At 43.2% G+C, this 48,951-nt stretch carries 52 protein-coding genes, 1 rRNA gene, 2 riboswitches and 1 other annotated feature; of the genes, 20 read left to right on the top strand and 33 right to left on the bottom strand.

Features of this window, described 5'->3' with window-relative positions; all coding sequences use genetic code 11:
- The 3 genes from DYE48_RS18020 to leuS form a co-directional block, all read right to left on the bottom strand.
- Positions 1–78: ribosomal RNA gene (locus DYE48_RS18020) — 16S ribosomal RNA — on the bottom strand; the annotation flags it as partial.
- A gap of 453 nt (positions 79–531) precedes the next feature.
- Positions 532–843, bottom strand: a complete 312-nt coding sequence (locus DYE48_RS18025; protein WP_089654864.1) for a rhodanese-like domain-containing protein — start codon at positions 841–843, stop codon at positions 532–534.
- Positions 844–965: 122 nt separating this feature from the next.
- Entirely contained in the window at positions 966–3,380 is a 2,415-nt protein-coding gene (gene leuS, locus DYE48_RS18030; protein ID WP_115824788.1) for a leucine--tRNA ligase, read from the bottom strand.
- A gap of 51 nt (positions 3,381–3,431) precedes the next feature.
- Positions 3,432–3,646: a binding site (T-box leader), on the bottom strand.
- 127 nt (positions 3,647–3,773) lie between these two features.
- Here leuS and mnmM point away from each other — a divergent pair.
- Positions 3,774–4,349 carry a tRNA 5-(aminomethyl)-2-thiouridylate-methyltransferase MnmM gene (gene mnmM, locus DYE48_RS18035; protein ID WP_115824789.1) on the top strand — a complete coding sequence of 192 codons (576 nt, stop codon included), beginning with the start codon at positions 3,774–3,776 and terminating at the stop codon, positions 4,347–4,349.
- A 186-nt stretch (positions 4,350–4,535) separates the two neighbouring features.
- On the opposite strand, the gene DYE48_RS18040 is transcribed toward mnmM, so the two are convergent.
- Both DYE48_RS18040 and DYE48_RS18045 read right to left on the bottom strand, forming a co-directional pair.
- A complete protein-coding gene (locus DYE48_RS18040) occupies positions 4,536–5,612 on the bottom strand; it encodes a tetraprenyl-beta-curcumene synthase family protein (RefSeq protein ID WP_279629307.1) in 1,077 nt (358 codons plus the stop codon).
- 20 nt (positions 5,613–5,632) lie between these two features.
- Positions 5,633–6,409, bottom strand: coding sequence for an alpha/beta hydrolase (locus DYE48_RS18045; protein ID WP_115824791.1), 777 nt, complete (start codon positions 6,407–6,409; stop codon positions 5,633–5,635).
- A gap of 59 nt (positions 6,410–6,468) precedes the next feature.
- On the opposite strand from DYE48_RS18045, the gene DYE48_RS18050 reads away from it, so the two are divergent.
- On the top strand, positions 6,469–6,975 hold the full coding sequence (locus DYE48_RS18050) for a gamma carbonic anhydrase (RefSeq protein ID WP_115824792.1): 507 nt from the start codon (positions 6,469–6,471) through the stop codon (positions 6,973–6,975).
- 76 nt (positions 6,976–7,051) lie between these two features.
- On the opposite strand, the gene metK is transcribed toward DYE48_RS18050, so the two are convergent.
- On the bottom strand, positions 7,052–8,248 hold the full coding sequence (metK, locus tag DYE48_RS18055; RefSeq protein ID WP_115824793.1) for a methionine adenosyltransferase: 1,197 nt from the start codon (positions 8,246–8,248) through the stop codon (positions 7,052–7,054).
- A gap of 283 nt (positions 8,249–8,531) precedes the next feature.
- Positions 8,532–8,642: riboswitch (SAM riboswitch) on the bottom strand.
- An 853-nt stretch (positions 8,643–9,495) separates the two neighbouring features.
- Between metK and pckA the strand changes: the two genes are divergently transcribed.
- A complete protein-coding gene (gene pckA / locus DYE48_RS18065) occupies positions 9,496–11,088 on the top strand; it encodes a phosphoenolpyruvate carboxykinase (ATP) (protein ID WP_089654872.1) in 1,593 nt (530 codons plus the stop codon).
- Positions 11,089–11,731: 643 nt separating this feature from the next.
- On the opposite strand, the gene ytkD is transcribed toward pckA, so the two are convergent.
- Positions 11,732–12,199, bottom strand: coding sequence for an RNA deprotection pyrophosphohydrolase (gene ytkD, locus DYE48_RS18070; RefSeq protein WP_115824795.1), 468 nt, complete (start codon positions 12,197–12,199; stop codon positions 11,732–11,734).
- Between the two features lie 203 nt (positions 12,200–12,402).
- On the opposite strand from ytkD, the gene DYE48_RS18075 reads away from it, so the two are divergent.
- Complete coding sequence (locus DYE48_RS18075) at positions 12,403–13,224, top strand: DUF6612 family protein (RefSeq protein ID WP_115824796.1); 822 nt, start codon at positions 12,403–12,405, stop codon at positions 13,222–13,224.
- A 41-nt stretch (positions 13,225–13,265) separates the two neighbouring features.
- Here DYE48_RS18075 and DYE48_RS18080 read toward each other — a convergent pair whose 3' ends face one another.
- From DYE48_RS18080 to DYE48_RS18110, 7 genes are all read right to left on the bottom strand, one after another.
- Positions 13,266–13,577 (bottom strand): hydrolase, encoded by a 312-nt coding sequence (locus DYE48_RS18080; RefSeq protein ID WP_089654875.1) that lies wholly within the window; start codon positions 13,575–13,577, stop codon positions 13,266–13,268.
- Positions 13,578–13,639: 62 nt separating this feature from the next.
- Positions 13,640–14,737 (bottom strand): o-succinylbenzoate synthase, encoded by a 1,098-nt coding sequence (gene menC, locus DYE48_RS18085; protein ID WP_115824797.1) that lies wholly within the window; start codon positions 14,735–14,737, stop codon positions 13,640–13,642.
- Entirely contained in the window at positions 14,734–16,197 is a 1,464-nt protein-coding gene (locus DYE48_RS18090) for an o-succinylbenzoate--CoA ligase (protein ID WP_115824798.1), read from the bottom strand. The genes menC and DYE48_RS18090 overlap by 4 nt, the downstream gene beginning before the upstream one ends.
- Positions 16,198–16,305: 108 nt before the next feature.
- A complete protein-coding gene (menB, locus tag DYE48_RS18095) occupies positions 16,306–17,124 on the bottom strand; it encodes a 1,4-dihydroxy-2-naphthoyl-CoA synthase (RefSeq protein ID WP_089654878.1) in 819 nt (272 codons plus the stop codon).
- A 66-nt stretch (positions 17,125–17,190) separates the two neighbouring features.
- Positions 17,191–17,988, bottom strand: a complete 798-nt coding sequence (gene menH, locus DYE48_RS18100) for a 2-succinyl-6-hydroxy-2,4-cyclohexadiene-1-carboxylate synthase (RefSeq protein ID WP_167449546.1) — start codon at positions 17,986–17,988, stop codon at positions 17,191–17,193.
- 2 nt (positions 17,989–17,990) lie between these two features.
- Complete coding sequence (gene menD, locus DYE48_RS18105) at positions 17,991–19,727, bottom strand: 2-succinyl-5-enolpyruvyl-6-hydroxy-3-cyclohexene-1-carboxylic-acid synthase (protein ID WP_115824800.1); 1,737 nt, start codon at positions 19,725–19,727, stop codon at positions 17,991–17,993.
- The gene (locus DYE48_RS18110; protein ID WP_115824801.1) at positions 19,715–21,118 is read right to left on the bottom strand and encodes an isochorismate synthase; all 1,404 of its coding nucleotides are present in this window, start codon (positions 21,116–21,118) and stop codon (positions 19,715–19,717) included. Before DYE48_RS18110 ends, menD begins: the two co-directional genes overlap by 13 nt.
- A 227-nt stretch (positions 21,119–21,345) precedes the next feature.
- Here DYE48_RS18110 and DYE48_RS18115 point away from each other — a divergent pair, with 227 nt between their 5' ends.
- The 3 genes from DYE48_RS18115 to DYE48_RS18125 all read left to right on the top strand — a co-directional run bounded on the left by DYE48_RS18115 (position 21,346) and on the right by DYE48_RS18125 (position 23,673).
- Positions 21,346–22,290: a 1,4-dihydroxy-2-naphthoate polyprenyltransferase gene (locus tag DYE48_RS18115; RefSeq protein WP_115824802.1), complete on the top strand. Its 945-nt coding sequence runs from the start codon at positions 21,346–21,348 to the stop codon at positions 22,288–22,290.
- 578 nt (positions 22,291–22,868) lie between these two features.
- Positions 22,869–23,264: a hotdog fold thioesterase gene (locus DYE48_RS18120; protein WP_089654115.1), complete on the top strand. Its 396-nt coding sequence runs from the start codon at positions 22,869–22,871 to the stop codon at positions 23,262–23,264.
- 34 nt (positions 23,265–23,298) lie between these two features.
- Positions 23,299–23,673, top strand: coding sequence for a TraR/DksA C4-type zinc finger protein (locus tag DYE48_RS18125; RefSeq protein ID WP_115824803.1), 375 nt, complete (start codon positions 23,299–23,301; stop codon positions 23,671–23,673).
- A gap of 38 nt (positions 23,674–23,711) precedes the next feature.
- Here the strand turns inward: DYE48_RS18125 and DYE48_RS18130 are convergent, their stop codons facing one another.
- A complete protein-coding gene (locus DYE48_RS18130; RefSeq protein ID WP_115824822.1) occupies positions 23,712–24,305 on the bottom strand; it encodes an ECF transporter S component in 594 nt (197 codons plus the stop codon).
- A 153-nt stretch (positions 24,306–24,458) separates the two neighbouring features.
- A riboswitch (FMN riboswitch) is annotated at positions 24,459–24,605 on the bottom strand.
- A gap of 156 nt (positions 24,606–24,761) precedes the next feature.
- On the opposite strand from DYE48_RS18130, the gene DYE48_RS18135 reads away from it, so the two are divergent.
- Positions 24,762–25,007 (top strand): DUF2164 domain-containing protein, encoded by a 246-nt coding sequence (locus DYE48_RS18135; RefSeq protein ID WP_115824804.1) that lies wholly within the window; start codon positions 24,762–24,764, stop codon positions 25,005–25,007.
- Positions 25,008–25,205: 198 nt separating this feature from the next.
- Here DYE48_RS18135 and DYE48_RS18140 read toward each other — a convergent pair whose 3' ends face one another.
- Positions 25,206–25,484: a hypothetical protein gene (locus DYE48_RS18140; protein WP_115824805.1), complete on the bottom strand. Its 279-nt coding sequence runs from the start codon at positions 25,482–25,484 to the stop codon at positions 25,206–25,208.
- A 157-nt stretch (positions 25,485–25,641) separates the two neighbouring features.
- Here DYE48_RS18140 and DYE48_RS21260 point away from each other — a divergent pair, with 157 nt between their 5' ends.
- Positions 25,642–25,818: a hypothetical protein gene (locus DYE48_RS21260; RefSeq protein WP_167449547.1), complete on the top strand. Its 177-nt coding sequence runs from the start codon at positions 25,642–25,644 to the stop codon at positions 25,816–25,818.
- A gap of 143 nt (positions 25,819–25,961) precedes the next feature.
- Here DYE48_RS21260 and DYE48_RS18145 read toward each other — a convergent pair whose 3' ends face one another.
- Together DYE48_RS18145 and DYE48_RS18150 are read right to left on the bottom strand one after the other, a co-directional pair.
- Positions 25,962–26,174: a hypothetical protein gene (locus DYE48_RS18145; RefSeq protein WP_089654121.1), complete on the bottom strand. Its 213-nt coding sequence runs from the start codon at positions 26,172–26,174 to the stop codon at positions 25,962–25,964.
- 99 nt (positions 26,175–26,273) lie between these two features.
- Entirely contained in the window at positions 26,274–27,332 is a 1,059-nt protein-coding gene (locus DYE48_RS18150; protein ID WP_115824806.1) for a M20/M25/M40 family metallo-hydrolase, read from the bottom strand.
- Between the two features lie 119 nt (positions 27,333–27,451).
- On the opposite strand from DYE48_RS18150, the gene DYE48_RS18155 reads away from it, so the two are divergent.
- Positions 27,452–28,003 (top strand): thioredoxin family protein, encoded by a 552-nt coding sequence (locus DYE48_RS18155; RefSeq protein ID WP_115824807.1) that lies wholly within the window; start codon positions 27,452–27,454, stop codon positions 28,001–28,003.
- Between the two features lie 48 nt (positions 28,004–28,051).
- Positions 28,052–29,101 (top strand): potassium channel family protein, encoded by a 1,050-nt coding sequence (locus tag DYE48_RS18160; RefSeq protein ID WP_244199471.1) that lies wholly within the window; start codon positions 28,052–28,054, stop codon positions 29,099–29,101.
- Here the strand turns inward: DYE48_RS18160 and DYE48_RS18165 are convergent.
- The 3 genes from DYE48_RS18165 to DYE48_RS18175 form a co-directional block, all read right to left on the bottom strand.
- Positions 29,084–29,500 (bottom strand): YugN-like family protein, encoded by a 417-nt coding sequence (locus DYE48_RS18165; protein WP_181898550.1) that lies wholly within the window; start codon positions 29,498–29,500, stop codon positions 29,084–29,086. The genes DYE48_RS18160 and DYE48_RS18165 overlap by 18 nt on opposite strands.
- An 83-nt stretch (positions 29,501–29,583) precedes the next feature.
- On the bottom strand, positions 29,584–30,933 hold the full coding sequence (locus DYE48_RS18170) for a glucose-6-phosphate isomerase (RefSeq protein ID WP_089654125.1): 1,350 nt from the start codon (positions 30,931–30,933) through the stop codon (positions 29,584–29,586).
- Positions 30,934–31,878: 945 nt separating this feature from the next.
- On the bottom strand, positions 31,879–33,045 hold the full coding sequence (locus tag DYE48_RS18175) for an iron-containing alcohol dehydrogenase (RefSeq protein WP_115824809.1): 1,167 nt from the start codon (positions 33,043–33,045) through the stop codon (positions 31,879–31,881).
- 139 nt (positions 33,046–33,184) lie between these two features.
- Between DYE48_RS18175 and DYE48_RS18180 the strand changes: the two genes are divergently transcribed.
- Positions 33,185–33,424 (top strand): DUF378 domain-containing protein, encoded by a 240-nt coding sequence (locus DYE48_RS18180; RefSeq protein ID WP_089654127.1) that lies wholly within the window; start codon positions 33,185–33,187, stop codon positions 33,422–33,424.
- A 66-nt stretch (positions 33,425–33,490) separates the two neighbouring features.
- On the opposite strand, the gene yugI is transcribed toward DYE48_RS18180, so the two are convergent.
- Complete coding sequence (gene yugI / locus DYE48_RS18185) at positions 33,491–33,871, bottom strand: S1 domain-containing post-transcriptional regulator GSP13 (protein ID WP_089654128.1); 381 nt, start codon at positions 33,869–33,871, stop codon at positions 33,491–33,493.
- Between the two features lie 165 nt (positions 33,872–34,036).
- Here yugI and DYE48_RS18190 point away from each other — a divergent pair, with 165 nt between their 5' ends.
- Together DYE48_RS18190 and DYE48_RS18195 are read left to right on the top strand one after the other, a co-directional pair.
- Entirely contained in the window at positions 34,037–34,393 is a 357-nt protein-coding gene (locus DYE48_RS18190) for a helix-turn-helix domain-containing protein (RefSeq protein WP_115824810.1), read from the top strand.
- Positions 34,394–34,662: 269 nt separating this feature from the next.
- A complete protein-coding gene (locus tag DYE48_RS18195) occupies positions 34,663–35,841 on the top strand; it encodes a MalY/PatB family protein (protein WP_115824811.1) in 1,179 nt (392 codons plus the stop codon).
- Between the two features lie 31 nt (positions 35,842–35,872).
- On the opposite strand, the gene DYE48_RS18200 is transcribed toward DYE48_RS18195, so the two are convergent.
- Both DYE48_RS18200 and DYE48_RS18205 read right to left on the bottom strand, forming a co-directional pair.
- Entirely contained in the window at positions 35,873–36,448 is a 576-nt protein-coding gene (locus DYE48_RS18200; protein ID WP_115824824.1) for a superoxide dismutase family protein, read from the bottom strand.
- 86 nt (positions 36,449–36,534) lie between these two features.
- Positions 36,535–36,729: a hypothetical protein gene (locus DYE48_RS18205; protein WP_089654131.1), complete on the bottom strand. Its 195-nt coding sequence runs from the start codon at positions 36,727–36,729 to the stop codon at positions 36,535–36,537.
- Between the two features lie 124 nt (positions 36,730–36,853).
- On the opposite strand from DYE48_RS18205, the gene kapB reads away from it, so the two are divergent.
- Together kapB and deoD are read left to right on the top strand one after the other, a co-directional pair.
- The gene (gene kapB, locus DYE48_RS18210; protein WP_089654132.1) at positions 36,854–37,234 is read left to right on the top strand and encodes a kinase-associated lipoprotein KapB; all 381 of its coding nucleotides are present in this window, start codon (positions 36,854–36,856) and stop codon (positions 37,232–37,234) included.
- Positions 37,235–37,327: 93 nt separating this feature from the next.
- The gene (deoD, locus tag DYE48_RS18215) at positions 37,328–38,038 is read left to right on the top strand and encodes a purine-nucleoside phosphorylase (protein WP_089654133.1); all 711 of its coding nucleotides are present in this window, start codon (positions 37,328–37,330) and stop codon (positions 38,036–38,038) included.
- Positions 38,039–38,072: 34 nt separating this feature from the next.
- On the opposite strand, the gene DYE48_RS18220 is transcribed toward deoD, so the two are convergent.
- The gene (locus DYE48_RS18220) at positions 38,073–38,300 is read right to left on the bottom strand and encodes a hypothetical protein (RefSeq protein WP_115824812.1); all 228 of its coding nucleotides are present in this window, start codon (positions 38,298–38,300) and stop codon (positions 38,073–38,075) included.
- 115 nt (positions 38,301–38,415) lie between these two features.
- Entirely contained in the window at positions 38,416–39,891 is a 1,476-nt protein-coding gene (locus DYE48_RS18225; protein WP_115824813.1) for a leucyl aminopeptidase, read from the bottom strand.
- 275 nt (positions 39,892–40,166) lie between these two features.
- Between DYE48_RS18225 and DYE48_RS18230 the strand changes: the two genes are divergently transcribed.
- Positions 40,167–40,649 carry a divergent PAP2 family protein gene (locus DYE48_RS18230; protein WP_115824814.1) on the top strand — a complete coding sequence of 161 codons (483 nt, stop codon included), beginning with the start codon at positions 40,167–40,169 and terminating at the stop codon, positions 40,647–40,649.
- Positions 40,650–40,691: 42 nt separating this feature from the next.
- On the opposite strand, the gene DYE48_RS18235 is transcribed toward DYE48_RS18230, so the two are convergent.
- From DYE48_RS18235 to DYE48_RS18250, 3 genes are all read right to left on the bottom strand, one after another.
- Entirely contained in the window at positions 40,692–41,393 is a 702-nt protein-coding gene (locus DYE48_RS18235) for a 3D domain-containing protein (RefSeq protein WP_244199472.1), read from the bottom strand.
- 99 nt (positions 41,394–41,492) lie between these two features.
- The gene (locus DYE48_RS18240) at positions 41,493–41,810 is read right to left on the bottom strand and encodes a YuiB family protein (protein ID WP_244199473.1); all 318 of its coding nucleotides are present in this window, start codon (positions 41,808–41,810) and stop codon (positions 41,493–41,495) included.
- 732 nt (positions 41,811–42,542) lie between these two features.
- A complete protein-coding gene (locus tag DYE48_RS18250) occupies positions 42,543–43,763 on the bottom strand; it encodes an NAD(P)/FAD-dependent oxidoreductase (RefSeq protein WP_115824817.1) in 1,221 nt (406 codons plus the stop codon).
- A gap of 295 nt (positions 43,764–44,058) precedes the next feature.
- Between DYE48_RS18250 and DYE48_RS18255 the strand changes: the two genes are divergently transcribed.
- Positions 44,059–45,045, top strand: coding sequence for an NAD(P)/FAD-dependent oxidoreductase (locus tag DYE48_RS18255; RefSeq protein ID WP_115824818.1), 987 nt, complete (start codon positions 44,059–44,061; stop codon positions 45,043–45,045).
- 96 nt (positions 45,046–45,141) lie between these two features.
- Here the strand turns inward: DYE48_RS18255 and DYE48_RS18260 are convergent, their stop codons facing one another.
- The 3 genes from DYE48_RS18260 to DYE48_RS18270 form a co-directional block, all read right to left on the bottom strand.
- Positions 45,142–45,498 (bottom strand): HesB/IscA family protein, encoded by a 357-nt coding sequence (locus tag DYE48_RS18260; RefSeq protein WP_089654141.1) that lies wholly within the window; start codon positions 45,496–45,498, stop codon positions 45,142–45,144.
- A 131-nt stretch (positions 45,499–45,629) separates the two neighbouring features.
- Positions 45,630–45,860 (bottom strand): YuzB family protein, encoded by a 231-nt coding sequence (locus DYE48_RS18265; protein WP_115824819.1) that lies wholly within the window; start codon positions 45,858–45,860, stop codon positions 45,630–45,632.
- A 68-nt stretch (positions 45,861–45,928) separates the two neighbouring features.
- Entirely contained in the window at positions 45,929–46,267 is a 339-nt protein-coding gene (locus DYE48_RS18270; RefSeq protein WP_089654143.1) for a YuzD family protein, read from the bottom strand.
- A 164-nt stretch (positions 46,268–46,431) separates the two neighbouring features.
- Between DYE48_RS18270 and DYE48_RS18275 the strand changes: the two genes are divergently transcribed.
- On the top strand, positions 46,432–46,653 hold the full coding sequence (locus tag DYE48_RS18275) for a NifU family protein (protein ID WP_035511544.1): 222 nt from the start codon (positions 46,432–46,434) through the stop codon (positions 46,651–46,653).
- 378 nt (positions 46,654–47,031) lie between these two features.
- Here DYE48_RS18275 and DYE48_RS18280 read toward each other — a convergent pair whose 3' ends face one another.
- A complete protein-coding gene (locus tag DYE48_RS18280) occupies positions 47,032–47,997 on the bottom strand; it encodes a 2-hydroxyacid dehydrogenase (RefSeq protein ID WP_115824820.1) in 966 nt (321 codons plus the stop codon).
- A 187-nt stretch (positions 47,998–48,184) separates the two neighbouring features.
- Between DYE48_RS18280 and DYE48_RS18285 the strand changes: the two genes are divergently transcribed.
- Entirely contained in the window at positions 48,185–48,691 is a 507-nt protein-coding gene (locus tag DYE48_RS18285; RefSeq protein ID WP_115824821.1) for a phosphatidylglycerophosphatase A family protein, read from the top strand.
- The last annotated feature ends 260 nt before the right edge of the window (positions 48,692–48,951 follow it).

Raw genomic sequence — 48,951 nt, forward strand, 5'->3', positions numbered from 1 at the left:
TCGCTTCCCGCGCTCGACTTGCATGTATTAGGCACGCCGCCAGCGTTCGTCCTGAGCCAGGATCAAACTCTCCATAAAAGTTAAGTTTGACTTGCTCATTTGCACACCGAATGTGCTTGTTTCAAATCTCTTCTATAAAGAAGAAATGTTTTGACGTACTGGTTGGTTCGTTCAGTTTTCAAAGATCAAATACTGCCTTACCCGACAGTAATCAAATTCTAGCATAATTGACTATATATCGTCAATAGGTTTCATAGAATTTGTTGAAATAAATCTCTTAATGAGATGTTTTGGGCGCTGCTGAATAAGCAACGTTATCTATAATACACGGTGAACTTTTCCTCGTCAATAGTTTTATAGAATTTCTTTTTGTAATTTCAAATGCCATTAAGAAACGGATAACATAAAAGCCCCTTCTATATAGAAAGGGCCGCTTCAATGTAGATGTCATAACTCTTAAGGTATGAGGTATAGAAGTGTTGTAAAAAATATCATTGGTTGAAGCTTACCGCATAATAATCAACGACTATGTTAAAAAACGAGCTCCCCCTGCCATTTCAACATTCCGCCTTCCATGTTTTGTACGTTCCCGAATCCTCGTTCTTTCATGAATTCGGCAGCGTTCATGCTGCGGCGACCGGAACGGCAAATCATCACATACTCTTGATCTTTAGGCAGGCTCTCAATTTTTTCAGGAATATCCCCAAGACGTATATGCTTAGCATTCGGTACCATTCCTTGTGAAACTTCTTCATCTTCTCTTACATCGATTATGGTAAAGTCATCATTATTATTGATTTTCTCTTCCACTTGTTGGGGCGTGATCTCTTTAATTTGATTCATTTTCATCCCTCCATATTAATCGTTTGCACATTTATTTTAATTTACTGTTAATTAAAGTCAAGGCATATGATCACTAACAAATAAAGCACCCTGCTCATAAAAACAGAGTGCTTACAAATCATTTAATTGGCTACGATGTTGACTAGCTTTCCTGGTACAGCGATAACTTTCCTAACTGTCTTTCCTTCTAACCACTGCTTAACGTCTGCATTTTCAAGTGCTTGCTTTTCGAGATCTTCTTTGGAAGCCTCTTTATTCACCATCATTTTCGCACGCACTTTACCCATAACCTGGACAACGATTTCCACTTCATCTTCTACAAGTTTGGATTCATCAAACGCTGGCCAAGGCTGATAACTGATCGTTTCAGAGTGACCAAGCTTTTGCCACAATTCTTCTGCAAGGTGTGGAGCGACTGGAGAAAGAAGTTTAACAAAACCTTCTACATACTCTTTTGGTAAAACGTCTGCTTTATACCCATCATTGATAAAGACCATCATTTGAGAGATTCCTGTATTGAAACGAAGGGCTTCAAAGTTTTCCGTCACTTTTTTAACGGTTTCATGATAGACCTTTTCCAACGTTGTATCATCAGTATTTTCTTTGACCGCCTCGGACAATTCGCCCTCGGTAACGAATAATCTCCATACTCGATCAAGGAATCGACGCGCCCCATCCAAGCCATTTTCAGACCATGCGACAGAAGCATCAAGCGGTCCCATGAACATTTCGTATAGCCTCAAGGTGTCTGCACCGTGAGAATAGACGATATCATCTGGATTGACAACATTCCCTTTGGACTTACTCATTTTTTCATTATTCTCACCAAGAATCATCCCTTGGTTGAATAGCTTTTGGAAGGGTTCTTTCGTTGGTACGACTCCAGCATCGTACAGGACTTTGTGCCAGAAACGTGCATACAACAAGTGAAGAACGGCGTGCTCAGCACCACCAATATACACATCGACCGGAAGCCATTTTTTCAATGCTTCATAATCAGCGAACGTTTCCTCATTATTCGCATCAATATAACGCAGGTAATACCAGCAGCTACCTGCCCATTGAGGCATCGTGTTCGTTTCCCTGCGCCCCTTCATCCCTGTTTCAGGATCCACGACATTGACCCATTCATCAATATTAGCAAGTGGGGATTCCCCTGTGCCGGATGGTTTAATTTCCGTCGTTTTCGGAAGTTCGACAGGTAGTTCATCTTCTTTGACTGCGGTAATCGATCCGTCTTCCCAGTGGATGACAGGAATCGGCTCACCCCAATAGCGCTGACGGCTGAAGAGCCAGTCACGAAGGCGATAAGTCGTTTGTTTCTTACCTTTACCGTTTTCTTCAAGCCATTGGATCGCTTTTTCGATCGCTTCATCTTTCCCAAGACCGTTCAAGAAGTCAGAGTTGATGTGCGGACCATCCCCTGTGTACGCTTCTTCCTCGACATTCCCACCCTCTACGACTGGAATGATTGGAAGGTCAAATTTCTGAGCGAACTCAAAGTCTCTTTCATCATGAGCAGGGACCGCCATAATGGCACCACTGCCGTAGCTCATCAATACATAATCAGCCACCCAGATTGGAAGTTTTTCACCATTGATTGGGTTGATCGCATAAGAACCAGTGAATACCCCTGATTTATCCTTAGCCAAATCTGTACGCTCAAGATCACTCTTGTTTTGAGCTTTTTCGATATACGTAGATACGGCATCTTTCTGTTCAGATGTGACGATTTCATCGACCAGTGGATGTTCTGGCGCGACAACAGCATAAGTTGCACCGAATAATGTATCTGGACGAGTGGTAAACACATCGAAAGATTGGTCAAAACCATCAATTTCAAAAGTGACCTCTGCCCCTTCTGACTTTCCGATCCAATTTCTTTGCATATCTTTAATGCTCTCCGGCCAATCCAACTCTTCCAAGTCTTCAAGAAGACGATCTGCATAAGCTGTAATCTTCAGCATCCACTGCTTCATCGGGCGACGTTCTACGGGGTGATCTCCTCGTTCACTACGACCATCGATAACTTCCTCGTTGGCAAGAACCGTACCAAGAGCCGGACACCAGTTCACGGCAACTTCGTCAATATAGGCCAGACCTTTTTCATACAGTTTCAAAAAGATCCATTGCGTCCATTTATAATAATCAGGGTCTGTCGTATTCACTTCTCGATCCCAATCATAGGAGAAACCCAGTTCTTGTATTTGCCGACGGAAGGTGTCGATGTTTTGTTTTGTAAATTCTTCAGGATCATTTCCTGTATCCAGTGCATACTGTTCTGCTGGAAGCCCGAAAGCGTCCCAACCAATCGGATGAAGCACTTCATATCCTTGCATACGCTTCATACGAGAAAGGATGTCTGTAGCGGTGTATCCTTCCGGGTGTCCAACGTGTAGACCTGCCCCTGATGGATAAGGGAACATATCCAATGCATAGAATTTCTCTTTGTCTGAATAGCTGTCTGTCTTGAACGTCTTTTCTTCAAGCCAGTATTTTTGCCATTTCTTTTCAATGGTCTTATGATCAAAAGCCATTTCATTGCCTCCTCATAATCTCTCTAAAAATATAAAAAGCCCCTCATCCCAGTATGGGACGAGAGGCTTGATTCCCGCGGTACCACCCAAATTAACACATATGTGTTCAACTTGATGTCAATAACGGCGACCACACCGGCAGAAACTACTCGGGTTCACTTCTGCGACATCCAAGGCGAGTTCATGATTTCCAAGGACAGCTTCCACCAGCCGCTGCCTCTCTATCACTTGAAAGAATCATTACTACTCCTTTTCAACGTCATGCTATTATAACCGTATATTAATGAATGAAAACAGCTTTGTCAAGCGGCATCCGCTCAGTGGATCGTCCTTCTACAAGAAAGGACTGTTCGTGCTACAATACTAAAGAACAATACAATTGGAGGATGCTACATGACGATTGAACGAATTTTAGACTATGCCCATTCTTTGATGAAAAAAACGATAGAACCTGGAGATGCCGTAATAGATGGAACGTGCGGCAACGGTCACGATACTGCCTTTTTAGCTGAACTTGTCGGAGAGCAAGGACATGTGTATGCCTTTGATATCCAGGAAAAAGCCATTACAAACACCAAAAAGCGTTTATTAGAACATGGGCTTGCAAACCATACGAGCCTTATCCATGATTCCCATGCACACGTACAACAATACCTAAAAGACAAAGATCAAAACAACATATCCGCAGCCATTTACAATTTAGGTTATTTGCCAGGCAGTGATAAAAGTGTGGTGACCAAGCCTGAAGGGACGATCCAGTCGCTCGAAAACGTACTAGCTACATTAAAAAAAGGGGGACTGGTGGTTTTAGTGGTATATCATGGACACCCCGGGGGAGCTGAAGAGAAAGATGCCATCCTGGAGTATGTGTCAGAGTTAGATTCCAAACACTATCAAGTCCTTCATTACGGATTTATCAATAAGAAGAGAACACCCCCTTTTATCTTAGCTATCGAGAAACTTTCATAAGAACCAAAGCGCAAACAATCCGGGAGATACGAAACGCATAAGTCAAACAGGTAGAAGATCAACTTTCCTCCCGCAAGACTGGATGGGCTATATAGCAAGTAGCAAATCTCTCTAGCAAACATCGCTCCCCAGGATGTTCACACCTCGGAATTTTATAAGTCCCTATGAAAAGAAAAGCCTGGTCGGTTATATTTCCCGCCCAGGCTTTAATTTATGATACATTTTTGTATTGTAATAAAAGAATGTCGCTTTTTTGCCACTCACTTTCAACATTTCTTTCACAAAGCTTTTAGCATTTGAAAGCTTGCCTACTTTACGATCAGCTAAATACATCCCAACCAGCCCTTCATGGATCATTTGGTGAAAAGGTGCATCTGGAAGCCTTTGTATTTCCTCGTGTGTCCTTTCAACAAAATACCGGAAACGATTCTTCATTTGTTCCTCATGAGCATAGTAAGCACAGAAATTCAAATCTCCCTCTTTTTCATCTTCTTCTTGATCAATGTAGTAATCAAGCAAGATATGTAACCCCTGCATATATGGAAAATAACTACTTTCAATTTGATTGGATAACGTTGCATCCATCTTTCCACTCAACGTATAGGAAACAAGACAAAAAATTCCTAAAGTAGATCCCGTACATGCCGAAAATTCATACCAGCTAAGCTCTGGCCATTCTTTTTGATAGCGCTTGAACCAATTTTGTAGTCTTGGAATTCTTTCATTTTCGATTACATGCTTATGAACTTGCAGATCACCATATAACTTACCTAACTTTATCGCTTGTTGCTTGACGGTGTGATAGTCTTCCGCCTCGAAAAGAACTTGTTGACACGTTTTCACAAGGTCATGGAGGTATCCCCCATCATCCTGCTCCTCACGATATTGGTAATAATCTTGTAATGGGTTACCTGGTGTCAAGGCGTCGATCATGGATTCATGCAGCATGCGGAAATCGTCAGGATCCATGGAGGTGCTCCGGTCACAAAGGTTGTCCAAGTAGTCACTGATGGTTTGATAAGCAACGATGAAGCGAATCGCCCTTTTATCGTTGCCACGGGAGAGAACAGAATAAATAGATCCCCCTTCACAGTGAAACGTCTTTTCTTCGATACTCGCCAATGCTTGACTTCTGAGTTCTTCGTCAGGAATCAATTTCGCCCTTTCAATCCAATAAGACAATTCATTATGAACAGCAGGAAAAACATTTCGATACACTCTGTACATCAAAAGAATGGCGTTGCCTGGAACTGCACGTGTCAAAAGAAATCCTCCTTTCCCGTTTACTTTAGATGATCCTCTAAAAAGGAATGCGTATGTTGATAGACATCTTTCCATTCCGGCTCATTATAAATTTCATGATAAAGACCCGGCCATTGTTTATATCTTTTTTCTTTTATTTGAACTCGGTCAAACCATTCAGCTGTCTTCTCTATTTTCACCATATAATCGTCTTCGGCCTGCATCAGTAATAATGGGATATCAGGAAAGCGTTGAATATCAGAGAACGCTTCTCTCGTCGCTTTTTGAAATTCACGATACCAGCGAATAGAGACTTTATCAATAATCAAAGGATCTTGTTGAAACTCTATAATTTTATCCTTATTACGTGTGATGTATTCGGGATCTTGAGGAGCCTTGATTCTTAATGATGGAAATAAAGTGTTTAAAATATACGACACGACTTCCAAGGGCAGACTCGCTTTTTTCAGAAGTCCTAATGCAGGAGAAGAGAGAATGACGCCATCTACCTTTGGTTGAGCAATCTCCATCGTCCTCACAACCGCAAGGCCCCCCATACTATGACCCATTAAAAATATTTTCTTACCGGGGTCCGCCTGTTGGACCCACATCATAATGGTATTGACATAATCCTGAAAAGAACGGATGTGCCCACTCTTTCCTGAAGAACGCCCCTGACCTGGCAGATCGCCGTAAATAACAGAGTACCCATCCTTTTGTAGTTGGTCGACCAGTTCATGGTACCGCCCTGAATGTTCAAAGGCTCCATGAACGAGCACAACCGTAGCACGATCATTGACTGATTCTACTTTCTTCACAGCATCTCCCTCTTTTCTTCTGCTATACTATCAATAGTAATAGTATAAGGGGGTTTTTCATGATTTGCGAATATAAAGGAAAGGTACCTGACATTCACCCGAGCGCCTATGTTGCAGAAGATGCGGTGATCACTGGGGATGTAACCATTCAAGAAAAGGCCAGTGTTTGGTTTAAGACCGTGATTAGAGGAGATGTTGCTCCCGTACATATTGGCAAGAACACGAACATTCAAGATTTAAGCCTCTTACACCAGAGTCCAGACAAGCCTTTATTCATTGAAGATGGGGTAACCGTCGGCCATCAAGTCACTCTCCATTCTGCCCATATAAAAGAAAACGCTCTGATCGGCATGGGATCTCTTATTTTGGATGGCGCTGTTATTGGAGAACAAGCTTTTATCGGAGCCGGGAGCCTTGTCCCCCCTGGGAAAGTGATTCCACCAAATACTCTCGCTTTCGGTCGTCCGGCCAAAGTCATAAGAGAACTGAATGAAGAAGACATAAAAGAACTGAACCGGATAAGAAAGAGTTATGTGGAAAAAGGGCAATATTATAAAGAAATATGAGGATTTTGAGTCCACAAACCGTTCATTCTAACGATAAAAAAACCGTTCCAAACAAAAGTTTGGAACGGTTTTTTCCTTATTGACAGCGGGCCTTCAATTCTTCCGCTTTATCTGTACGCTCCCAAGGGAACTCCACATCTGTACGTCCAAAATGACCATAAGCAGCCGTTTGGCGATAAATAGGACGGCGCAGATCTAACATCTTGATGATGCCTGCTGGACGTAAGTCGAATAGTTCACGTACAGCTTCTACCAACTGCTCCTCAGAAACAGTACCTGTTCCATTTGTATTAATGGCAATGGAAACAGGCTGCGCCACACCAATGGCATAAGCAAGCTGAACTTCTACTGAATCCGCTAGTCCAGCAGCTACGATATTTTTCGCAACATACCGAGCAGCATAAGCAGCAGAACGGTCCACTTTCGTAGCGTCCTTACCACTGAAAGCTCCCCCTCCATGACGAGCATAGCCACCATACGTGTCCACGATGATCTTTCTTCCGGTTAGCCCGGCGTCACCTTGTGGACCTCCAATTACGAAGCGTCCGGTTGGGTTAATAAAGTATTTCGTTTGTTCATCAATGTATCCTTCAGGCACAATGGGCTCAATCACATGTTTTTTCAAATCTGCCTGGATTTGTTGCAGCGTCACTTCTTCCGCATGCTGGGTAGAAATAACAATTGTATCCACGCGCACAGGCTGGTCGTTTTCGTCGTACTCTACCGTCACTTGTGTTTTCCCATCTGGACGAAGGTAATCGAGTGTACCATCATTTCTAACATCAGAAAGACGTTTAGAGAGTTTATGAGCCAAGGAGATTGGCAGAGGCATCAATTCTTTGGTTTCATTATTAGCAAAACCAAACATCAATCCCTGGTCTCCTGCACCAATCGATTCGATTTCATCATCACTCATCTTCCCTTCACGGGATTCAAGAGCAACGTCCACGCCTCCTGCGATATCAGGAGATTGCTCATCAATCGCTGTCAGAACAGCACATGTATCTGCATCAAACCCGTACTTCGCACGAGTATAACCGATATCTTTAATCGTCTGACGGACGATGGATGGAATATCCACATAAGTATTTGTACTAATCTCACCAGAAACTAATACAAGTCCCGTTGTCACTGTTGTCTCACATGCAACCCTCGCGTTGGGGTCGTTTTTTAAAATTTCATCTAAAATCGCATCAGAAATCTGGTCACAAATCTTGTCCGGATGTCCCTCGGTAACAGATTCTGATGTGAATAACCGGCGGTTTGCAGGCATTCTTAAAAACTCCTCCTTCTGTAAGTACAAAGTATTAGACGGAACTCTTTACCAGTATGTGTAGAAACTTTTATAAGTTTCATATATGTTCATGTTGCCTCTTTTCACAACCAATGGAGCATTTACATAGGAATATCTACAGGTTACCCTGTTCGAATATATTTCTTCATTAAAGGCTCTGTTCTTATTGAGGTGATGGATCGTTCTCCTGCCCCTGTTTGGAAAAAAGCCTTATAAAAAGAAAAAACCTTTCCTATTCGAGGAAAGGGGCTGCTTCCTTTCGCTCTTATCGTCCAAGGAGCATGTCCTCCTTGCTTCAGGTTAGCACCGTGTCATGTCCATGACGGTTGCTGGGTTTCAAAGGGCCTGTCCCTCCACCAACTCTGGATAAGAGAGTATCCGTTCTCCGTTATCGTATCGAAAACCTTATTTAATGTCAATTGAATTCCACCTCTTTCAAAACCTATTCCTAACCCAGTAAACGTTTGAAAGAAATACACATATATTATTAGAACACTTTTTTCAATAAAAGAACAAAACTCGCTATTCCATATAAGCTCCCGATTGTGGAAGACTCAGTTTCGAGATGTTTCTTTGGTTCGTTGCCGGGTGGGGCGTCAGGGGTGGCTGGGAAGCTACTCGCTTTCCTGTGGGGGAGTGGCGAGCTTCCTCGGACTACGTCCTGCGGGATCTCGCCGATCTCCTTTCTCACACGGGAGTCTCGCAGCTTCCCAACCACCCCATTCGATAAAGTGAGAAACGAACCCTTTCATCAAGAAGGACTGTCTTCCACTATCACAGTTAGAAGGAAGAATAGCTCTACATCAACCTCTCATGTTCGAAGTGACCACTGGAGATAGGTTATATTACCCGATTCACTTCAGCATACAATCAGAGTTTCCGAGATGTGGTTTCGAGACACTTACATGGCGGAGGGGAATGGGGAGACTCCTGCGGAAAAAAAGTGCATGGTGAGACCCCACAGGACGCAGTCCGAGGAGACTCACCGCGCTCCCGCGGAAAGCGACTCATTCCCCGCAGTCCCTATCCACGCAACACAAGTCTCGAAACTGAGTCTTCAAGAATTCTGCCAGATTGTTGAACAAAAGAGGATGTTTGAAGTGTGATTTTTCTGAATAAATAAAATGTAAGCTTTTTCACGTATAGTATGGACTAAAGAATTCAATGTGTTATACTAATCTCACATTAGGTTGATCATAATTAATTGCAAAGGCGGGTCGACACATATGAGTACCATTAATCAAATGTCTGAACTGAATCTTTTACTTGCCCAAGAACATGTCCACCATCAGCTATCTGTTCCACACTTAGTGGAAAAGATTTTATACCGTAATGAAGGTACCCTGACAGAAAAAGGGGCCATCCAGGCAACGACGGGTACTTATACTGGTAGATCTCCGAAAGATAAATTCATCGTCCAGGATGATGTAACACGAGATAAAGTCCACTGGGGAGCTGTCAACCAGCCCATAGATGATCAAACGTTTGTAAAACTCTATCATAAAGTACTGGATTATTTAAAAGAACGGAATGAACTGTTTGTCTTTAAAGGCTATGCTGGGGCAGATGAAAAGCAGCGCCTTCCTCTTCAAGTACTTACAGAGTTCGCCTGGCACAACTTGTTCGCACAACAAATGTTCATTCGACCGGATGAACAAGAGATAGAAGATCATGAGGCGGAGTTTACTGTCGTATCAGCCCCAACCTTCAAAGCTGATCCGCAAATCGATGGAACAAACTCAGAAGCTTTCATCATGATTTCTTTTAAACACCGTATCGTTTTAATCGGCGGCACGGAATATGCAGGAGAAATTAAAAAGTCCATCTTTTCAGTCATGAACTATATTCTTCCTGAGAAGAACGTTCTCCCTATGCACTGCTCAGCGAACGTAGGTAAAGAAGGAGATGTGGCTTTATTCTTCGGCCTTTCAGGTACAGGGAAGACGACATTGTCAGCAGATCCACAACGTAGGTTGATTGGTGATGATGAACATGCATGGTCAAACTACGGGATTTTTAATATTGAGGGTGGGTGTTACGCAAAATGTATCAACCTTTCACAAGAAAAAGAACCCCAAATCTTTGACGCCATCCACTTCGGCTCAGTCCTGGAAAACGTCGTGTTGGACCCACAAACCCACCAGCCCGACTACAATGACACAAGTCTCACTGAGAATACACGAGCGGCTTATCCATTAGAGCATATCGACAACACTGTACAACCAAGTATTGCCGGTCATCCGAATGCCATCATCTTTTTAACGGCTGACGCAACAGGTGTCCTTCCACCGATCAGTAAATTGACAAAAGAGCAGGCGATGTACCATTTCTTGAGTGGGTATACGAGTAAACTAGCAGGAACTGAACGAGGAATCACAGAACCACAAGCTACTTTTTCTGCATGCTTCGGTTCACCATTCCTCCCTCTCCCGCCTTCCACTTATGCAGAGATGCTTGGAGAAAAGATTGACCAATTTAATGCAGACGTTTATTTGGTCAACACAGGCTGGTCAGGAGGATCTTACGGAGAAGGGCAACGAATTAAATTGTCCTATACCCGATCCATGATTCATGCCGCACTTGAGGGAGAGTTAAGCTCTGCGGACACTTATCAAGATCCATTTTTCGGCTTGAATATTCCTACACACTGCCCTGGTGTCCCAGATGAAGTATTATTTCCTAGAAAAACATGGGCAGACGCTGATGCATATGATCAAAGTGCCAAATCTTTGGCCAGCAAATTTCATGAAAACTTCAAGAAATTCACATATGCAAGCGAAGATATCAAAAAAGCAGGACCGACCTATCACAGGTCATAACAATTGTTTCCTCATCTCCTCATATAAAAGAAGGCCCCGCTGGTCATCCCAGCGGGGCCTTCTCTATACCCTCCACCTAACACCACAAACGTTTCCGATTGTGGAAGACTCAGTTTCGAGATGTTTCCGGGCTTCGTTTGCCATAATGGGAGTCAGGGGTGGTTGGGAAGCTACTCGCTTTCCTATGGGGATGACGGCAAGCCATTCCCACGGGAGTCTCGCAGCTTCCCAACCACCCCATTCGATGCATGTGAGAAACGAACCTCTATATAATATGATGGGACGTCTTCCTCCCCAATCAGAAACTGGTAAAAAGCGCTTTACATCAAGCTTTCACGCTCGGAATGACCAATGGGGGGGGGAGTTTTAAATTATCTACTTTGCTTTAGCATACAAGCAGAGATTCTGAGAAGTGGTTTCGAGAGACCACACATGGTAAAGGGGCGGAGGGGAATGGCGAGACTCCTGCGGGACAAAAGTGCATGGTGAGACCCCACAGGACGCAGTCCGAGGAGGCTCACCGCGCTCCCGCGGAAAGCGAGCCATTCCCCGCAGCCCCATCCACTCAACAAAAGTCTCGAAACTGAGTCTTCCACAATCCTGCCAGATAGCTGAATAAACATAAGAAAAAAGGTAGAAAAGTTTAGTTGAACTTTTCTACCTTTTTCAAGCACTCCGGCAACACTTCATCTTTCATCATAAAGCTGAAACGATCATTCGATTTTAAATTACGCGGGAGATGACGGAACAATACAGGTCCGTGCGTCTCAAAATAATGATCCTGATCATCGATTGAGTCAATCATTGCAAAATACACGTTTTTAATGACCGTCCCCCCTTTACCTTCTACATGATACTGTCCAATGTAGGATAAATAAGAAATAACGGCTCCTGTCTCTTCTCTGACTTCTCGAACAGCGGCGTCTTCCGCTGATTCTCCCTCTTCCACTTTTCCACCTGGAAATTCGAGACCGCGATCTTTATGTTTGGTGAGCAGCCATTGGTCCTTGTATCGGCATATCACCCACACGTGTTTCGGTGTCTCGGAAAAAGGATGATCCTCAAAAGATAACCGGACAGGGTTGTGGTAATAATCATAAAATGTTTTCATGTCTGCTCAACTGCCTTTAATCCTTGATATACGTTCTGTCTTTCACCTGTTTAAATCGTACCACAAGCCGCGCTAAATACAAACCGGTCAGCAGACAAACTTCTCTCTTTCCTGAATAATTTGTAAAAATATACAGAAACATGAAACGATCGATCCTTATCATTCGTACAAGACAGAAAGCAGAAAAAGAAAGGAGAGCAATAATGGCTAAGCGAACCTATGTAGCAATGGTCAGTCTGTTTTTGATTCTTTTGCTAAGTGCTTGTGGCAGTGCAGAAGGCAGCAAAATTGAAGAAATTATGTCGGAAGCTTCTGAAGTTAACAAAGACTTACAAAGTTATGCTGTTAAAACCGAGACTGAACAAGTCATAAAGATGGGCAAGCAAGGAAACAACGGACTTCCAGAAGGTGGGATCCCCATCCAATCCACCATCGATGCTGTTCATCAAGTTGAGCCTATGGCTTTTCACCAGACCATTGAATCTATGGGACAGACAACAGAGCAATACTATACAGACAAAGGCTTGTACATGACAAACCCTGCAGGTGACGGGTGGGTGAAAGCACCCGAGAAAGTCCTCGAACAACTTCAAGCCTTAAATGTGAATAGTCAAACACCAGCCGAACAAATGGAATTTCTAGAAGAATATACGGATGATTTTCAATTAACGTCTGAAGAAGATCAGTATATTTTAACGTTCCGATCGGAAGGGGAAAATGTACAAAAGCTCATGGAAGATTCGCTAAAAGAAATACTTCCTTCCGGCCAATTACCTGAGAAATTGTTAGAAGGCTTGACTGTAAATGACCTCGAATACACGATGAAAATTGATCAAGGCACATACTATCCTGAAATGTTCCATATGAATATGAACCTTAAAATTGAGGAAAATGGAGAACAAGTCGAGTTAAAGCAATCCATATACAGTGAATTCAGCCGTTTTAACGAAATTGAAGAGATTGTCGTACCACAGGACATCCTTAATCAAGCAGAGGAAATGGAAGATATGCCTGGTTTATTCTGATGCAGCATACAGAACCGCTTCTTTTTCAAGAAGCGGTTCAATTATTCATTCAATACGCCCATCTCCGTGATATGATGTTTAGTGGTTTCATCTCCAAGATCATAAATCTTTTGAAACGCTTTTTTCATATCGAGATCCGCTTCATCGTTCGCCTGATCATTATGATAGGGATTAAACGGAACATGAGACCGCCAGAAAGATTCAGCATCCGCATTATAGATCTCATCGAACACTTCCCTAAGAGCTTTAACTTCTTCCTCTGTCGCGTAAATCGTGAAATCATCATTGTTCCCATCGTGATTTAAAGAAATTTCCCTTGTTCCCATATTGATATAATACTTATCCTTTTCCATCATTCACCCTCCTCTTCCTTAGTGTGAACCACGGAAGGGAAACCTATTACAGATGGAAAAATTCATGAAAACGTCTCATAAGCAAGTGTTACTTCTTCCAGATATTCCTCATCCACATTTAATCCCATTCCCGGCTTCTTTGGAACCTCAATGGATCCTTCGTGTATTACAATCTCAGGGTGTACAAGGTCTTTATGAAAATACCTTGTCGAACCAGACAAATCGCCCGGAATCGTAAAGTTTGGTAGGGAAGCTAACGCAAGGTTATGTGCTTTGGAAATGCCTGATTCCACCATCCCGCCGCACCATACAGGAATTCCCCGCGATTGACAGAAGTCATGGATTTGTATCGCTGCTGTCAACCCGCCGACTCGACTGATTTTTATGTTGATGATTTGACAACTCTCCAGTTCAACCGCTTGGACGGCATCGTGAAAAGACATAATGGACTCATCCAAACAAATCGGGGTCTTCATTTCCTTTTGGAGCTTTTTATGCCAATAAAAGTCTCCTGCCGCAAAAGGCTGTTCAATCATTGTTAACCCATAATCATCTATCGAACGTAGATGACTCATATCCTCTGGATTATATTGACCATTGGCATCAATCATGATCGGAAGGTCCGGGTCGATTTGTTGTATGGTTTCAATCGCTTCCTTTTCTCTTCCCTTCACAACTTTCAATTTATATCTTTGAAAACCTTCTTCCTTCAGCATGGACACATCTTTTTCTACTGAATCCCCCAAGCTGATCACTGCCCCCGCACTTACGGATGAGCGGGTACCTCCAAGGAGATCGGCAAGGCTTTTTTCTGCTTGTTTTCCATATAGATCCCATAGAGCAGCTTCCAGTCCCGCTTTTGCCATCGGATGACCTTGCACTCCCTTACTTTCTTCTGCAAAATCAGAAGGGTGCTCCGCTCCATTTTTCAAAAGGAAAGGAATCAAGTAATCCTCAAGAATATGCCAAGCTGTATTTATCGTTTCATAGGTGTAAAAAGGGTCAGGAAATGCCGTCACTTCCCCGTAACCTATGCGTCCTGCATCATCTTTTACTTCTATAATAATAAGAGGACGCTCTTTCAGTTCAGCTTGGTGAGTAACGAATGGAACTTTGAGTGGAAAGGAAACTTTTCTTAAACCAACTGATTGGATTCTCATTCGTCTCCTCCTTGCATGGAATAGGATGACAAATGTCTTCGTAATAGTTTGTTCGAGGCATTTCTCGGGAGTTCTTCGATCCAATGAACTTCTTTCGGACATTTATACTTTGCCAAACGCTTCCTACACCAGTCCAGCACTTCTTTTTCCGTCAGACTGGCCCCATCTTCAGCCACAATATACGCTGCAGGAACCTCTCCCCAATGTTTATCGAAACGACCGGTCACACCTGCTTCCCGTACACCCGGCAAGGATGATAACACGCTCTCGACCTCTGCAGGATAAATGTTTTCCCCCCCTGAAATGATCACGTCTTTCACTCGGTCAACGACATACAAAAATCCATCTTCATCTTCAAATCCGAGATCCCCCGTCCGCAAGTACGCGCCCTCTCTTTCCGACCGGTTGTAGTACCCTTTTGATACCATCGGACCACGAACGATAATTTCACCAACTCCCCCTCTTTCCGTACTGTCTATATACAAATGCGCAGGGCTTAAGGCTTTTCCTGCTGAACCTAGTTTGGAGAAAGCGAATTCCGGACTGAGAGTGGCGATTTGAGAGGTAGTCTCTGTCATCCCATAGGTTTGGAATACGGGTATTCCTTTTGCAGATGTCTTTTTCAGCATAACTTCAGGAACAGGCCCTCCACCTAGAAGCATGCAGCGGAAGTGGTCTGGATACGTACCATCTTCAAGCACCTCGAGCAATCGCTGCAGCATAACGGTCACGACAGACACATGGGTAATTGCTTTATCCATAATAGCTTTATGAACCTTTCGAGCATCGAATTTTTCAAATAGCATGATCGGCATGCCGTAAACGACACTCTTCATTAAGATCGAAAAGCCACCAACATGAAATAAAGGTAAACAGTTCAACCACTTGTCCTTTTCCTGGACTCCTAAATTTAATGCAGAGGCGACGGCACTGTGCCAATGGTTTCCATACGTATGCATGACGGCTTTCGGATTTCCTGTCGTTCCTGAGGTGTACATCATCGTATAAACGTCATCGAGGTCGAGGTCTGTGTGAAGTTGGTGAAGACTTTCTTTCTTCTCTTCTACATGTTCAAGTCTACGCACATCAAGATTCATCTCTCTTACCGACTCTGTTGCCACCTGTAAGTGGTGTCCATCAGCATAAAAATGTGATACATGAGCATCTTCAAGCTGGTACGCAATTTCCGCACTGGTCAGCCTCGTGTTCAAAAGAACGGCTACCGCCCCGACATAGCTGACGGCGTGAATGAAAACGGCGTACGTGGAACTGTTGCTTGCTAATAAGGCTACATGGTCGTCCTGTTTCACCCCATTTCCCATAAGAGCATGGGCCATTCTCCGGCTTCTTTCCCTTAGTTCAGAAAAACTGATACTCCCACCATCTGATGTTTCAATCGCCGTACGCTGCGGATTTAACGCCGCCTGTTTATCTAACCAATGAGGAATACGTTCGCCCATTACAACCCTTCCTTTACTTAGTTCTGTTATTCTAACGCTCGAATCATAAAAGGGGCCATCCTTTCTACAGGATGCCCCTTCACACATGGTTTCATATATAGAGACGAATCAAGGAAAACGAGGGAACTGATCGAAGTCAGGCTTTCTTTTCTCCTTGAAGGCGTCGCGTCCTTCTTTGGCTTCCTCTGTTGTGTAGTACAACAATGTGGCGTCTCCACCCATTTGTTGAAGACCAGCTAAACCGTCTGTATCTGCATTGAAAGAAGCCTTCAAGAAACGTAAAGCAGTCGGAGACTTCTCAAGCATTTCACGACCCCATTGTACGGTTTCAGCTTCAAGATCTTCCAATGGTACAACTGTGTTTACTAGTCCCATTTCTTCCGCTTCTCTTGCAGAGTACTGACGGCACAAGTACCAAATTTCACGGGCTTTCTTATGACCAACGATACGTGCAAGCAATCCTGCACCATAACCAGCATCGAAGCTTCCCACTTTTGGTCCTGTCTGGCCGAAGATGGCGTTATCAGCAGCAATCGTTAAATCGCAAACGATATGTAATACATGTCCACCACCGATTGCATAACCGGAAACCATCGCTACCACTGGTTTTGGAATCACACGGATCAAACGTTGCAAATCAAGTACATTCAAACGAGGGATATGGTCATCACCTACATACCCTCCGTGGCCACGTACTTTCTGATCTCCACCAGCACAGAAAGCATCATCGCCAGCTCCTGCAAGAACAATAACTCCAATTCTGGAGTCATCGCGAGCATAAGCAAAAGCATCAATTAACTCATGTACCGTTTGCGGACGGAAGGCATTACGAACTTCCGGACGGTTGATCGTGATTTTAGCAATCCCTTCAAATCTCTCGTACATAATATCTTCGTATTCGCGTTCACTAACCCAATCAAAAGACATATTATTTCCTCCTTTTTCTACATTCAGTTCCTATATTCCTCATGAAAAAACGCTTTCTTACAATTTTCATTTTATCATGAAGCCATCTACAATTTTAGCAAAAATCCCAGGATTCTCAAGGTGGACGGTATGACCAGCATTTTCGACCACCCGATGAGTGGCTCTAGTGAAGCGTTCAGCCATATCCCTATTGATGTTTCGGAACTTTTCGTCTTCCTCTCCTGTCACTAATAAGACCGGGCACTTGAGGGAAGATAGCTGATCCCACCAGGAAGGCTGATGACCTGTTCCCATACCGAGAAGCGATTCAGAAAGACCATTAGCCGTCTGACTTAAACGTTCTTCTCTCAACGCTTTTTCCACATCATCAGGAAGGGATTGTTGCGAATCAAAGAGTGGGAGGCTTTCCCAGAAGTCTACGAACGGTTCGACTCCTTCTTCCATCAATTTTTCCGACAATCCTTTATCTTTTGCTTGTCTTGCCAGCTGTTCTTCGGTTGTAGGTAAACCTGGAGAAGCACTTTCGAGTATTAATCGATCGACATATTCAGGGTAAAGCATAGCAAATGATAGAGCTGTTCTTCCACCCAAGGAATAACCAAGCAAGGACACCTTTTCTAATCCCAGCTGATCAAGCATAGCTTTGAGGTCCCGACAAAAGCGTTCCATCGTTACAATACCAATCGAGCCTGTCCTTCCGTGACCTGGCAAATCCACTTTTAATAAGCGAAAAGATTTTTCGAAACGGGAAGTAATGGAGTCAAAAGTTGAAGTGCGGCCCGTAAAACCGTGGAGCAGGAGGAGGACTTGCCCTTGCCCTTCCCCTTCATCCTCGACCCAATATTCTCTTCCGTTCACCTTCATCCTCATAAACTCCCGCTCCATTCCAAAACCGCTTTTTCCACATTCGCCCAACGCTCTCTATGAAAGGCTACATGATCGTCACGGTTCGTCACCACTTCGACGACGTTCAGCCCTGGACTTTCATAACTTTCTACTAAGGCCCGTTTGTAAGATTCCCAAGTCGTCACTTTTCTGTGTGTGCCTCCATACATCCCGATGACAGGACCTAGATCCAGACCTAAAGGAGTACCAAAGAGCTCTTCAAAGTGATCAGGATGTTTGGATTGAGGCAGATAAGAAAATATGCCGCCTCCATCATTATTAATTACAACGATGGTCAATGGAATCTTCTTATTCTTTGCCATCCATAGCCCATTCAAATCATGATAGAAGGAGATATCTCCTAACAATAGCGTTGTATGTTTGCCTGTAACAGCTGTTCCAATCGCTGTACTGATCACGCCATCGATCCCATTTGCTCCTCGATTCGCCATTAGCTGGACATTTTTTGGTGAAGCCATGAAGAAACTATCGACATCCCTGATCGGCATACTGTTGCCCACAAAGAAGTTGGAATCATCCGGCATCGTGTCTGCCAAATAAGCGACCGCATGCCCTTCATTGAGCGAATACTCAGGTTCAAATAGCATTTCATTTTTCGCTAAAACATTCATCTGCTGCCACGTGGAAAGCCATGAGGTTTCTACGTTCCCATCAGGCATAAAATCGGACAAGCTCTCACACAATTGGACAGGCTCACTCCAAATGAATGTCGCCCCGATGCCTGCCGGCTCACGAAATTCCTGCTGATCATCCACAACGTAGTGATCGATCTGTTCTTTGTATTCCTGGATCCATTTCAAGTACGCTTTGGATACAGGCATCGCTCCGAACCGTACGATGTAATCGGGCACGACTTGACCCTTAATTGTTTGTGACTTAAGCAGAGCATCGTAATTTTCAATGATATTCCTCTTATCATGGCTTCCTGTACGAAGCTGGGATAAAGGATCAGCAAATACAGGAACTCCGAGACGAGAGGCGAGGTGTGTAACTGCCTCAGCTAAGCGTGAATCCGTTTGTGGACCTACAACCAGTAACCCATTCTCTCCTTGAGCCAGCTGTTCAAATAATGACTTCACCTGATCGTCCGGCATCGCTAAACTCCCTCTCTGAGCTCTTGGAATTGGCTGGACGCTTCCACGCCATGCCTCTTCCAACTGGAAGTCTGGAATTAACGGTTCGCGAAATGGAATATTCAGATGTACAGGACCCTGCCCGGAAATTGCTTCTTCCATCGCTCTTGCCGCCTGTTGCCTCGCATAAGGAAAGTTGTTTTCTTCTGGCAACGCTAGGTCCTGATACCATTTAACATAACTACCATACATTTGGATTTGATTAATGGCTTGAGGCGCACCGACTTCTCTCAACTCATGCGGCCTGTCAGCGGTCAACACTACGAGAGGTACTCTACTGTAGAAAGCCTCGACAATTGCCGGATAATAGTTCGCAGCTGCCGTACCAGACGTACAAACGAGTGCTACTGGCTTTTGTTCTTGCTTAGCTATCCCCAAAGCAAAAAAAGCAGCTGAGCGTTCATCAAGGTGAACCCAGTGATTCACCCCGGAATGCTCAGCAAAAGTCATGGCGAGTGGCGTAGACCTCGAACCTGGTGATATGACGACATGTTCGACACCCGAGAACACGAGTTGGTCTACAAAATGAGTCACATATTTCGTTAATGCTTCTACATGTCCCATTCTGATCCTCCCAATACATTCATCATCGGTTTTAGTTTGACCGCCGTTTCTGCATATTCCGCTTCAGGATCGGAATCTTCGACTACTCCACACCCAGCAAACAAAGAAGCTTCCTTTTGCTGAATGAGAGCGGAACGGATCGCTACTGCAAACTCACCGTTATCCTGGGCATCAAACCAACCGATTGGCCCAGCATACCAGCCTCTATTCAACGTTTCATGTGTACGAATATACTCGACTGAAACTCGCTGCGGCATCCCGCCGAGGGCCGGAGTCGGATGCAGCTTTTCAATCACGTCAAGCAGTGTGTAGCCTTGATCCAATACGGCTCTCACTGGTGTGTACAAATGCTGCAGGTTCCGGAGCGGATAAAGGACAGGTCCATTCGGTACTTCTACTTGACTGCTGCATGCTTCTACCGCTTCTTTAATCATTTCCACTACAAATTGATGCTCTTGAAGATTTTTAGGGTCTCCAAGCAATTCTTCCCCCAGCTTGAGATCTTCCTGCTCGGTCCTACCACGAGGGACCGTTCCTGCAAGACACGTAGACACAAGTTCACGGTCTTCCACTTTTGCAAGTCTCTCTGGAGTCGCACCAATAAAGTGATCCCCTCCACTTTCATAACAGAAAATATAGCTGTTTGGCTGAGTATCAGCCAGAGCTTTTAAAACAGCCGCGATCTGCACATCCTCTTTGAACGTGACGCGGAGTTCTCTTGCAAGGACGACTTTCTCCATCAACCCTGCTGTAATATCATCCGTCGCTTTCTTCACCGATTCTTTCCAATCCTCAGGAGCAACCTCAAAGGTCTGATCAATGACAGGCAGCGAACCGGACATCTCTCCTTCGTTAAGAAGAATGTCCCGGTGATCTTGTATTTGATGAGCGATCTGCTGCTGATGATCTTCCGGAAAAATCAATGCATTGATGGTTAAATATGTTTCCCCATCCACTTTCGTTAACAAAAAAGCAGGAATCGTCATTTTACTGTCAGGAAAAGATTCCCATGGTGCATCCTCTTTTTGTTCAGGATCGAAACTGAAACCGCCAAGAGCCACCATTCCTGTTCCTTTTTTATTGTAATCGTCATGCAGCATCGCATTTTCCTGCAGATGCTTCCATAGGGATTGGACTTCACGAAAACGTTGTTTACTTTTTGCATACAATTGACTGGCCTTCCCTATTCCGACCATGGTCAAATCATTTTCAGCACTCTGCCAAAACGAGCGGTGCTGATCAATATGCTGACCCGTTTCAAAAAATTGAAAGGGGTTTTGATCATCTATATGTTCAACTATACTAATAAAAAGAGGTTCCCCAAGATGATGTGCTTTCTGAAGAGCTTCCCCGACCATTTCTTCTATATGAGGGGCCTTCGTATGAAGCATATATATTCCTCCCATTCTTTAAGGGACGTTATCTACTCTCTCCACACACAGCGATTGATGCTTTTGTGTGTATGCATCACTCTCTATTTTATTCTCTTTTTTCTCTTGACTCAAGGAATCTTGCTTTAAAACCAACATTTTCTTACATTCATTGACACTCCAGGACGCTTTCCCTAAAATTAAACTGTTAACATAACAAGAGTATAGTGACAAGGGAGAGAACATCAATGAGCTCTGTTCAAAACCAAAACATAAAAGCTTCCTTGAATGAACGCGAAGGTTTCCAAGTGTGGTGGCGGTTGCTACGACCACACACACTGACAGCTGCCTTTGTCCCTGTTTTCGTCGGGACAATGCTTGCTGCTATGGAACAATCGATCAACTTCTGGTTATTTGCCGCCATGTTGCTCGCCTCTATCCTCATTCAAGCAGCTACCAATATGTTTAATGAGTATTATGATTACAAACGAGGCTTAGATAATGAAAGTTCAGTCGGAATCGGAGGAACCATTGTCCGTGATGGAATCAACCCTAAGACCGTACTTTCATTAGCCTATTTATTCTTTATACTTGCAGGATTACTAGGCGTTTATATTTGCGCCTCTTCAAGCTGGTGGATTGCTGTCATCGGATTGGTTTCCATGCTGTTCGGCTATCTTTACACAGGCGGCCCATTACCGATCGCCTATACACCATTCGGTGAAATAACAGCAGGTTTTTTTATGGGGACCATCATTATTGGGATCAGTTATTTCATACAAACCCTGGCTATTACCGCTGAAGTGATTATCGTTTCCGTTCCTGTGGCCATCTTTGTCGGTACCATTTTGTTAGCCAACAATATCAGGGACCGCGTCGGGGATGCCGAAAACGGAAGAAAAACGCTGGCTATACTTTTCGGCCACAAAGGATCTATTGTTTTCATAAGTTCACTTTTTGCAACGGCTTTTATATGGACAGGCGTATTGATCATTTTGGGAACACTGCCTTTATGGTCAATAATTACCTTCTTTAGTGTAATAAAAGCATCGAAAGCCATTCAGGGATTTATAGGAAAAACGCAGCCACTGGAGATGATGCCTGCCATGAAAGCGACGGCCCAGACGAACACCATTTACGGTTTTCTTCTAGGACTATCCTTACTATTACACCTTAACTTCCCTCTTTCCTAAATGAGAGAACCAGAAAAAACACATCAAGAGAAACAAAAAAAGGATGGTACCCACCATCCTTTTTTATTATCACTAAGGCTCCCTTTTCTTGAAGACTTGATTTCGAGATGTTTGTATCCTAGGTTGGGGGCTGCGGGGGATGGCGAGACTCCTCCGCCCCTTGACATATAAGATGCTCAAAATCCCTTCAAAAAGTAGCGGAATTTGCAATAATAACATGTAGGTACAAAGATCCTGAATTCTATAAAAAAAAGCCTGATACAGAGTGCTTTATTACTATAAGCATAGATGGTGGAAGACACCCATCCTTGGGAAAGGGGTTCGTTTCTCACCATCATGGAATGGGTTTGTTGGGAAGCTGCGAGACTCCCGTGGGAGAAAGGAGATAGGCGAGATCCCGCAGGACGAAGTCCGAGGAAGCTTGCCACTCCCCCAGGCAACGAACCCCGGAAACATCTCTAAATTGAGTCTTCTACAATCCTGCCAGATAGTTGAATAAGTCATTTATGATTTTAGTTCGTAACATGAAGGTTTGACCATTTTTACAATGGGAATAATAAAAAAAGGACGGGATGAAAATGAACAAAACTATGATGAAGAATACATTGATGGAAGCACTAGGAATGGAAGTTCTGACGGCAGATCCGACAAAGGTAGAAATTCGCATGCCTGTCGATCACCGTACTCATCAGCCCATGGGGTTCCTCCATGGTGGAGCAAGTGTGGCATTAGCCGAGAGCGCTGCGAGCATCGGAGCATTTTTAAACATTGACCCTGCTAAACAACAAGTTTTCGGTGTAGAAATCAATGCCAATCATATAAAAAGTGCTCGTGATGGATATGTAAAAGGAACAGCAACCCCGGCCCATATCGGAAAAAATACGATGGTATGGGAAATACAAATTGTTAATGAAGCTGATGAATTGGTGTGTTTATCCCGATGCACCGTAGGAGTCGTTCCATTAAAAAAATAACCGATCTGTATAGTCGAAAGGAGTCACTTTTAACATGTTGAATGATAAACAAAAACAGAAATTCAAGGACCGCCTTTTAGAAATGAAAGAAGAAGCGGAAGCGCAAATGGAAGAATACAAAGAAGATCAAGCTAAAGAAGATTACGAAAACGACCGAACCGGTGAAATATCGAGCGTGGCTGATCATCCTGGCGACCAGGGAACAGATCAATTTGAGAGAGCGAAAGAACAAACGTTTTATGAACAGGCGCGAGAAAAATTAATGGAAATAGAAGATGCTCTAAAGCGTATGGAAGAGGGACGTTATGGTCTGAGTGAAAAGTCAGGTGACCCCATACCAGTTGAGCGTTTGGAAGCCATGCCTACAGCACGTTATAACGTGGAAGAAATTGAAAACGAAAAAAACTAAGCAAATGAAAAGCGAGGGGCATGGGCCCCTCGCTTTCTTTATGCGGCTGACTGGCGTACACTTTTTTGTTCGATCCAGTCCTTCATTTTCACGAATAACATAATAAATAACGATCCAGCAATAGCTCCTTTAATCACATTAAAAGGAAGAATCCCCGCTACGATTGTCATCCATTTCACATCTGCACTCATTGTCTCCCAGCCCATAAACCAGCTGTATGCAGGGAGGATAAGAAAGTAATTGAGTACGCTCATCGTCACTGCCATAAAGACCGAACCAAATACCAAACCTAAAATGAGTGATTTCATCGTCTTTCCTTTACGATAGATAACAGCAACCGGAACAATAAAGAGGACTCCGGCAAAGAAGTTCGCAACGACCCCGATGGGATCAGAAACTCCTGTAAAAATCATATATAGACCATTTTTCAACGCTTCCACTACAATACCTGCGAGCGGCGAAAATAAAATCGCAGCTAGAAGGGCAGGAATGTCACTAACATCCACTTTTAAATAAGGGGGTAAAAAAGGAAGCGGAAATTTCAAGAACATTAACACCATAGATATCGTACCAAGTAAAGCTAGAATGACCAACTTTTGCAGTTTTGATGATTGCCCTGTATAAGAGTCCATCATCGATCTCCTCCTTCATCTTTTCATCGATTCACATCCCAGATGAAGGTAAACGGCCTATAAAAACACATAATAATAACCCTGTAGCATTTAGGGCTAAGGGTAGTCGTGTCCATAGGAAATAGAGGTAGGGTTTAATCTACCAGATCCGTTCGACATCTTCTCCCATCCAGACTTTAACTGTCGGTCCCGGACTTTCACCAGGTCCACCGCATGGTCAAACCATACGGGTCACGGACTTGAAGAATCCACGTTCTTCTTACCGTCGGTCGGGAATTGCACCCTGCCCCGAAGATGGAATCGATATGTTATTGTAAATTTATCTTATACAAAACGCTGTGAGATCGCAAGCTTAATGTTTTGTGACTGGTTGTTTTCTATTCTTTAAGGATTATGTTGATATTCACGAATTCACTCTGAATCCTCTTATGGCTTAGTCTTAAAAGGAGTGATTATATGAAATTTAATTTATCGAAAGAGCAGAGACAAATGATGATTGAAGACATCCAGTCCTTCTTCTTAAAAGAAAGAGATGAAGAAATATCGGAGTTCGCGGCTGAAAACCTCTTGGCATTCTTCCAAAACTCACTAGCCTCTCACTTTTATTATTATGCTGTAAACGACGCGATCACCGTTCTACAAACCCAATATTCTTCGGTCGAAGAAGAAGTTCGTACCCTCGAACGTCCCCTGCGTTGGTAACAATGAAGAGTGAACTTCGATGGTTCACTCTTTTTTCATCAAATGAGTCCTCTAGGAATGACTAAATACATTTAAACAATCGTGCATAACAAAAAAGGAAAACACTTTAAAAGCATTTTCCAAATAGACCCAACTAGTGCAACTTTTATTAAATGAAAAAGGTAACGACACTTATTGACGATCATTTCAAAGGCAGAACTATTCCCTCTGGTTCATGTTCATTTGCTCTTCAACTTCCCGGTTATCTTCGGAAGGTTCTTCTCCAAGATCTGGCTCTTGTTCATCCCTATCTATGATCGGTTCATCCAAGTCACGCCTCATATCTTCATCACGATCCATACGATTTCTTTGATTGTCTTGATCATAACGTGTGGGTTGATAATTGACATCTTCCGGCTCATTTTGATTTACGCCTGCACACGCAGATAAAATGGAAGTAAGCAGCACCACCATTACAATTGTTAATTGCCTTTTCATCTCCTCACCTCCTTGATGTGTTTACCTTTTACTATTTGCATGCACAGAAAATCCATACACATAAACGGACTAAAAAACCATTATAATATCCATCATTCGAGGCAGAATAGTCATGTAACTCCTTTCAAACCATTACTTCAAAAGGAATGATTAAAATATGGGTAGAAGAAATTCATGGTTAGCACTAGGAACAGCTGGGGCCATAGGTGCCGCAGCAATGTATGGGATAAATAGAATGAATCGCAATGGTGGAATGCAGCAAATTGGCCAAAATGTCCAAAAAAGCGAAATGGCTCAAAATTTACAAAACGCTCTCCCAAAAAATAATCAATAACAAAAAGTGGAAGCCATACTTCGTTGGCTTCCACTTTTTGTTATTGTCTTCCGTTCAATTTCAACCTCACACCTTCCTTCGCCGGATAGTGGCGAGGGGGGATGAGAATGAAAATAAAAAAAGGCGCATCCTAGCGACTTTTTTTATGCTGATGGAGACTGCATTTTTTCTGTAGCATCTATAAAGAGACGGAGAGTTGAAGAAACAGTGGATACATCGACGAGACCATCTTCACTATCTTTCACCTTATCGAGTTGCATGAGAAGGTATTCATCATATCCATGCAACTGTAGTTGCCCGGCGCAGATCTTCCCTTTCAACGTCATAATTTGTTGATGCAGTGCTTCCCGATCCATGCAGATCACTCCTTAATATAGAAGATTATATCTGCTATTCTTTCCAATTATGCTTTAAATAAACAAAACACCGAGGGAGACCCCTCGGTGCTGAACAGATTAATCTTCTAGAGGATTCAGACTTTCATTTCCTGTCATATTCTTAATCATTTCAACCAATAAGGAGACCTCTTCTTCGATGTCCTTAACGCTTACAGTTTCTACAGGAGAATGCATATAACGGAGTGGCAGGGAAACAAGACTAACCGGAACACCTTTGCCGGTAAGTCTCATCTTATCAGCATCCGTCCCAGTCATTCTAGGCGTTAGCTCATACTGCACGTCCATTTCAAGAGATTTGGCTGTGCTTTCAAGAAGCTTGTTAATCTTCCTGTTGATCGGGGCTCCTTTTGCAAGTACAGGTCCCCCGTCTAAGCGTACGTCGCCATGTTTATTCTTGTTGACGCCTGGATAATCGGTAGCAAACGTTACATCACATGCAATCGCCATTGTTGGTTCAATGCCGGCGGCAGCGAAATAAGCTCCTCCCATGTTGGTCTCCTCATTGACGGTGCTTGCCGCATAGACCCCTACTTTAATATCTTCTTTAGAAAGCATTCTCAATACTTCCCCTACGATAAATTGTCCTGTGCGGTTATCCAGACCGCGTCCGGCTATGTATCGATCCATCAACAGCTCCGGTTCCCTTTTATAGACAGCAAGATCACCAATTTGAACAAATTGCTCCATCTCTTCTTTCGATTTGGCTCCACAGTCAATAAAAAGATCGTCTAAGCCAAAATCACCTTTCAATCCACCATGATGTTGAGCGTTTACTCCAATGACCCCTGTCAATTCTTTTTCATAGCCAAGGATAGTAACCTTCATTCCTACGGCTGCTTTCGGGTTGATGCCTCCCATTTTGTCAAAATGAAGATAACCTTGATCATCTATACGGTTGATGACGAGCGCAATTTCATCACAGTGCCCGGCTAACAGGATTTTGAATTCCGCTTCAGGATTCAATACAGCGATAGCATTCCCAGCATGATCGGTTTTGATTTCGTCAGCAAATGGACGCATCTCTTTGATCCATCTCTTTTGTATCTCCATTTCCATGCTGGATGGAGAAGGTGTATTAAGCAATTCCATTAAAAAATTCAATCGTTCTTTTTCCATAATCATCCCCCTTTTCTTTTATCATACCAAAAAAGGGGAATACCATTATAATTAGACGCTTATTCTGATCCTAATGAGGGAACATGATCCTGTACGGAGTTTTTAGAGGAGGAATTGGAATGAACTTAGAAAACTGGTTTAACAGAGGAATGACAGCGCAGACCTACGTCGATCACATGCAAACACACCAGAAAGACTTCATTTATATATATGAAAACTTCCCGGTCCCCGTTGAAGATCACCCCATATTCGAAAAAGTACAAAACAAGAAATTACGCGCGATTGTTCTTACAGAGGACTGGTGTGGAGATGCGATGCTGAACTTGCCGATTTTCTTAAAAATTGCAGAGCATGCACATATCCCCGTCCACTTCCTTTTGCGTGATGAGAATTTAGAGCTGATGGATCAGTATTTGACAAACGGACGGTCAAGATCCATCCCTAAAATCATTTTTATCGACACCAAAGGAAATGAGGTGGGAACTTGGGGACCACGTGCTCCCGAAATCCAAGCATTTATTGATGATTCATTAGCAAATCTTCCTGATCAAAATGCTGATGATTTTAACGAAAAACGAAAGGAAATGCTTACGTTCATTACAAAGGCCTATCGTGATAATCGAGACTTCTGGTCTTGTGTCTATAAAGATTTGAAAGAAAAAATATCATGACCCTGCTTCCAAAAGGATTTCCTTATTATTAAGGAAGTCCTTTTATGTTTGAAGAAAGACCTGAACAGCCATACTGAGGATAAAAAAGGGGCGTATGGCATGCAATCCTTAATCCGCCTATACTTCCAAATGCCGCTGTTTTTGCGGTTATTGACTACAGTATTGTTTACCATGTCATTATTTGGGTTGATCATCCATATCATAGAGCCCGAGAACTTCCCCACTTTCTTTGATGGTCTCTGGTGGGCATTTGTGACAGGCGCCACCGTTGGTTATGGTGATTATGTCCCTTTAAGTGCAACAGGGAAAATCATCGCGATTCTTCTCATTCTATCAGGGGGAGGACTCGTGACCTTCTATATGGCGACACTTTCGGCCTCTACCGTCAAACATGAAACAGACTTATCAGAAGGAAAAGTCCCCTACAAAGGGAGCGACCACTTGATCCTTGTGGGATGGAATGAACGGACCCGTCACTTGCTGGACATGTTGGAAGAACAGAACCTTCAAGAAAGAATCGTTCTGATCGACCGGACAATGAACCAATTTTATCAGCGTTTATCCAGTGTGCACTTCATTAACGGAAGTGCCACGAACGAAGAAACACTTGAACATGCCAATGTAAGTGAAGCAAGAATGGCGATCATAACCGCTGATCCATCCATGGAAGAAGAACAGTCCGATCAGACGGTTATTCATCAGATTGTCTCGCTGAAAGGGCACCACCCAGGATTGTTCATCATCGCTGAAGTACTAACCGAAAAACAAAAAATCAATGCAGAACGTGCAGGAGCCAATACCATCATTCGTTCTAATGACTTTATGAGCAGCCTCTTTTACCAAGAACTCTATCGCAACGATCCGGTTAAACCATTTGAACTTCTTCTTGACTTGTTGACCGAACGACAATTTCATGAAGAAACAATTAGTGGTGAACTCATTGGAAAACCTATGCTCAAAGCTTTTGAACACTTCCTGAAAGAACATTATCAAATTATCGGCATAAAAAAAGGCGAAGATCTCTCCTTCGACCTTCACCCTGATATTGTATTGGAAGAAGGGGATGTACTTGTTGTTTTTTCACCCCTTCGAAAGTAAGACCTGTTCAACTTGGGCAAGCAACTCTCTTCCCTTATTGATGTGTTCTTCAGGAAAAGATGCGTCTTTATCCACCGGCTCCTGGAACTGATCGAAAATCGCACGAAAGTTCCCTTCTTTCACGTTATCATCAAGACCTGGATTATATTTATGAGAGAGCAGGAACGGTTCTTTCATTTCAATCATGGCATAATCGCCAGGTGCATCTAAAGAACCTGAGGTTACGACGAACGGAAGACGAATGAATTGGTAACCTACATGATCGTCTATTTTGTAATCAAAATATCCATGCTCATAATCCCAGTTGTCGGAAAGTTTAAAGCCGAGAGCCTTCAGTTCACTCTCCACATCGTTATACGTGTAGACTTGCCCTGTAATTGGTGAAGATAATGGAATCACCGTAATCACTCCTTTATTCCTTACTATGCCCAAACAAAAAAAGCTCAGGTCATCCATTTTCTGGAGGACCTGAGCTTTTCTTTTTATTTCAAGCGTTTTTCAAGTTCTTCTTTTTCTTTTTCGAATCCTGGCTTACCAAGTAGTGCAAACATGTTGACTTTATATGCCTCTACACCTGGCTGGTCGAAAGGATTCACACCCAATAGATAACCACTGATGGCACATGCTTTTTCAAAGAAGTACACGAGATATCCGAACGTATAAGCATCGCGTTTCGGCAGGTGCAAGATTAAGTTCGGCACATCTCCGTCTGTGTGTGCAAGCATTGTTCCAAGGTAGGCTTTTTCATTTACCTCGTCCACTGTAGCTCCCGCGAGGTAATTAAGACCGTCCAAGTTCTGGCTGTCTTCCTCGATCGTAATGTCTGAAGATGGTGTTTCTACATTTAAAACCGTTTCAAACAAATCACGACGCCCTTCCTGTACATATTGTCCAAGAGAGTGCAGATCAGTGGAGAAGTTTGCAGAAGCAGGGAAAATTCCTTTTTGGTCTTTTCCTTCGCTCTCACCAAACAATTGCTTCCACCACTCAGAGAAATATTGAAGGGATGGCTCATAGTTCACAAGCATTTCAATCGTTTTCCCTTTGTTATAAAGGACATTCCTAACGGCAGCATACTGATACGCAGGGTTTTCGGAAAGCTTATCTGTGCTCAACTCACTTTGAGCAGCCTGAGCACCTTTCATCATTTCATCAATGTCGATTCCGCTTGCGGCAATTGGAAGAAGACCAACTGCCGTCAAAACAGAATAACGCCCACCGACATCATCCGGTACGACAAAAGATTCGTAGCCTTGTTCACCAGCCAGTGTCTTAAGGGCCCCTTTTTCTTTGTCAGTTGTTGCATAGATTCGTTTACGCGCTTCTTCTACGCCATACTTCTCTTCAAGGAACTTACGGAAGATACGGAAAGCAATGGCCGGTTCTGTCGTCGTTCCACTCTTAGAGATGACATTGATGGAAACATCTTTGTCTTTAAGTACATCAAAAAGTTCATTCATGTATGGCGCACTGATGCTGTTACCAATGAAGAACACTTGTGGAGTGCTTCGGTCTTCAGAAGACAACTCATTGTAAAAACTGTGATTCAACATTTCAAGCGCAGCACGTGCCCCTAAGTATGATCCACCGATTCCGATGACCAGCAAAACATCAGAGTCTGATTTGATCTTTTCAGCGGATTTTTTAATACGTGCGAATTCCTCTTTATCGTAATCCTCAGGTAAATCCAACCATCCTAAAAAGTCATTTCCTGCTCCTGTTTTTTCGTGTAGGGATTTGTGCGCAAGGGAAACCGCTCCTTGCATGTATTCTAGTTCATGTTCACCAAAGAAAGGCAAAGCTTTTTCGTAATCAAAACGAACATGTGTCATTGATGACCCTCCAAATCGTCATTTTTTGCTTGACCAATTTCACTTTATCGAAACCTTACCTTCAAATCAAGCAATCGCCAAATTGTAAACGGATACATTGAAAACTTTCATACATCTGTAAAAATTATGGAATATCACTTATCCAATAATAACCAGACAACTCAACAAACGCTCCCGTTTATGGAAGACTCAGTTTCGAGACTTTTGTTGAGTGGATGGGGGCTGCGGGGAACGGCTCGCTTTCCGCGGGAGCGCTGTGAGCACATACCGCGCATCCTTAAAGAAAGCCTTGCCTAGTTGAAATAATGAATGACAATTCCTGGCCATGGATACGGGGTCAGGGAAACGACGATTTGCGGTGTTTGGAATTAGTCAGTAGAAAAACACACACGTTCGTGTCTCCATTCGTTTTTCATGCGGACGTTTCCCAGACCCTGTTCCCACGCCTTATTCTTACTGGATCTATGGTTAAAACGACTCTATAACGGCTTTAGTGAAAAGGGCCTTTTTACAGAGCACGGCAGGTTACTCTTAGAGGGATTTCGAGAACCTCATATGGCAAAGGGGCGGAGGGAAACGGTGAGACTCCTACCTTAAGTGTGGAGGCGCCTCGATCAGCGGCGTATGGACTGGACTGAGCTGGCGGAGATAAAGGAAACACGAAGAACGGAGTGATTCGATGTTGACTTATCGTACAGAAGCGAGGGAAGTCTCACTAGCCGCTAGGCGCCGAAACCGGATATCTAAGAGGAAGTGCGTGGTAGATGAGACCCCGCAGAGCGTTAGCTCGAGGAGGCTCATCACTCGCCCACGGAAAGCGAACCTTTTCCCGGAGCCCCTAAACTCCCATAAAAGTCTCGAAATCAAGTCTTCAAGAAACCTGCCATTTAGCTGAATAAATGGATAAAAAAATCGGAGGGGTTCCCCTCCGATTTTTCACATATTTTATTTGGACATCTCCAAGATTTTTTGAACGTCTTCTTCATGCAATTGATTGAAGTTTCCGAATGGTCCTCGTTTCATTGCACGGTCGACAATCACATCGAATTTGTCGTCGCCAATATTGTAATCAGCTAATGTTTCAGGAGCTCCGATTGAACTCCAGAAGGAACGTAGAGCCTTGATGCCCTCTTCGGCGACTTCTTTATCCCCTTTTCCTTCTGGGTTGACACCAAACACTTTCACAGCCAAACGAGCAAATCGTTGTTCGTTGACTTCCAAGTTATGCGTCATCCAGTTTGGGAATAGAATCGCAAGTCCGCCTGCATGTGGGATATCATAAACGGCAGAAACTGCGTGTTCGATGTTGTGACTGGCCCAGTCGCCGCGGTAACCCATTTGAAGCATACCATTCAGCGCAATTGTACCTGCATATAGAATCGTTTCTCTATGTTCGAGTGATTCCAGGTCTTCAAGAAGCTTAGGTGCTGTATCAATAACTGCTCTCAGTACACCTTCCACCATCTCATCTTGCACAGGAGACTGTGTTGGGTTATGGAAGTACTGCTCAAACAAGTGTGTCATCATATCAACAATTCCATAGATCGTTTGGTCTTTCGGAACACTTACCGTGTAGGCAGGATCAAGAATAGAGAAAGTCGGATTCGTTAGAGGAGCTGCACCCCATCCGTACTTTTCATTCGTTTCCCAATTCGTTATGACAGCACCTGCATTCATTTCGGACCCTGTAGCTGCTAAGGTCAGTACGGTTCCGAATGGAAGAGCTGATTCAGGCTTCGCTTTTCTTGTAACGAGATCCCATGGAGCTCCGTCGTAATTCGCTCCAGCTGCAATCGTTTTTGTACAATCAATGACACTTCCTCCACCTACAGCAAGAAGGAAATCGATGTTTTCTTCTTTACAGATCTGCACCCCTTTTTCCACAGTGGTCAGTTTAGGGTTGGGTTCTACACCAGATAGTTCCTGGACTTCCACACCCGCTTCGTTCAACTGACTCATCACTTGGTCATACACACCGTTTTTCTTTATACTTCCTCCACCATATACAATAAGCACTTTTTTAGTGCCGTCCGGTAACTGGGAAGGTAATTGACTAATTTGGTCCTTACCGAAAATTAATTTCGTTGGATTATGAAACGTAAAAGCATCCATAATGAAATTCCCCTTTCTAAACTGAGCGTACGATGATATTATCCCCGAATTCCAAGGTATTCTCAAAAGATATGCAATTCGTATAATATTTTTTTCTGTGTTTAAGCTAATAAAGTATAACAAAAAGGAGGTGTTTTAGATGAATTGGTTAAATCGTGTGGCACTTCTTCTAGTCATTGTTGGAGCAATCAACTGGGGGTTGATTGGTTTATTTCAATATGATCTTGTCGCTGGACTTTTCGGAGGTGGTGAACAAGGAGCATGGCTGTCACGGGTAATTTATACACTTGTCGGTATTAGCGGACTTATCGTCATATCTCTTTATTTTTCACCGGTTGCCGAACATGAGGAATCCGCGGCACCTGATCCGGCGGAATAAACTTAAAAGATGAATCAACATAAAAAAGGACCTGTTCCATGGAACAGGTCCTTTTCAAATCTTTTCTTATTTACGGAATTTCTCGCGGTCGTCGGATTGTTTGATCCAATCTTCCAGCTTGTCTTTCAGCGTGTTGAAACCAGCTGTTGATTCTTCTTGCTTAGGTGCTGCTTGCTTACGAGGACGACGTGTTGCTTTTGGAGCTTCTTGCGTCGCACGGATAGAAAGAGAATATTTATTGCTCTTTTCATCGATGTTCAAAATTTTAACTTGTACCTCGTCACCTTCGGAAAGATGCTCGTTGATATCCTTAACGTAGCCGTGAGTTACTTCTGAAATGTGTACAAGACCTTGAACTTGCTCATCTAGAGCAACGAACGCACCGTATGGCTGAATTCCTGTAACTTTACCTTCTAAAACTTGACCTTCTTGAAACTTATCTGACATGCTATACAACTCCTGATTTAATTATTATTCGCTTCTTTTCACGCAATAAATGATTTTACCATAAAAGAGACCATTTAGCAAAGTAAACTTAAACTTCTCAAAACGTTTGAAATTTCTCCCCCGATAAAGTGGTATAATATAGGAAAGAACAGAGGAGGTATGGTTATGTCTACTGGTAACAATATCCGCAAATACCGCGAGTTGAAAAACTTCACAAAGGAAGAACTGGCTATGAAAGCGAGAATTGGGTTCCATACTCTCGAAAGTTATGAAACTGACGAACGGATTCCAGAATTGGATACAATCCTTAAGATTTCAACTGTCCTTGATATCCCTGCTTCTGAATTATTGGAAAACCATGAGGAAAACTCCTCAGAAATTGATGAAGAGTTACAAACTCTCATACAGGAAATTGGCGTGAAACGTTCAAAACTCCTACTTAAAAAAGCCCGTGACTTCTCAGAACAGGACGTCCTTCGCGCAATGAATCTCCTCTATGATTTAAATCAACAAAAAAATTAAAAAATAGGTTTATAAACTATGAAAGATGGTTATATTAAATAACGTAAGACTTTCTCGTATTCCCCCTGTGTAAGCAGAGCGAACGTTCGCTTTGCTTTTTTTTTGGTCTTTTTTATCAAATACTCACCAATAGCAACACTGATGATGACTATGCATACAATGTATCTTTGTTCTATTCGTGGAGTCCTTGCACACAAACAACATATTTTCATTCAACCGTCCGATTCGGGTAAGATAGATAACAAATTGGAGTATTGGAGGAAAACGCTATGGAACGTTTTGAAGAAGTCGTTTCAAGAAAAGGAACAAGGTCCGTCAAATGGGATATGGCGGAAGATCTTTACCAAGATAAAGAAGTGCTGCCGATGTGGGTCGCTGATATGGACTTCAAGACTCCATCAGCCGTAACGAATGCTATAAAAGAAAGAGCAGAACACGGAATTTTCGGATACACGATACCTGATGCCAAAGTCAAAGAAAGCATCACCCATTGGCTCGAAAACCGCCATCATTGGAAAATAGATCAAGAGTGGATCACTTATAGCCCTGGAGTTATTCCATCCTTGCATATGATCATTCAATCGCTCACAGAAATCGGGGATCATATCATTATCCAGACGCCGGTATATCCTCCCTTTTACAGCGTCATCAAAGATCACGGAAGGCATGTGGTGAAAAACGCTCTTCAACTAAAAGAAGAGCAATATGAAATTGATTTCGCTGATTTTGAAAAGAAGATCAAAGAAAATGACGTTTCCATGTTCATCCTTTGCAATCCTCACAATCCCGTTGGACGAGTGTGGAAAAAAGAAGAACTGGAAAAAATGATGGACATCTGCTTAAAATACGACGTAAAGGTCGTTGCGGATGAGATTCACGCAGATTTGATTTATAAAGGAAACGTCCACGTCCCTATAGCGAGTTTATCAGAAGAAGCGGCCAAGCAAACCATCACCTGCTTATCACCAACCAAAACGTTCAACTTAGCTGGACTCCAGGCTTCTTACGTCGTCATTCCTGATGAAACAGACAAGAAGAAAGTTGACCGTCACTTTAAAAACCAGGGAATGTTAATGCTGAACACATTAGGCGTGACAGCCATGGAAGCGGCTTATGAGCATGGTGAAGAATGGTTAATAGAATTAATGGATGTATTGGAAAATCATCGCGATTACGTCACCCAACGGTTCCAAAACGAAACATCTTCGATCCGCGTTTTTCCAGCAGAAGGTACCTACCTTCTATGGTTGGACTGTAGAAAACTAGGGATGGACCAAACAGAGTTGAAGCGTTTTATGCAAAAAGAAGCGAAAGTGGGCTTGAACGATGGTGCTTCCTTTGGTGAAGAAGGAGAAGGATTTATGCGCCTGAACATAGCCGCTCCGAAATCGATCATCGAAGATGGTGTCAACCGTATCATCGAGGCGGTGAAGGCACAAGAGCAATAAAAAAAGGTCTCCCTCTAAGGGAGACCTTTTTTTAATTTCCTTCCTGCTTCTTATCAGGCTCTGTAGGATCACTCGTTTCATCTTCGTCCGCTTTTAAAGTAATTTTCCCACAAGCGATTCGTTCCCCTGAATCTCCTGCCGGCTGTGTCATCCCATCATCCTGACCGCTATGAATCACGATGGATGTCCCCTCATCTCTAAGTAAAGACTTCTGACCTTCTTTCAACTTGGCTTCAGGCAACATTAATTTCGTATCCACCATACCACTTTGATCTGCTTCCACATTCGGCATGTCCCCGACGTGAGCTCCCTCAGGATTCATCAAACCATGGTCTTTAGAAAGGGGGTTGAAGTGATTTCCGGCACTCTTGAAATCCGGAGCTTCACATTTCGGAAACTCATGAATATGGACTGCGTGCATCCCAGGTTCGAGCCCTTCTACTTTTAATTGCACCTCGACTCCTTCCGATTGTTCAGTCAATGTTGCTGTGCCAATTTTATCGTTGTCGGCATTATAAATCGACGTATTCAAAGGAGAACGCTCTTCCCCCGAACACCCATTAAGAATAAACACAAATGCTATCAATAACCCGATTGAAATTCTCATATAAATCCTCCGTTCGATGAAATACTCCATGGATAGTATCTCCATCGATTTATAAAATATAACAAAAGCCACGTCAGGCTCAGGCCCTAACGTGGCTTTTCATTCTTTTTATTGGCATTCGCTTCTACTTTGTAGGCTTGATCTACTTTCTGCTCTTCTTTTTGGGAAATTTTAATGAACCAGATCATTGTGACTGCGGCAAATACAATAAAAAGCATTAACATAACGATCGCAGGAATATACTCTGATTTATCTTGAGGGAAATATAGAAATTCCATCATAGGGCAACACATCCTTCTAACTAGAAGTATATCAAAAATCCACCTCACCAATGAAGAGCTTCACGATATCTTCACAATTTCAATTTTTGTTACAATAGATGGAGAAAGTGAGAGGAGTGAGTGTATGTCAGAGTTTCCAAGCGGCTCCATTGTGAAAGCCCATTATAAAACAGGTATTTATATCGGTGAAGTCGTCGAAGACCGCAACCGCTTTTATCTTGTAAAAGTCCTGGCCGTCGATAAACACCCAATGCAAGGGGACCTTCATAACCCCGGCAAAACAGAAGAAGTCTTTTTCCATCAGCGGAAAGCTTTAAGCTACAATGAAAAAGCGAATGTACAAAAAGAAGCGGTCAAGCCTTTTGAAGGGGAAGTTCCTTCATACGAAGAGTCTTTAAAAGAAGCCGTAGATGCGCTTAAAGCAAAGCTTGAAAGAAGAGAGACGGAATTCAACCAGAGTGCAAAAAAGCAGCTGGATGATTTAGAAAAGCAGTACTTTGGCTAAATGGGAGAATGACAGCGCTTTTTTTCGTATTTGTTTTCTATTCAAGGGTATGGTAATTTTATATAGTCAAAAGTAATGGAGGAGGTCATATCCATGACAACACATATTGGAGCGAAACCCGGAGACATTGCAGACAAGATCCTTCTTCCTGGTGATCCGCTACGAGCGAAATACATTGCAGAAAATTTTCTAGAAGATGCGACATGCTATAACGAAGTACGAGGCATGTACGGTTATACAGGTACTTATAAAGGTGAAAGAATTTCCGTTCAGGGAACAGGCATGGGAGTTCCTTCCATCTCCATTTATATCAATGAATTGATGGAAAGCTACGGTGTTCAAAAACTGATCCGTGTCGGCTCTTGTGGGGCCTTACAAAGCGACGTTAAAGTTCGTGATGTCATCCTTGCTTCTACTTCCACTACGGATTCGCAGATGAACCGTATGGTCTTCGGTGGCATTGACTTTGCACCGACCGCTGATTTCAACCTTTTGAAAAATGCGTATGATGCGGGAACAGAAAAAGGCTTGAAGCTGAAAGTCGGTAACGTATTTACCAGCGACAGCTTCTACCGTGATCAAGCGATGGATCTTTTCAACTTGCTTGCGAAGTACAACGTGCTGGCAGTGGAAATGGAAACAACAGCGCTTTACACGCTGGCAGCGAAATACAATCGTCAGGCTCTATCCGTTCTGACCGTCAGTGACCATATCCTGACAGGTGAAGAAACGACAGCGGAAGAACGCCAAACGACATTCAACGAAATGATCGAAGTGGCTCTAGAAGCAGCGATTCAAGACTAATAAACAAGCACCCCTACAGCTGTAGTGGGTGCTTTCATTTTAGTGCAACATTCTCTATATCGTTTATATTGACTACATAGATACGGTCGCCAATGCTGATAAAAACTTCCTCACCCCACACTTTTTCCATTTTTCCGAAATAGTACCCATCCAACGTATGAACGATAAGGAAAGTCCCTACATTCTTTTCTACCATGCGTAGGATGGCACGCCTGCGTGGCGTAGAACGGATTTTGCGCCACAACGACGTCAGTTGGAACATCTCCCAGCCTCCCCGCTCATTAACCTCCCTATATGTTATACGCCTGTTATCTACGAGGTGCGAGGTCTGGACCTATAAAAACATAAAAACCTCCCGGCCCCGGGAGGTTTTTAAACTATTTCACAATATACTGGGCTAAAGTTTTGGACATGACACCTGTCGGACCTTTAGGACCCAAATCGTGCGCACCTTCAGCAATGGATGTACCTGCGATATCCAAATGAACCCATGGTACTCTTTCAACGAAGGCACCGACAAACGCTCCCCCCATGATTGGATGAGCTTTTCTCGTCGGCGAGTTATTCAAATCAGCAATCGCACTTTTTCTCACTTGCGCTTTATAATCATCATTGTAAGGTAAAAGCCACATCGGCTCTCCTACAGATTTCCCTGCGCCCTCAACATCTTTATAAAAATGTTCATCGTTTGTCATGGCGCCTGTCATCCAGGAACCTAGTGCCGTGACGACGCCGCCAGTTAAAGTAGCGACATCAATTACTCGATCCGCACCCTGACTCTGAGCGTAAGTGACCCCATCAGCAAGGGCAAGACGGCCTTCTGCATCTGTATTCAAAACTTCAATCGTCAAGCCGCTCATAGACGTAATCACATCATCCGGCTTGAAGGCATCGCCTGATATCATATTGTCGGATGATGGAATCACAGCAATGACGTTCTTTTTCGGCTTCAATTGACCAATGGTTTCCATAGCGCCAAGAACAGCTGCCGCTCCTCCCATATCACCTTTCATGCCTGGCATTCCGGTTTTCGGTTTAATCGAATAGCCACCTGTGTCATAAGTAATCCCTTTTCCAACAAGGGCGGTGACATCTTTCCATTCTTCCAGTCCCTGATATTTGAGCACAATCATTTTGGGCGGTTCTACAGATCCTTGATTGACGGCCAATAAAGCTCCCATTCCCAGCTCTTCCATATCTTCTTTCTCTAGAATGCTCAACTCGAACCGATAGTCTTCCGCCATCGTTGTAGCAAACTCAGCCATTTCAGATGCCGTCAAAATATTCGCAGGCAGATGAACCAAATACCTTGCCGTGTTCACCCCATCCGCAAAGGCTTGCCCTCTATATAAACCTTCAAGGACAGCCTTTTCCTCTCGTTCTGTCCAAACGGTGAGTTCATTAATGTCGACCGGCTCTTTTTGATTGGTCTTAAAAGAAGGGAGACGATACGTAGACGTCAGCATAGCTTCCGAAAGAAGAGCGGAGTATCTATCTACATCTTGCCCTTCAGGAATAAGACTCTCAAGTAAAACAGTCACAGACGAGATTTCGTCTTTGATTAAGCTTTGAAATATACGACCAAATGTCTTGCGGCACTTGTTTTCGTCAAATTTATGTGAGGATCCGAGACCAATGACATAGATGTTCTTCAAGTCACTTTCATTCATAACTAAAACCTTATCCAGTTTTTTACTTTCCGTAGACAAATGTCCTGCATCTATGTACGCTCCAAGATCGACTCCACATGAATCTTTCACCTTGTCGATCATATGCTTGTTCACTTCTTTTTCGTCAAAAAGACCTACAAGTAACGATCCCGTATCATTCCATTCGTTTGTTACAGTAAACATATTGATACACCTCCATACTAAGTATACACAATCCCACTATGTTTTCCTTGTGAAAAAGATCATTTCTTCGATCTTAACTTAACATGAATATAACTATCTCGCTCCATGGAACATATGGTATAATGACTTTGCTCCATCACCATATAAACGCTACAAAAAGAACATGCCATCATTTTATGGATGCACTTGATTCGTTCACCCATGCTCTATTTTATGAATGAACAACTACATAGATTGTCATTTCTATTCCCCGGAAGATCAGAAAGGATGTCAACATGCTATTAGATTTAGTGCAAAACTTCCCCCTTTGGGCGTCGATCGCTGCTATTCTTTTCGCCCAAGTGATTAAAATCCCTATTCAATTCATAGCATCCAGACAATTGAATACCAGCCTCGCCTTCAGTACAGGCGGAATGCCAAGCAGTCACTCCGCAGCTGTTACCGCTCTAGCCACAGGTGTTGGAATTGAACAAGGATTCGGATCATCCGTTTTTGCTATTGCCTGTGTGTTCAGTATCATCGTCATGTTCGACAGTACAGGAGTAAGGCGTCAAACTGGCGAACAAGCCATTATGTTGAACATCTTGCTCAACGACTTCAACCGGTTCGTAAGTGAAGCCAAAGCCTGGCAGCAAAAAGAAGGCTATCAAAAGAAGGAAGAACTAAAAGAACTTTTGGGCCATCAGCCGATTGAAGTTTTCTTCGGGGGACTGACAGGCATTCTGCTCACCTTCCTTCTTCACTCTTTGATCTATTAAACGAAAAAATCTCTTCCGACATATTTTTGCGGAAGAGATTTTTTATTGGCTCATTTGGGAGCGGAACACCTGTAACGATTCATCTTCATTCAATTTCTTCAAATATTCTTCAGACAGACGGCCGTTCCCCTCTTCCACTACATAAACATCAATGGTTTGCTTTCCCCACTGCTTGTACACATCATTTACGGTTGGAAAATAAAGATCGAGCTTATTCCCTTTGATAGCTCCCCCAATATCTGCAACCACTCCATACCCATAACCCGGAATAAACAATACAGTCCCTAACGGAAACATGTCTAAATCAGCAGCAATAGTAGAATATAAATCCCGCTTCACATTTACACCTGAGTACGTAATTCCATATCCGGGATGCTCCGGGGTTTTACCTGTCGATTCATATCCTGCCGTATAACCTGTCGCTACAACTTCATGACTCGGGTATTGACTGAAATCAATCGTATCTTCTAACAGTTCCACCGCTTCTATGACTGCACTGGATACATAGGTTTGTGGAGCATTTTTCACCTTTAAGCTTTTCTCAGAAAGGTCTTGATCTTTTTGAAGGAGCGCCTCTCCATCCAGGGATTCTCCTCTGAATTTAGATGCCAGCCATTCGTCAAAATCTGAAAGCGATAAGTTGGTTACATTCGTAAAAGTACTATAAAGAGCAAAGCTGAACAATAGAATAAAAAAGATAGACTTCGTCCGCTTGTTCATGAAATCACCTCTAGGTGTAATCATGTCCAAGCTCGTTTTTTTTATTCAAACGAGTCTTCCTACCCTCTTCAACCAAGCTCATAAAAAAAGCTAACAGCACGATGTGCCGTTAGCCGTTCTGTCTTAAAACATTTGGTAGCCACTTTTACGCAATTTCTTAATAACTATACCAGCCACTAGGGTACCGACGAATCCACTTGCTAAGATGACGATATCCACAAGCTTGAGGTTGAATAATTGCTCAAAGACTGTAGGGAAGGCGTTCCCTGGAGCCGAAAAGTATTCTGTCCATGAAAAGTCATCAACAATGAATAGGACGATGACCGGATAAACAAAAGCCATCAACCACGAAGAACGCAAAATCATATTTAATAAGAAAGAGATTCCGAAGAATAGCACAAAAAATAACAACATTGACACGATGAACTGCACGATATTCACTAACGTTTCCCCCTATGTATGTTCAACGAAACACAAACGAATCCAAACCTCATTCTATAACGGTTACATAAAAAGCGCAAGAGCTCTCCCATATCGATACAAATGCTTAAACAAATTGGCAGGGTGGCGGAAGACTCGATTTCGAGATGTTTCCGGGGTTCGTTGCCTGGTTGTGCATCAGGGGTGTCTGGGAAGCTACTCGCTTTCCTGTGGGGGAGTGGCAAGCTTCCTCGGACTTCGTCCTGCGGGATCTCGCCTATCTCCTTTCTCCCACGGGAGTCTCGCAGCTTCCCAACCACCCCATTCGTCGTATTCGGGTAACGAACCCCTATACCGAAGGAGACTGTCTTCCACTATCCTGGTATTATATGCATAAAACGCTCTATACCAATCTTTACGCACCCAAAATAGCCACCTTGGGAGTTAGTTTTTCTTTTGTTTTCACTGGGATAAAAGCTGCTTATTCTGAGTGTGGTTTCGAGACACTGATATGGTAAAGGGGCGGAGGGAAAAGGTGAGACTCCTATGGGACGTGTGGGACAGGTGAGACCCCGGAAGGCGTAGCCTGAGGAGGCTCACCGCCCGCCCCATGGAAAGCGAACTGTTTCCCGGAGCCCCTGTACTCCAACAAACATCTGAACCTTCAGGAATAGGGCACTGTTATGGAAGAGGAATGTTCAATTTCCCATAAAGAAAAGCGAAAGCAGTGGATCTGCTTTCGCTTTTTTATAATTAATGGAAGAAGTTTAGTTTTCCTTTTTTGAGGACGAGTGGTACACCGCCTAGTTTTAGCAGGTAGCGGTTATCGATGATTTTCTTCATCGCCGTTGCTGACCATCCGAACAATTTCTTATCATCAAAGACTACGCCTATCGCATCATTATGACCAAGGGAGGCTACGGTCCCTTTCAAGTCCGGCTCAAATGGTTCAAGGTGATCCTCACCTCTGATCAGACGTGTGAGGTTCGCTGCTGTTTGCTCTGCCTGCTGGATAGCAATTTGTGCTGTTGGAGGATAAGGGCGTTCCGTTTCCTCGTTCATTACCAATGCACAGTCCCCTACGATGAAGACATCGTCGTAACCCTCTGGCCGCAGGTCATCTCCGACTGGGATACGTCCGCGGTTTGCTTCAAATCCTGCTTTTTCAACAAGAGAGTTGCCGCGTACACCAGCAGCCCAAACCACCGTGTTCGTCTCAATTTCTTCACGCTGCTCGTCTTTCTCGAAAACGAGCTTGTTTTCAGTAACTTCTTTGATCATCGCCCCAATTTTGAATTCGACGCCTCTTGCTTCTAAGGAGTTCATCGCGTACTCCACAAGCTCCGGATCGAACCCTGGGAGTGCCGTTGGAGCAGCTTCAACGTTGATGATGCGTACTTTTTCACGTGGGATGTCGTATTCTTTACAAAGTTCCGGTACACGGTTAGCGAGCTCACCTACGAACTCGATGCCGGTGAATCCGGCACCGCCTACGACAATGTTTAAACGTTCTTGCTTTTTCTCCGCTTCATTATTATATTTTGCGAAGTTATATTCAATGTGCTGACGAATCAATCGCGCACTGTTGATGCTGTTTATGGTGAAAGCATTCTCTTTCAAACCAGAAATACCGAAAGTGGCAGACTCAAAACCAAGTCCGATGACGAGGTAGTCGTATGAAAGCTCACCGTTTTTGAGCAATACTTTCTTATCTTCGGGTTTGATATCCGTCACGGTATCTTGTACAAAATTTACTTTACTCGTATTAATGACGTCACTGATTTGGATACGCGTGCGGTCATGGTGTAAGGTACCCGCAGCATTTTCATGCAACCAAGTGGTTTGGTAATGGTAACTATGCTTATTGACCAGGGTCACATTTGCATCATTTGCACCTAGGCTCTTCTGTAAATTCACTGCTGTCATGATTCCGCCATAACCGGCACCGAGAATCACAATGTTTGGGTTTCTCATGGTTAATCACTTCCATCTCGTATTAATGATCCGTTGACTAATGCTTGTGACTACTTTCACACAAGAAAACATGAAAAAAACCTGAGTCGGTTTCAGGTGAAAATTGTCACAAATGTTTACTATATTATCTGATTTTATCTTAGACCTTTTCCTAACCATTTTCAACCCGAAAGCCCTTTATCGGAATTATTCATCAATTAACCTTTTGTAAAGGTTTACATTCCCCTACTGTTCCCATCAGAAAATTTTTTATGATAGAATGTATTTTAGTGAAATTTTCATCAGGAGGTTTATTATGAGTGAAAAAATATACGATATAACGGTAATCGGCGGTGGTCCAGTCGGTTTATTCACAGCATTCTATGGCGGAATGCGTGAAGCTAGTGTAAACATCATTGAAAGTCTTCCTCATTTGGGAGGCCAACTTACAGCTCTCTACCCTGAAAAATACATTTTTGACGTTGCTGGGTTTCCGAAAGTACGAGCACAAGAACTTGTCGACAACTTAGAGGAACAAGCGATGATGTTCAATCCTACAATTTCTTTGAACCAGGAAGTGGTTTCTGTAGAAAGAATGGATGATGAAACCATCAAGCTAACGACAGACAAGGACGTTCATTACACGAAGACTATCATTATCACAGCAGGTAATGGAGCCTTTCAACCAAGAAAACTAAAGATTGAAGATACCGAACGCTTTGAAGATACAAACCTCCATTACCACGTTAGCAATATGGACAAGTTCCGTGACAAAAAAGTCATGATTGCTGGTGGCGGAGACTCTGCTGTCGACTGGGCCCTTATGCTTGAGCCAATTGCTGAACAAGTGACTCTCGTCCATAGAAGAGATAAATTCAGAGCGCACGAACATAGTGTGTCACAGCTCAATGAATCCAACGTCAGAATTATGACTCCATTCACTCCTGAAAAAATGATTGGCGAGGAAAGCATTGAACAGGTGGAATTAAAAGAAGTAAAAGGGGATCGAGTAGAAACGATTGATGTTGACGATGTAATTGTAAACTACGGTTTCATCTCCTCCCTTGGCCCGATAAAAAATTGGGAGCTGGAAATTGAAAAGAACAGCATCGTCGTCAATTCCAAAATGGAAACCAATATCAAAGGCATTTATGCAGCGGGGGATATTTGCACCTATCCTGGAAAAGTGAAATTGATTGCTTCTGGTTTTGGTGAAGGTCCAACAGCCGTCAACAATGCTAAAGCCTATATCGACCCAGGCGCACGTGTCCAACCTAAACACTCGACTAGCATGTTTTCATAAAAAACAAAAGGAAGAAGCCTTCTAAGTGGGCTTCTTCCTTTTTAGATTCCAAGATAAGAAAAACCTTTCTGTAGAAACAGAAAGGTTTGTTTTTAATTAACAATTTGGATCTGGGGTTCCCGCATTTGTTGCTGTTTTGAATGAAGATCCACAACCACAGGAAACAATCGCATTCGGATTATCAATGGTGAACCCGCCACCCATCATATTCTGTTTGAAGTCGATGGTCGTACCTTCGACAATAGCGGCATCTTGACGGTTAATGACGACCGGGATTCCACTGGACTCCTCTACAAGATCAAGTTCCTCATTGATTTCATCTTCGAAGCCCATGGCATAAGACAATCCACTGCAGCCTCCACCTTTGACACCGAAGCGAAGACGAACATCTCCTTCTTCTTTCATCATCTCTTTGATCTGGTGACTTGCAGCTTCTGTGATATTCAGAATCATACCAAGCCTCTCCTTTCTCTTCTTATCGTCAGTATACTAAATGGCAGAACTTTTAATCAAACATCCCGTATTCTTAAACAAAAGGCACCCTTATTTAAAGGATACCTTTTCATTTCCATGGTTACACCGTTTTATAGGGTTTCGTCCAAATGTTCATAAATCTTATCGACTAATTCATCCGGTGTATCGGCCATGACACGCTCTCCTTCTACAACTGCATATAACGTCTGGGAACATAGTCCACAGTTTCTTAAACACCCATATTCGACAACATCAAGATCAGGGTCTTTCTCAAGCGTTTCTTTTGCTTCTTGCGAGCCACTGATCAAGTTATTGATACAAAATTCAATTAATGGATTCATCCGCTTCACCTCTATATTGGATGAAACCCTATCTTATCCTAATCATATCATACCGTCCACAAAACCTGCTATGAAATTTCCTTTGGCTGGAGTCCATTCTTATCCAAGGCCTTATAGACTTTTTTCAACTTGGGATCTCCCTCGCCTACAATTTCATTCTCAACGAGGACGAGAGGATAAAATAGTTCGTCATCTAACAGCTGTTGGATAATGGAAGAGTCAGCGCCATTCCGATCTTCTTCATGGATATCATAGTAATTGTAGGTAACCATTGAATCATTATACTTTCTTCCTATAGCCGCCTGCAGCCACTCATATGTCTCCCTCGAACCAGGTGCATTGACACAACTGGCACATTTTACATCAGCTCCATAAACCGCTACTCTAACTTTCTGCTGTTCCCCCATCCGTACCCTCTCCCTTTTATGTTACGTTTTTTCCATTTTACAAAAGAAAAGAAAAAAGATAAAATGATAATAGTTCTCAATATTAATGTACAGAGACTTAGACAACCATAGATTTTTTAGTCATTTCGTTTTATAATGATACTTAAGAAAGGGGAAGATTGAACATGCATGAACAGGTTCAAGAGGTACTCAATAAACTTCGCCCATTTTTACTACGTGACGGTGGGGACGTCGAGCTTGTCGATGTTGAAGACGGAATCGTCCGCCTGCGACTCATGGGTGCTTGCGGAAACTGCCCTAGTTCCACAATCACTTTAAAAGCAGGAATCGAAAGGGCTCTTGCACAAGAAGTACCAGGAATTTACGAAGTCGAACAAGTATTTTAATACACCTAACCAAAAGAGCCGCCCAAAATGGAGCGGCTCTTTTTTTGTAATACTCATCCCTATCTCAGTTCAACATAAGCACATTCTGGCATGGATAGTGGAAGACACCCATCTTCGGAAAAGGGGTTCGTTTTTCAGTCTCATGGAATGGGGTGGCTGGGAAGCTGCGAGACTCCCGTGGGAGAAAGGAGATAGGCGAGATCCGCAGGACGAAGTCCGAGGAAGCTCGCCACTCCCCCACAGGAAAGCGAGTTGCTTCCCAGCCACCCCTCACGCTCAATATGGCAACGAACCACGAAACATCTCGAAATCGAGTCTTACACAGTCCTGCCAGATAATTCAAAAACGCTTTAATGAAATTTAAGAGTAATCAGTGCTTCAAATGACAGGTGTGATTAATGGTTTGCCTTGGAAGTGATGGACGAGGTTATCGAGACTAAGCCTCATCATTTTATATCTTGTTTCCATCGTCGATGATCCGATATGCGGTAAACAGACCACTTCAGGGCATGAAAGCAATGGGTGTTCTGAGGAGATCGGCTCTTGTTCAAATACATCAAGTCCAGCCCCTGCAATCTTTTTGTTAATGATCGCCTCATACAGCGCTTCTTCATCTACCGTAGCTCCTCTGGAAGCATTGATGAAGAAAGCCTCCTTTTTCATCCTATTGAAAGCATCCTTATTAAACATGTGTTTGGTTTCATCTGTCAAAGGGGTCAAACACACGACATAATCAGCTTGTTCAAGCAACACCTCAAAATCTAAATAGCTCGCACCAAAGGTCTCTTCCGCCTCGGGTTTACGAGAACGGTTATAATAAAGCACATTCATGCCGAAGCCTTTTGCTCTCTTTGCAACTGCTTCTCCAATTCTGCCCATCCCGACGATGCCTATTGTTTTCCCGTGAATATCCGTACCTGCTAACATCAACGGAGACCAATTCTCCCACTTATTGTCTTTTATGTATTGACTTGCCTCGATCATTTTCCTCGCCGTGGCCATCAATAAACCAAATGTGAGATCCGCTGTTGTTTCTGTAAGCACATCTGGTGTGTTGGTTACAGCAATATTTAGACGCTCAGCTGTTTTCACATCGATATTATCATAACCGACGGCCATATTCGCTACGATAGAAAGATTATTGGATTGGCTGAGAATTTGTTCATCTACATCTTCTGTCAACATGGTCATTAAACCATGAGAAGATTGGGCTTGTTCTATTAGAACTTGGCGCCCTACAGGTTCTTCTTCACGTGGCCACATTACAATATCCAAGTGCTCTCTATAAGGGTCCACGACTTCATCAGGGAGACGACGGGTAATAAAAACTTTTGGTTTTGTCAATGATCGAACCTCCATCTTTTTTTATTATTTTATCATAGCAAATGACCGATGAGACTTTCCAACCTTCTACACTTTTGCACCTTCAGGGAGAAGTTTTGATATAATGAACATAACACCGCTCGTTTGTGCAATAATAAACGCGGGTATGGTACAGTGCAAGTCATGATGAGCAGGGAGGTTTTTCACTATGGCAGAAGAAAGAAAAGTATCCACTCTTGAAAAAACAGCAAGAGATTGGCTGGTGGAAAGAGGGGTCACCATTGATGACATTGCTGACCTTGTCTATTACTTACAGTCTAAATATCACGAAGACTTGTCCATGGACGACTGCCGCTTCAATGTGAATAAAGTACTGACAAAGCGGGAAGTTCAGAATGCAGTCATTACTGGGATTCAAATGGATCGGTTAGCAGAAAAGAAAATGCTTGAAGAACCATTGCAGTCGACCATAGAAGTAGACGAAAGCCTTTATGGAATTGATGAAATCATCGCCTTTTCCATCGTAAACGTTTACGGATCCATCGGTTTTACAAATTACGGTTACATCGATAAACAGAAACCAGGAATCTTACAAAAACTGAATGATAAATCTTCAGGGGAATGCCACACATTCCTAGATGACATTGTCGGTGCCATTGCAGCCGCCGCATCCAGCAGACTTGCCCACACCATCGCTGGAGATCCAGAAGTTTAATAAAAATGAATGATGAACGCGTAAAGTAGTTCAATGACGTGTACGACATTTCCGTACCTTCCCATTGAGCTGCTTTTTATTTTCCTCTAATCTCCTTCAATAAAAGCTCCCTTTAGTTGAAGACTCAGTTTCGAGATAACCGGGTTCGTTTGCCGTATTTTGAGTCAGGGGTGGTTGGGAAGCTACTCGCTTTCCTGTGGGGGAGTGCCGAGCTTCCTCGGACTGCGTCCTGCGGGATCTCGCCTATCTCCTTCTCCCAC

The organism is Halobacillus trueperi (assembly GCF_003386945.1).
In the GTDB taxonomy this organism is placed as follows: domain Bacteria; phylum Bacillota; class Bacilli; order Bacillales; family Halobacillaceae; genus Halobacillus; species Halobacillus aidingensis.

Excerpts from the sequence above, each read along its gene's own strand:
- mnmM (WP_115824789.1), top strand. The coding sequence starts at position 3,774 with ATGACGATTGAACGAATTTTAGACTATGCCCATTCTTTGATGAAAAAA.
- DYE48_RS18145 (WP_089654121.1), bottom strand. The coding sequence starts at position 26,174 with ATGGATCGGGAAGCACTGCATCAACAAATTATGACGTTGAAAGGGAAG.
- DYE48_RS21260 (WP_167449547.1), top strand. The coding sequence starts at position 25,642 with ATGGGTAGAAGAAATTCATGGTTAGCACTAGGAACAGCTGGGGCCATA.
- DYE48_RS18250 (WP_115824817.1), bottom strand. The coding sequence starts at position 43,763 with ATGAGAAACCCAAACATTGTGATTCTCGGTGCCGGTTATGGCGGAATC.
- DYE48_RS18130 (WP_115824822.1), bottom strand. The coding sequence starts at position 24,305 with ATGGACTCTTATACAGGGCAATCATCAAAACTGCAAAAGTTGGTCATT.
- menD (WP_115824800.1), bottom strand. The coding sequence starts at position 19,727 with ATGGGACATGTAGAAGCATTAACGAAATATGTGACTCATTTTGTAGAC.
- pckA (WP_089654872.1), top strand. The coding sequence starts at position 9,496 with ATGAGTACCATTAATCAAATGTCTGAACTGAATCTTTTACTTGCCCAA.
- menB (WP_089654878.1), bottom strand. The coding sequence starts at position 17,124 with ATGTCTTTTGATTGGGTTAGTGAACGCGAATACGAAGATATTATGTAC.
- DYE48_RS18200 (WP_115824824.1), bottom strand. The coding sequence starts at position 36,448 with ATGAGAATTTCAATCGGGTTATTGATAGCATTTGTGTTTATTCTTAAT.
- menC (WP_115824797.1), bottom strand. The coding sequence starts at position 14,737 with ATGAGAATCCAATCAGTTGGTTTAAGAAAAGTTTCCTTTCCACTCAAA.
- DYE48_RS18285 (WP_115824821.1), top strand. The coding sequence starts at position 48,185 with ATGGCAGAAGAAAGAAAAGTATCCACTCTTGAAAAAACAGCAAGAGAT.
- DYE48_RS18180 (WP_089654127.1), top strand. The coding sequence starts at position 33,185 with ATGAATTGGTTAAATCGTGTGGCACTTCTTCTAGTCATTGTTGGAGCA.
- DYE48_RS18225 (WP_115824813.1), bottom strand. The coding sequence starts at position 39,891 with ATGTTTACTGTAACAAACGAATGGAATGATACGGGATCGTTACTTGTA.
- menH (WP_167449546.1), bottom strand. The coding sequence starts at position 17,988 with ATGAAGGTGAACGGAAGAGAATATTGGGTCGAGGATGAAGGGGAAGGG.
- DYE48_RS18080 (WP_089654875.1), bottom strand. The coding sequence starts at position 13,577 with ATGGAAAAGGATAAGTATTATATCAATATGGGAACAAGGGAAATTTCT.
- DYE48_RS18270 (WP_089654143.1), bottom strand. The coding sequence starts at position 46,267 with ATGGGGGAACAGCAGAAAGTTAGAGTAGCGGTTTATGGAGCTGATGTA.
- DYE48_RS18150 (WP_115824806.1), bottom strand. The coding sequence starts at position 27,332 with ATGGAAAAAGAACGATTGAATTTTTTAATGGAATTGCTTAATACACCT.
- DYE48_RS18235 (WP_244199472.1), bottom strand. The coding sequence starts at position 41,393 with ATGATTACACCTAGAGGTGATTTCATGAACAAGCGGACGAAGTCTATC.
- DYE48_RS18110 (WP_115824801.1), bottom strand. The coding sequence starts at position 21,118 with ATGCTTCATACGAAGGCCCCTCATATAGAAGAAATGGTCGGGGAAGCT.
- DYE48_RS18125 (WP_115824803.1), top strand. The coding sequence starts at position 23,299 with ATGTTGAATGATAAACAAAAACAGAAATTCAAGGACCGCCTTTTAGAA.
- DYE48_RS18265 (WP_115824819.1), bottom strand. The coding sequence starts at position 45,860 with ATGAATCCATTAATTGAATTTTGTATCAATAACTTGATCAGTGGCTCG.
- DYE48_RS18135 (WP_115824804.1), top strand. The coding sequence starts at position 24,762 with ATGAAATTTAATTTATCGAAAGAGCAGAGACAAATGATGATTGAAGAC.
- DYE48_RS18220 (WP_115824812.1), bottom strand. The coding sequence starts at position 38,300 with ATGTTCCAACTGACGTCGTTGTGGCGCAAAATCCGTTCTACGCCACGC.
- DYE48_RS18275 (WP_035511544.1), top strand. The coding sequence starts at position 46,432 with ATGCATGAACAGGTTCAAGAGGTACTCAATAAACTTCGCCCATTTTTA.
- DYE48_RS18075 (WP_115824796.1), top strand. The coding sequence starts at position 12,403 with ATGGCTAAGCGAACCTATGTAGCAATGGTCAGTCTGTTTTTGATTCTT.
- DYE48_RS18195 (WP_115824811.1), top strand. The coding sequence starts at position 34,663 with ATGGAACGTTTTGAAGAAGTCGTTTCAAGAAAAGGAACAAGGTCCGTC.
- DYE48_RS18170 (WP_089654125.1), bottom strand. The coding sequence starts at position 30,933 with ATGACACATGTTCGTTTTGATTACGAAAAAGCTTTGCCTTTCTTTGGT.
- DYE48_RS18140 (WP_115824805.1), bottom strand. The coding sequence starts at position 25,484 with ATGAAAAGGCAATTAACAATTGTAATGGTGGTGCTGCTTACTTCCATT.
- DYE48_RS18155 (WP_115824807.1), top strand. The coding sequence starts at position 27,452 with ATGAACTTAGAAAACTGGTTTAACAGAGGAATGACAGCGCAGACCTAC.
- DYE48_RS18255 (WP_115824818.1), top strand. The coding sequence starts at position 44,059 with ATGAGTGAAAAAATATACGATATAACGGTAATCGGCGGTGGTCCAGTC.
- DYE48_RS18190 (WP_115824810.1), top strand. The coding sequence starts at position 34,037 with ATGTCTACTGGTAACAATATCCGCAAATACCGCGAGTTGAAAAACTTC.
- DYE48_RS18175 (WP_115824809.1), bottom strand. The coding sequence starts at position 33,045 with ATGGATGCTTTTACGTTTCATAATCCAACGAAATTAATTTTCGGTAAG.
- DYE48_RS18260 (WP_089654141.1), bottom strand. The coding sequence starts at position 45,498 with ATGATTCTGAATATCACAGAAGCTGCAAGTCACCAGATCAAAGAGATG.
- DYE48_RS18115 (WP_115824802.1), top strand. The coding sequence starts at position 21,346 with ATGAGCTCTGTTCAAAACCAAAACATAAAAGCTTCCTTGAATGAACGC.
- metK (WP_115824793.1), bottom strand. The coding sequence starts at position 8,248 with ATGCCTGCAAACCGCCGGTTATTCACATCAGAATCTGTTACCGAGGGA.
- DYE48_RS18090 (WP_115824798.1), bottom strand. The coding sequence starts at position 16,197 with ATGGGCGAACGTATTCCTCATTGGTTAGATAAACAGGCGGCGTTAAAT.
- ytkD (WP_115824795.1), bottom strand. The coding sequence starts at position 12,199 with ATGAAAACATTTTATGATTATTACCACAACCCTGTCCGGTTATCTTTT.
- DYE48_RS18205 (WP_089654131.1), bottom strand. The coding sequence starts at position 36,729 with ATGATGGAATTTCTATATTTCCCTCAAGATAAATCAGAGTATATTCCT.
- kapB (WP_089654132.1), top strand. The coding sequence starts at position 36,854 with ATGTCAGAGTTTCCAAGCGGCTCCATTGTGAAAGCCCATTATAAAACA.
- leuS (WP_115824788.1), bottom strand. The coding sequence starts at position 3,380 with ATGGCTTTTGATCATAAGACCATTGAAAAGAAATGGCAAAAATACTGG.
- DYE48_RS18230 (WP_115824814.1), top strand. The coding sequence starts at position 40,167 with ATGCTATTAGATTTAGTGCAAAACTTCCCCCTTTGGGCGTCGATCGCT.
- deoD (WP_089654133.1), top strand. The coding sequence starts at position 37,328 with ATGACAACACATATTGGAGCGAAACCCGGAGACATTGCAGACAAGATC.
- DYE48_RS18120 (WP_089654115.1), top strand. The coding sequence starts at position 22,869 with ATGAACAAAACTATGATGAAGAATACATTGATGGAAGCACTAGGAATG.
- yugI (WP_089654128.1), bottom strand. The coding sequence starts at position 33,871 with ATGTCAGATAAGTTTCAAGAAGGTCAAGTTTTAGAAGGTAAAGTTACA.
- DYE48_RS18025 (WP_089654864.1), bottom strand. The coding sequence starts at position 843 with ATGAATCAAATTAAAGAGATCACGCCCCAACAAGTGGAAGAGAAAATC.
- DYE48_RS18050 (WP_115824792.1), top strand. The coding sequence starts at position 6,469 with ATGATTTGCGAATATAAAGGAAAGGTACCTGACATTCACCCGAGCGCC.